The sequence below is a fragment of the Dellaglioa algida DSM 15638 genome, from assembly GCF_001434695.1.
In the GTDB taxonomy this organism is placed as follows: Bacteria; Bacillota; Bacilli; order Lactobacillales; family Lactobacillaceae; genus Dellaglioa; species Dellaglioa algida.
In genome coordinates, this window is the sequence record NZ_AZDI01000001.1 from 115,344 (window position 1) to 173,014 (window position 57,671).

General features: G+C 35.4%; 59 protein-coding genes (2 of these 59 cut by a window edge). 43 read left to right on the plus strand and 16 right to left on the minus strand.

Going from position 1 to position 57,671, the window contains the following annotated elements:
• The 3 genes in view from FC66_RS00655 to FC66_RS00665 are tightly spaced (at most 13 nt apart) and all read left to right on the plus strand, a layout consistent with a single transcriptional unit that may run on beyond the window.
• Window positions 1–113 carry the 3' end of an ABC transporter permease gene (locus tag FC66_RS00655; protein ID WP_057973439.1) on the plus strand. The gene continues 517 nt to the left of window position 1, outside the view, so only the last 113 of its 630 coding nucleotides appear in the window; the start codon falls outside the window, past its left edge; it ends in the stop codon at window positions 111–113.
• 13 nt (window positions 114–126) lie between these two features.
• Window positions 127–1,059 carry an osmoprotectant ABC transporter substrate-binding protein gene (locus tag FC66_RS00660; RefSeq protein WP_057973440.1) on the plus strand — a complete coding sequence of 311 codons (933 nt, stop codon included), beginning with the start codon at window positions 127–129 and terminating at the stop codon, window positions 1,057–1,059.
• Window positions 1,060–1,061: 2 nt separating this feature from the next.
• Window positions 1,062–1,715: an ABC transporter permease gene (locus FC66_RS00665; RefSeq protein ID WP_057973441.1), complete on the plus strand. Its 654-nt coding sequence runs from the start codon at window positions 1,062–1,064 to the stop codon at window positions 1,713–1,715.
• Window positions 1,716–1,755: 40 nt separating this feature from the next.
• On the opposite strand, the gene FC66_RS00670 is transcribed toward FC66_RS00665, so the two are convergent.
• Window positions 1,756–2,088 carry a hypothetical protein gene (locus tag FC66_RS00670; protein ID WP_057973442.1) on the minus strand — a complete coding sequence of 111 codons (333 nt, stop codon included), beginning with the start codon at window positions 2,086–2,088 and terminating at the stop codon, window positions 1,756–1,758.
• A 181-nt stretch (window positions 2,089–2,269) separates the two neighbouring features.
• On the opposite strand from FC66_RS00670, the gene gmk reads away from it, so the two are divergent.
• The 11 genes from gmk to FC66_RS00725 all read left to right on the plus strand — a co-directional run bounded on the left by gmk (window position 2,270) and on the right by FC66_RS00725 (window position 14,240).
• A complete protein-coding gene (gene gmk / locus FC66_RS00675; protein WP_057973443.1) occupies window positions 2,270–2,890 on the plus strand; it encodes a guanylate kinase in 621 nt (206 codons plus the stop codon).
• Entirely contained in the window at window positions 2,887–3,102 is a 216-nt protein-coding gene (rpoZ, locus tag FC66_RS00680; protein ID WP_057973444.1) for a DNA-directed RNA polymerase subunit omega, read from the plus strand. Before gmk ends, rpoZ begins: the two co-directional genes overlap by 4 nt.
• A gap of 113 nt (window positions 3,103–3,215) precedes the next feature.
• Complete coding sequence (gene coaBC, locus FC66_RS00685; protein WP_057973445.1) at window positions 3,216–4,418, plus strand: bifunctional phosphopantothenoylcysteine decarboxylase/phosphopantothenate--cysteine ligase CoaBC; 1,203 nt, start codon at window positions 3,216–3,218, stop codon at window positions 4,416–4,418.
• 30 nt (window positions 4,419–4,448) lie between these two features.
• Window positions 4,449–6,875: a primosomal protein N' gene (gene priA, locus FC66_RS00690; RefSeq protein WP_057973446.1), complete on the plus strand. Its 2,427-nt coding sequence runs from the start codon at window positions 4,449–4,451 to the stop codon at window positions 6,873–6,875.
• A gap of 14 nt (window positions 6,876–6,889) precedes the next feature.
• The gene (fmt, locus tag FC66_RS00695; protein WP_057973447.1) at window positions 6,890–7,837 is read left to right on the plus strand and encodes a methionyl-tRNA formyltransferase; all 948 of its coding nucleotides are present in this window, start codon (window positions 6,890–6,892) and stop codon (window positions 7,835–7,837) included.
• Window positions 7,834–9,186 carry a 16S rRNA (cytosine(967)-C(5))-methyltransferase RsmB gene (rsmB, locus tag FC66_RS00700; RefSeq protein WP_057973448.1) on the plus strand — a complete coding sequence of 451 codons (1,353 nt, stop codon included), beginning with the start codon at window positions 7,834–7,836 and terminating at the stop codon, window positions 9,184–9,186. The genes fmt and rsmB overlap by 4 nt, the downstream gene beginning before the upstream one ends.
• A 15-nt stretch (window positions 9,187–9,201) precedes the next feature.
• Window positions 9,202–9,948: a Stp1/IreP family PP2C-type Ser/Thr phosphatase gene (locus FC66_RS00705; RefSeq protein ID WP_057973449.1), complete on the plus strand. Its 747-nt coding sequence runs from the start codon at window positions 9,202–9,204 to the stop codon at window positions 9,946–9,948.
• Window positions 9,945–11,939: a Stk1 family PASTA domain-containing Ser/Thr kinase gene (pknB, locus tag FC66_RS00710; protein ID WP_057973450.1), complete on the plus strand. Its 1,995-nt coding sequence runs from the start codon at window positions 9,945–9,947 to the stop codon at window positions 11,937–11,939. Before FC66_RS00705 ends, pknB begins: the two co-directional genes overlap by 4 nt.
• A 102-nt stretch (window positions 11,940–12,041) precedes the next feature.
• The gene (gene rsgA / locus FC66_RS00715) at window positions 12,042–12,929 is read left to right on the plus strand and encodes a ribosome small subunit-dependent GTPase A (RefSeq protein WP_057973451.1); all 888 of its coding nucleotides are present in this window, start codon (window positions 12,042–12,044) and stop codon (window positions 12,927–12,929) included.
• A gap of 10 nt (window positions 12,930–12,939) precedes the next feature.
• Window positions 12,940–13,590, plus strand: coding sequence for a ribulose-phosphate 3-epimerase (rpe, locus tag FC66_RS00720; protein WP_057973452.1), 651 nt, complete (start codon window positions 12,940–12,942; stop codon window positions 13,588–13,590).
• Complete coding sequence (locus tag FC66_RS00725) at window positions 13,587–14,240, plus strand: thiamine diphosphokinase (RefSeq protein ID WP_057973453.1); 654 nt, start codon at window positions 13,587–13,589, stop codon at window positions 14,238–14,240. The genes rpe and FC66_RS00725 overlap by 4 nt, the downstream gene beginning before the upstream one ends.
• Window positions 14,241–14,286: 46 nt before the next feature.
• Here FC66_RS00725 and rpmB read toward each other — a convergent pair whose 3' ends face one another.
• Entirely contained in the window at window positions 14,287–14,472 is a 186-nt protein-coding gene (rpmB, locus tag FC66_RS00730; protein WP_057973454.1) for a 50S ribosomal protein L28, read from the minus strand.
• Between the two features lie 239 nt (window positions 14,473–14,711).
• Here rpmB and FC66_RS00735 point away from each other — a divergent pair, with 239 nt between their 5' ends.
• The 16 genes from FC66_RS00735 (at window position 14,712) to FC66_RS00810 (ending at window position 30,791) form a co-directional block, all read left to right on the plus strand.
• Window positions 14,712–15,074: an Asp23/Gls24 family envelope stress response protein gene (locus FC66_RS00735; protein ID WP_057973455.1), complete on the plus strand. Its 363-nt coding sequence runs from the start codon at window positions 14,712–14,714 to the stop codon at window positions 15,072–15,074.
• Window positions 15,075–15,113: 39 nt separating this feature from the next.
• Entirely contained in the window at window positions 15,114–16,796 is a 1,683-nt protein-coding gene (locus FC66_RS00740) for a DAK2 domain-containing protein (protein WP_057973456.1), read from the plus strand.
• A 76-nt stretch (window positions 16,797–16,872) separates the two neighbouring features.
• Complete coding sequence (recG, locus tag FC66_RS00745; protein WP_057973457.1) at window positions 16,873–18,906, plus strand: ATP-dependent DNA helicase RecG; 2,034 nt, start codon at window positions 16,873–16,875, stop codon at window positions 18,904–18,906.
• A 24-nt stretch (window positions 18,907–18,930) separates the two neighbouring features.
• Complete coding sequence (plsX, locus tag FC66_RS00750) at window positions 18,931–19,941, plus strand: phosphate acyltransferase PlsX (protein ID WP_057973458.1); 1,011 nt, start codon at window positions 18,931–18,933, stop codon at window positions 19,939–19,941.
• 60 nt (window positions 19,942–20,001) lie between these two features.
• Window positions 20,002–20,244: an acyl carrier protein gene (gene acpP / locus FC66_RS00755; RefSeq protein WP_057973459.1), complete on the plus strand. Its 243-nt coding sequence runs from the start codon at window positions 20,002–20,004 to the stop codon at window positions 20,242–20,244.
• A gap of 145 nt (window positions 20,245–20,389) precedes the next feature.
• On the plus strand, window positions 20,390–21,082 hold the full coding sequence (rnc, locus tag FC66_RS00760) for a ribonuclease III (protein WP_057973460.1): 693 nt from the start codon (window positions 20,390–20,392) through the stop codon (window positions 21,080–21,082).
• A gap of 24 nt (window positions 21,083–21,106) precedes the next feature.
• On the plus strand, window positions 21,107–24,637 hold the full coding sequence (smc, locus tag FC66_RS00765; protein ID WP_057973461.1) for a chromosome segregation protein SMC: 3,531 nt from the start codon (window positions 21,107–21,109) through the stop codon (window positions 24,635–24,637).
• Window positions 24,638–24,668: 31 nt separating this feature from the next.
• Window positions 24,669–25,694: a signal recognition particle-docking protein FtsY gene (gene ftsY / locus FC66_RS00770; protein ID WP_057973462.1), complete on the plus strand. Its 1,026-nt coding sequence runs from the start codon at window positions 24,669–24,671 to the stop codon at window positions 25,692–25,694.
• A gap of 113 nt (window positions 25,695–25,807) precedes the next feature.
• Entirely contained in the window at window positions 25,808–26,149 is a 342-nt protein-coding gene (locus FC66_RS00775) for a putative DNA-binding protein (protein ID WP_057973644.1), read from the plus strand.
• A gap of 14 nt (window positions 26,150–26,163) precedes the next feature.
• Complete coding sequence (gene ffh, locus FC66_RS00780) at window positions 26,164–27,600, plus strand: signal recognition particle protein (RefSeq protein ID WP_057973463.1); 1,437 nt, start codon at window positions 26,164–26,166, stop codon at window positions 27,598–27,600.
• Window positions 27,601–27,740: 140 nt separating this feature from the next.
• Complete coding sequence (rpsP, locus tag FC66_RS00785) at window positions 27,741–28,016, plus strand: 30S ribosomal protein S16 (RefSeq protein ID WP_057973464.1); 276 nt, start codon at window positions 27,741–27,743, stop codon at window positions 28,014–28,016.
• Between the two features lie 10 nt (window positions 28,017–28,026).
• Window positions 28,027–28,272, plus strand: a complete 246-nt coding sequence (locus tag FC66_RS00790) for a KH domain-containing protein (RefSeq protein WP_057973465.1) — start codon at window positions 28,027–28,029, stop codon at window positions 28,270–28,272.
• 71 nt (window positions 28,273–28,343) lie between these two features.
• Complete coding sequence (gene rimM / locus FC66_RS00795) at window positions 28,344–28,859, plus strand: ribosome maturation factor RimM (protein ID WP_057973466.1); 516 nt, start codon at window positions 28,344–28,346, stop codon at window positions 28,857–28,859.
• A gap of 2 nt (window positions 28,860–28,861) precedes the next feature.
• Entirely contained in the window at window positions 28,862–29,593 is a 732-nt protein-coding gene (trmD, locus tag FC66_RS00800) for a tRNA (guanosine(37)-N1)-methyltransferase TrmD (RefSeq protein WP_057973467.1), read from the plus strand.
• A gap of 129 nt (window positions 29,594–29,722) precedes the next feature.
• Window positions 29,723–30,070: a 50S ribosomal protein L19 gene (rplS, locus tag FC66_RS00805; protein ID WP_057973468.1), complete on the plus strand. Its 348-nt coding sequence runs from the start codon at window positions 29,723–29,725 to the stop codon at window positions 30,068–30,070.
• Between the two features lie 79 nt (window positions 30,071–30,149).
• A complete protein-coding gene (locus tag FC66_RS00810; RefSeq protein WP_057973469.1) occupies window positions 30,150–30,791 on the plus strand; it encodes an SAP domain-containing protein in 642 nt (213 codons plus the stop codon).
• 333 nt (window positions 30,792–31,124) lie between these two features.
• Here FC66_RS00810 and FC66_RS00815 read toward each other — a convergent pair whose 3' ends face one another.
• On the minus strand, window positions 31,125–31,592 hold the full coding sequence (locus FC66_RS00815) for an Rrf2 family transcriptional regulator (RefSeq protein ID WP_057973470.1): 468 nt from the start codon (window positions 31,590–31,592) through the stop codon (window positions 31,125–31,127).
• Between the two features lie 117 nt (window positions 31,593–31,709).
• Here FC66_RS00815 and FC66_RS00820 point away from each other — a divergent pair, with 117 nt between their 5' ends.
• The gene (locus tag FC66_RS00820; protein WP_057973471.1) at window positions 31,710–32,555 is read left to right on the plus strand and encodes an SDR family oxidoreductase; all 846 of its coding nucleotides are present in this window, start codon (window positions 31,710–31,712) and stop codon (window positions 32,553–32,555) included.
• Window positions 32,556–32,711: 156 nt separating this feature from the next.
• On the opposite strand, the gene FC66_RS00825 is transcribed toward FC66_RS00820, so the two are convergent.
• Together FC66_RS00825 and FC66_RS00830 are read right to left on the minus strand one after the other, a co-directional pair.
• Window positions 32,712–33,410, minus strand: a complete 699-nt coding sequence (locus FC66_RS00825) for a VIT1/CCC1 transporter family protein (protein WP_057973472.1) — start codon at window positions 33,408–33,410, stop codon at window positions 32,712–32,714.
• Between the two features lie 17 nt (window positions 33,411–33,427).
• Complete coding sequence (locus FC66_RS00830; protein ID WP_057973473.1) at window positions 33,428–34,108, minus strand: VIT1/CCC1 transporter family protein; 681 nt, start codon at window positions 34,106–34,108, stop codon at window positions 33,428–33,430.
• A gap of 131 nt (window positions 34,109–34,239) precedes the next feature.
• On the opposite strand from FC66_RS00830, the gene FC66_RS00835 reads away from it, so the two are divergent.
• On the plus strand, window positions 34,240–34,698 hold the full coding sequence (locus tag FC66_RS00835) for a Fur family transcriptional regulator (RefSeq protein ID WP_057973474.1): 459 nt from the start codon (window positions 34,240–34,242) through the stop codon (window positions 34,696–34,698).
• Between the two features lie 186 nt (window positions 34,699–34,884).
• Window positions 34,885–35,439 carry a DUF4352 domain-containing protein gene (locus tag FC66_RS00840; protein WP_057973475.1) on the plus strand — a complete coding sequence of 185 codons (555 nt, stop codon included), beginning with the start codon at window positions 34,885–34,887 and terminating at the stop codon, window positions 35,437–35,439.
• 41 nt (window positions 35,440–35,480) lie between these two features.
• Here FC66_RS00840 and FC66_RS00845 read toward each other — a convergent pair whose 3' ends face one another.
• Entirely contained in the window at window positions 35,481–36,521 is a 1,041-nt protein-coding gene (locus FC66_RS00845; protein ID WP_057973476.1) for a protein kinase domain-containing protein, read from the minus strand.
• Window positions 36,522–36,568: 47 nt separating this feature from the next.
• On the opposite strand from FC66_RS00845, the gene FC66_RS00850 reads away from it, so the two are divergent.
• Window positions 36,569–36,991: a hypothetical protein gene (locus FC66_RS00850; protein ID WP_057973477.1), complete on the plus strand. Its 423-nt coding sequence runs from the start codon at window positions 36,569–36,571 to the stop codon at window positions 36,989–36,991.
• 56 nt (window positions 36,992–37,047) lie between these two features.
• Here the strand turns inward: FC66_RS00850 and FC66_RS00855 are convergent, their stop codons facing one another.
• Window positions 37,048–38,265, minus strand: a complete 1,218-nt coding sequence (locus FC66_RS00855; protein ID WP_157051973.1) for a multidrug effflux MFS transporter — start codon at window positions 38,263–38,265, stop codon at window positions 37,048–37,050.
• Window positions 38,266–38,314: 49 nt separating this feature from the next.
• Window positions 38,315–39,307, minus strand: a complete 993-nt coding sequence (locus FC66_RS00860; RefSeq protein ID WP_057973479.1) for an MBL fold metallo-hydrolase — start codon at window positions 39,305–39,307, stop codon at window positions 38,315–38,317.
• Window positions 39,308–39,420: 113 nt separating this feature from the next.
• On the opposite strand from FC66_RS00860, the gene FC66_RS00865 reads away from it, so the two are divergent.
• Window positions 39,421–39,777 (plus strand): iron-sulfur cluster biosynthesis family protein, encoded by a 357-nt coding sequence (locus tag FC66_RS00865; RefSeq protein ID WP_057973480.1) that lies wholly within the window; start codon window positions 39,421–39,423, stop codon window positions 39,775–39,777.
• Window positions 39,778–39,816: 39 nt separating this feature from the next.
• Here the strand turns inward: FC66_RS00865 and yjeM are convergent, their stop codons facing one another.
• Window positions 39,817–41,292 carry a glutamate/gamma-aminobutyrate family transporter YjeM gene (gene yjeM / locus FC66_RS00870; RefSeq protein ID WP_057973481.1) on the minus strand — a complete coding sequence of 492 codons (1,476 nt, stop codon included), beginning with the start codon at window positions 41,290–41,292 and terminating at the stop codon, window positions 39,817–39,819.
• Between the two features lie 32 nt (window positions 41,293–41,324).
• A complete protein-coding gene (locus FC66_RS00875) occupies window positions 41,325–42,761 on the minus strand; it encodes a C69 family dipeptidase (RefSeq protein WP_057973482.1) in 1,437 nt (478 codons plus the stop codon).
• Between the two features lie 217 nt (window positions 42,762–42,978).
• Here FC66_RS00875 and FC66_RS00880 point away from each other — a divergent pair, with 217 nt between their 5' ends.
• Both FC66_RS00880 and FC66_RS00885 read left to right on the plus strand, forming a co-directional pair.
• A complete protein-coding gene (locus tag FC66_RS00880; protein ID WP_057973483.1) occupies window positions 42,979–43,869 on the plus strand; it encodes a YitT family protein in 891 nt (296 codons plus the stop codon).
• A gap of 15 nt (window positions 43,870–43,884) precedes the next feature.
• Complete coding sequence (locus FC66_RS00885) at window positions 43,885–44,073, plus strand: 2-hydroxymuconate tautomerase (RefSeq protein WP_057973484.1); 189 nt, start codon at window positions 43,885–43,887, stop codon at window positions 44,071–44,073.
• 92 nt (window positions 44,074–44,165) lie between these two features.
• On the opposite strand, the gene FC66_RS00890 is transcribed toward FC66_RS00885, so the two are convergent.
• On the minus strand, window positions 44,166–44,978 hold the full coding sequence (locus FC66_RS00890) for a Cof-type HAD-IIB family hydrolase (protein WP_057973485.1): 813 nt from the start codon (window positions 44,976–44,978) through the stop codon (window positions 44,166–44,168).
• Window positions 44,979–45,151: 173 nt separating this feature from the next.
• Here FC66_RS00890 and FC66_RS00895 point away from each other — a divergent pair, with 173 nt between their 5' ends.
• Window positions 45,152–45,475 carry a metal-sulfur cluster assembly factor gene (locus FC66_RS00895; RefSeq protein ID WP_057973486.1) on the plus strand — a complete coding sequence of 108 codons (324 nt, stop codon included), beginning with the start codon at window positions 45,152–45,154 and terminating at the stop codon, window positions 45,473–45,475.
• A 22-nt stretch (window positions 45,476–45,497) separates the two neighbouring features.
• Window positions 45,498–46,472 carry an ABC transporter permease gene (locus tag FC66_RS00900; protein ID WP_057973487.1) on the plus strand — a complete coding sequence of 325 codons (975 nt, stop codon included), beginning with the start codon at window positions 45,498–45,500 and terminating at the stop codon, window positions 46,470–46,472.
• A gap of 51 nt (window positions 46,473–46,523) precedes the next feature.
• Here the strand turns inward: FC66_RS00900 and fni are convergent, their stop codons facing one another.
• Genes fni through mvk form a run of 4 tightly spaced genes read right to left on the minus strand, consistent with a single transcriptional unit; the run spans window position 46,524 to window position 50,614 of the window.
• A complete protein-coding gene (gene fni / locus FC66_RS00905; RefSeq protein ID WP_057973488.1) occupies window positions 46,524–47,564 on the minus strand; it encodes a type 2 isopentenyl-diphosphate Delta-isomerase in 1,041 nt (346 codons plus the stop codon).
• 19 nt (window positions 47,565–47,583) lie between these two features.
• Entirely contained in the window at window positions 47,584–48,654 is a 1,071-nt protein-coding gene (locus tag FC66_RS00910; RefSeq protein WP_057973489.1) for a phosphomevalonate kinase, read from the minus strand.
• A 30-nt stretch (window positions 48,655–48,684) separates the two neighbouring features.
• Window positions 48,685–49,650 carry a diphosphomevalonate decarboxylase gene (gene mvaD, locus FC66_RS00915; RefSeq protein ID WP_057973490.1) on the minus strand — a complete coding sequence of 322 codons (966 nt, stop codon included), beginning with the start codon at window positions 49,648–49,650 and terminating at the stop codon, window positions 48,685–48,687.
• Window positions 49,640–50,614, minus strand: a complete 975-nt coding sequence (gene mvk, locus FC66_RS00920; RefSeq protein ID WP_057973491.1) for a mevalonate kinase — start codon at window positions 50,612–50,614, stop codon at window positions 49,640–49,642. The genes mvaD and mvk overlap by 11 nt, the downstream gene beginning before the upstream one ends.
• 187 nt (window positions 50,615–50,801) lie before the next feature.
• On the opposite strand from mvk, the gene FC66_RS00925 reads away from it, so the two are divergent.
• The 4 genes from FC66_RS00925 (at window position 50,802) to FC66_RS00940 (ending at window position 56,356) form a co-directional block, all read left to right on the plus strand.
• A complete protein-coding gene (locus tag FC66_RS00925) occupies window positions 50,802–53,615 on the plus strand; it encodes a helicase C-terminal domain-containing protein (protein WP_057973492.1) in 2,814 nt (937 codons plus the stop codon).
• 74 nt (window positions 53,616–53,689) lie between these two features.
• Complete coding sequence (locus FC66_RS00930; protein WP_057973493.1) at window positions 53,690–54,187, plus strand: cell wall elongation regulator TseB-like domain-containing protein; 498 nt, start codon at window positions 53,690–53,692, stop codon at window positions 54,185–54,187.
• A gap of 89 nt (window positions 54,188–54,276) precedes the next feature.
• Window positions 54,277–55,578: an asparagine--tRNA ligase gene (asnS, locus tag FC66_RS00935; protein WP_057973494.1), complete on the plus strand. Its 1,302-nt coding sequence runs from the start codon at window positions 54,277–54,279 to the stop codon at window positions 55,576–55,578.
• A gap of 67 nt (window positions 55,579–55,645) precedes the next feature.
• Window positions 55,646–56,356, plus strand: coding sequence for a DnaD domain protein (locus FC66_RS00940; RefSeq protein WP_057973495.1), 711 nt, complete (start codon window positions 55,646–55,648; stop codon window positions 56,354–56,356).
• Window positions 56,357–56,415: 59 nt separating this feature from the next.
• Here FC66_RS00940 and FC66_RS00945 read toward each other — a convergent pair whose 3' ends face one another.
• Window positions 56,416–57,671, minus strand: partial view of a transglycosylase domain-containing protein gene (locus tag FC66_RS00945; RefSeq protein ID WP_057973496.1) — the 3' portion only. Its footprint extends 976 nt past the window's final position; the window shows 1,256 of its 2,232 coding nt (coding positions 977–2,232); its start codon lies beyond the right edge, outside the window; its stop codon occupies window positions 56,416–56,418.

Below are 57,671 nucleotides of genomic sequence, written 5' to 3' on the forward strand. Positions count from 1 at the left end.
AACCAAAATTAATTCTCGGTGGAACGATTCCGGTTATTTTATTAGCTTTATTAGTTGATTTTATACTCGGACAAGTTGAAAAAAAACTAACACCAAAAACAACCAGAAATTAAGGAGGGCTTTAACATGAAATTAACGATAAAAAAAATACTTGTTAGCTTAAGCCTTCTGTTTGTTGGTGTAAGTTTATCGAGTTGTGGGTTTCCTGGTTTAACAGGTGGATCTCAGTCAACAATTAAAATTGTGGCACAATCAACAACAGAATCTCAAATTATTGGTTCAATGCTGCAACAATTGATTGAACATGAATCAGATAATAAAGTAGAACTGATTAATAACTTAGGTTCTGGTACGTTAAGTTTCAATGCACTTAAAAATGGTGATGCAGATGTATCATCAGCTCGTTATACGGGAACTGATTTAAGCGCCGTGTTGAATAAACCGGTCGTAAAAGATACTGTTAAGGCTAATAAGATGGTTAAAGATGGCTTTGAAGATAGATTCCAAATGAAGTGGTTTGATACCTTAGGTTTTGCTGATACGTATGCCTTTATGGTTACTCAGGAAACGGCTAAAAAATATAATTTAAAAACAGTTTCTGATTTAAAGAAAATTGAATCAGAATTAACTGTTGGTGTTGATGCTAACTGGATTAGTCGGATTGGTGATGGGTACGATGGATTCCAAAAAGAATACAATATTAAATTTGGAAATATTTATCCTATGCAGATTGGGTTAGTCTATAGCGCACTTGCAAAAGGTAAAATGGATGTTGTGCTGGGCTACTCAACGGATGGACGAATTAAAAGTTACGATTTGAAAATATTAAAAGATGATCGTCAATTTTTCCCACCATACACGGCAAGTCTAGTCGCAAATAATTCTATTTTGAAAAAACATCCAGAATTAGGGCCACTGATTAATCGACTCACAAATAAAATTGATTTATCAACGATGCAATCATTGAATTATAGAGTTGATAATGATTTTTATGAGCCATCGGTAGTCGCAAAACAATTCTTAGAGAAACATCATTACTTTGAAAAGGCGGGTGATTAATTATGAATACTTTTGATCAGTTAATGTCTTATTTTGGTAATAATGGGTTATACGTTTTACAAGAATTCACACGACATTTTTTAATATCAATATACGGTGTTTTAATTGCTGCAGCTATTGGTATCCCAATTGGAATATTTATTTCTAAGCATCACAGATTAAGTGATGTTATCATTGGTGCCGCAAATGTCATCCAGACTGTTCCTTCCCTGGCAATGTTATCTATTATTATGTTGGGTTTAGGTTTGGGTGTTAATACGGTTATTGTGACGGTTGCCTTATACTCACTTTTACCTATCTTGAAAAATACGTATTCAGGGATGATTAATGTTGATCCTGGGGTACTTGATTCCGGTAAAGGGATGGGAATGACAAGATTCCAAATTTTATATATGATTGAGTTACCATTATCATTATCAGTTATTATGGCTGGCGTTAGAAATGCGTTAGTCGTTGCTATTGGTATTACGGCGATTGGTTCTTTCATCGGTGCAGGTGGTCTTGGAGATATTATTATTCGAGGAACAAATGCTACGGATGGTGCTGCTATTATTTTAGCAGGTGCATTACCAACTGCCCTAATGGCAGTAATTGCCGATGCAATTTTGGCACTTATCCAAAGAAAATTTGATCCAGCGACAATTAAGCGTAAATAAAAAAATGGCCATCTTCTAGTTAAATAGAAAATGGTCATTTTTATATGGAGTCAAGTAAAGCAATGTAGCGAAGTTGATCATCGTTAAGCAAATAAGTAACGTTAGTATATTGCGTTTTAAATATTAATTGAGTTGAGACGGGATGTCTGTATAAAGTACCACGAAGTTCTTGGAATTCTTTTTGGAATCCAGAAGGGTTTAACTGTAAAATGATTGTTTTCTTCATGTCTAAAACTTTCTCAGTAAAGAGTTCCAACTGAAATTTAGGCATTTGTGGTTTTAAAACGAAATCATCTAAATCAAAAATTTTGTGATATGAGTATTGGAGCGTTGATCCAATTGTTTGAATGGTTGTCTGTTGTTTATTTTGCATAATAAAAGTCCTCCCCGAACATTTGTTTGTATTTTCATTATACGAACAAACGTTCGATAAAGCAAGCATCAATTTAAGTTAATTTGTAAAAGCCCATTGTAGCGGATAAAGGACTTGAATAATCGATGTAAAAAGTGCATACTATTTATTAATACTTATCTTAGAGGAGTTTACAAAATTAATGGCTAATCGTGGAATGTTGATCGTACTATCTGGTCCATCAGGGGTCGGTAAAGGAACCGTAAGAAAAGCGATTTTTGATCAAGATGACAATAAATTTCTTTATTCGATTTCAATGACCACTCGTAAAATGCGAGAGGGCGAAGTTGATGGTGTTGACTATCATTTTGTGTCAAAAGAAGAATTTGAGAACGAAATTTCAACGGGCGGTATGTTAGAATATGCCAAGTATGTTGACAATTACTATGGAACACCGTTAAAATATGTAAATAAGATGCTTGACGCTGGTCAAGATGTCTTTCTTGAAATTGAAGTACAAGGTGCTATGCAAGTTCGAGAAAAAATTTCTGACGGGTTATTTATTTTCTTAACACCACCTGATTTAATGGAATTAAGACAGAGAATTACGGGACGTGGGACAGACGATTCTGCAACAATTGATAAACGAATGACAAAAGCCATTGGCGAGATTGATATGATGCAGAATTATGACTACGCGGTTGTTAATGATGAAATAAATGATGCTGTTGAGAAAATTCAAACAATTATAAAAGCTGAACGTTGGCGTGTAAAACGATTCTTACCTGACTATAGAAAACAATTAGGAGATGTATTTAAATGATTTTATATCCTTCAGTCGATGACTTATTAAAGCAAGTAGATTCAAGATACTCATTAATTATGTTAGCAAGTAAACGTGCCCATGAATTAGATGCGGGCGCTTTACCAATGCTCTCAAGTTATAAATCAATTAAAAACGTTGGACGTGCTTTGGAAGAAGTCGTTACAGGTGATTTAATTATTGATCCAGTTGAAAAAGAAGACATTCGTTAATTCAATTAAATGAAAGGGAGTTAAGACAAGCTAATTGTCCTAGCTCCTATTTTATTTCGTAGAAAATTGATACAATAGAAATTAATATAAATTCGATATGGGGGTAACATGAAATGACATTAGAAAATAAAAAAATCGGTCTTATTGTAACGGGCGGTATTGCGGCATATAAAAGTTTAGGATTAGTTCGATCAATGGTTAAACAAGGCGCAGAAGTCAGAGTTGTCATGACGAATGCGGCTACTAAGTTTGTGACACCATTAAGTTTTGAAACATTAAGTAAAAATAATGTGTTGACTGACCTCTTTTCAGAAAAAGAATCTGAACATGTTGCCCATATTGAATTTGCGGATTGGGCAGACTTATTGGTTGTCGCACCGGCAACGGCAAATATGATTGCTAAGATGGCCAATGGAATTGCGGATGATTTCGCGTCAACGACGCTATTAGCAACTGAGGCGCCTAAAGTTGTTGTGCCTGCAATGAATGAACACATGCTAATGAATCCAGCCATGCAACGCAATCTTAGATTATTAGAACAAGATAGTGTTCAGGTTATTGAACCAGAGACCGGATTCTTAGCGGAAGGTTATTCAGGTAAGGGCCGATTCCCAGAATTGGAGACAATCATGGCGGTTGTTAATGCTAATTTTAGCGACAAAGATAAACCATTAAAAGGTAAAAATATTTTAGTTACCGCCGGTGGTACTCAGGAAAGAATTGACCCAGTTCGGTTTATTGGTAACGACTCTTCAGGTAAGATGGGGTTCGCGATTGCTATTGAAGCTCAAAAATTGGGCGCTAACGTTACCTTAGTTAGTGGGGTAAGTAAATTACCAGATCCAGTTGGTATCACAACTATTCGGGTTAAAACTGCCATAGAATTATCTGAAGCAATTACTCGCCGCTTCGCTGAACAAAATATTTTAATTATGGCAGCTGCAGTCTCAGATTATCGGGTTCAGAACGTAGCGGACCAGAAAATTAAAAAAGACGAAGATACGTTGACACTAACCTTGGAAAAAAATCCAGATATTTTAAAACAGTTAGGTAAAATTAAGCAAAATCAATATTTAGTTGGATTTGCAGCTGAAACTCAAAACGGATTAATAAATGCGCAAGAAAAATTAGAAAAGAAAAATTTAAATTTATTAGTATTAAATGATGTCTCGAATGCCGCAATCGGGTTTAATAGTAATGAAAACGAAGTGACGTTACTTAGACCGCAGATGGAAAATATTTTTATCAAGCAAACAAGTAAAAAACAAATTGCCGGGGAGCTACTCAATGTTGTTATTAGTGATTTAAAAAAATAAGCAGTTAATTAAAAGAAAGGAGGTTTTGGTATGACACAGTTTGCAAAAATTATTGTTGATGTTCCTACGATGCAAACGGACCAGCCATATACCTATTCAATTCCTGAATTATTAACGCATCAGATTGAAATTGGTATGCGCGTTGTTGTTCCGTTTGGTAATGGAAAACGACTTGTTCAAGGATTTGTAATTGAAATTATTGATAACAATCAGTTTGATGGTGACGTGAAGGCCATTCAATCAGTTGTAGATCTCAAACCTGTTGTGAATACCGAACTATTAGATTTATCCGCATGGATAGCTAATGAAACCTTCTCATTTCGAATTACTGCCTTACAAATGGTATTGCCAAGTGTTATGCGTGCCACGTATAAAAAAAGAATTCAGTTAATTGACGAAATAGATGAGAGTCTACAAGATAAATTATTTCAAGGTAACGATTCGATTGAATTTGATTCAGAACACATGGATGCGGAATTAATGAAAGAGTTGTTGCAACTTACGAAAGCTGGAAAAGCTGAACTAATTTATGAAGTTGGTAACAAAGCAAAATTTAAGATGCAACTTTCTATTCAACCTGAACTTGGATTTGAAGCTTATGAAGATATTAAAAATGGTTTACGTAAAAATGCTAAACAACAGCATTTATTAGTAAATTATCTCCAGTCATTGACGGAAAACGAAAATAATTTGATACCGCAAAAACAGGTTGTTAAAGAAATAGGTATCACAACAGCAACAATCACGTCTGGGGAAAAAAATGGCTGGCTCAAAAAAATTGAGACAGAAGTTTACCGAGATCCTTATAAAGATACAGTTATTGAATCAACTGGTATGCAGAAACTGACACCTGATCAAGATATTGCAGTAACAGCTGTTGATGAGGCAATTAAAAATGAAATAAATAAAACTTTCTTACTTCAAGGGGTCACCGGTAGTGGTAAAACGGAAGTTTATTTACAGACTATTGCGAAGGCATTGGAACTTGGTAAAACGGCGTTAATGCTTGTTCCGGAAATTGCTCTGACACCGCAAATGGTGAAACGGGTTAAGTCTCGTTTTGGTGATTTAGTTGCTGTTTTGCATAGTGGACTGTCTGATGGTGAACGATATGATGAGTGGCGCCGAATTGAACGTAAAGAGGCCCAAGTTGTTGTTGGTGCGCGCTCAGCTGTTTTTGCACCTCTAGATAATATTGGCATTATTATTGTGGATGAAGAACATGAATCAAGTTACAAACAAGAAGAGACACCAAGATATCATGCAAGGGATATTGTTCTTTGGAGAAGTCAGAGACACCATTGTCCCGTAATATTAGGAAGCGCAACACCGTCACTCGAATCTCGTGCTAGAGCTCAAAAGGGTGTGTACGAGTGGCTACAATTACCACAACGTATTAATGGTCAACCGATGCCTGAAGTGACGCTAGTCGATATGAGAGAAGAAATGAAAAATACGGGTGAAAGTAATTTTTCTGAACCACTTAGGAATGAAATTACCAAACGACTTGAAAAAAAAGAACAAACTGTTTTAATGTTAAATCGTCGTGGGTTTTCATCTTTTGTTATGTGCAGAGATTGCGGATTTGTTTTACCTTGTCCTAACTGTGATACCTCTTTGACATTGCATATGGATACGCATACGATGAAATGTCATTATTGTGGTCATGAGGAGGGAATTCCTAAGATTTGCCCCAATTGTCATAGCCGTAAAATAAGATATTATGGTACGGGTACACAAAAAGTTGAAGAAGAACTCAAAACCTTATATCCAGAAGCTAGAATTTTACGAATGGATGTCGATACAACACGTAAAAAAGGCGCCCATGAAAAAATTCTGGCTAAATTTGGTGCTAAAGAAGCCGATATTCTATTAGGAACACAAATGATTGCAAAAGGGCTCGATTTTCCTGATGTAACGTTAGTCGGCGTGCTAAATGCTGATACGGCACTCAGTCTACCGGATTTCAGGTCAAGTGAACGAACCTTCCAATTATTAACGCAGGTGAGTGGTCGGGCAGGTCGGGCTGATAAGGAAGGGCAGGTCGTTGTTCAAACCTTTAATCCGGATCATTATGCCATTCAATATGCCAAACATCATGATTATGAATCGTTCTACAGAAAAGAAATGGCTATTCGACACATGGAAAATTATCCGCCATATTACTACACTATCCAGCTTACTGCGAGCTACACGGATGAAGCGGGAGCGGCTAAGAAAATGTTGGAGGCCGTTCAGTTTTTGAAACCGGCGTTGTCGGATAAAGCGATTATTCTTGGTCCGACGCCAAAATCAATTATGCGAGTTAATAATCGATTTTATTATCAAGTCGTTATTAAATATAAATCAGAAGAACAGTTAAAAGAACGATTAAGAGAATTAATGACAAAATCACAAGCCGAAGTTCGTAAAGGCTTAAGATTAACAATTGATTCTGAACCAGTAAACTTTATTTAGGTTAAGGAGAAACTATGACGTCAATTGTATTTATGGGAACACCAGAATTTTCAGCACCAATTTTAGAAAGCTTAATAGAAAATGGGTACGACGTGAAAGCTGTTATGACTCAACCGGATCGGATGGTTGGTCGTAAACGGGTTTTGACTCAGTCACCAGTGAAGCAAGTAGCAGTTAAACACGGTATTAAAGTGTTACAGCCAGAAAAATTAAGTGGTAGTGACGAAATGGCCGAAGTTATTGCGATGAAACCAGACTTTTTAGTAACAGCAGCATTTGGACAATTTTTACCAACAAAATTATTAGCGGCTGCTCAAATTGGTGCCATTAATGTCCATGGGTCACTATTACCTAAATATCGCGGAGGCGCACCTATTCAATATGCTATTATGAATGGTGAGCAAGAAACAGGTATCACTATTATTTACATGGTTAAACAAATGGATGCGGGAAATATTATTAGTCGTCGAGCTATCAAAATTGAAGATAATGATGATTCTGGTTCAATGTTTGAAAAATTAAGTTTATTGGGTAAAGAGTTACTTTTAGAAGCATTACCAAAATTGGTTAATGGGACGAGTGAATCGATACCACAAAATGAAGATGAGGTTACTTTCTCTCCTACAATTAAACCAGAAGAAGAGGCACTTGATTTCACAAAGACGGCTAAAGAAATTGACTGGAAAATTCGTAGTTTAAGACCAGTACCTGGCGCATATACGATTTTGAAAGGTAAAAGAACTAAATTTTGGGATGTTACTGTTTTAGACGAAAAAACTGAATTGGCGGCTGGTCAAGTCGTTGAAGTAGCTAAGAAATTGCTTAAAATCGCGTGTGGTAATGGAACGGTGTTAGCAGTTAACGAACTCCAACCCAATGGTAAATCGAAACAAACCATTGTTGACTATCTAAATGGTAGTGGGCAAGGAATAAAAGAAGGACAACAGGTGATTGATGTATGAAAACTGATTTAAAAACAACGCCCCGATTCTTAGCAGTTGATCTTTTAACGAGAGTTGCTAAACAAGGAACATATTCGAATATTGCATTGAATCAAGTAATCAAAAATAACCATATGGAAGTTCGCGATGCGCATTTATTAACACAACTGGTTTATGGCGTTATCCAGAGACGACTAACCTTGGAATACTGGTTGGCACCATTTGTTAAGAATCCTGCAAAAATGGATAATTGGGTTCAAGAATTATTATTGAGTGCCATTTATCAAATGCATTACCTCGATAAAATTCCAACTCGAGCAATTTTTAATGAATCAATTGAAATTGCAAAGAGAAAAGGTCATGCGGGAACACGTAAATTCGTAACGGGTGTTTTACATGCCATTGAGCGAGAAGGTATCCGCCCAATTTCTGACATTAAAGATGATATTGAACGTTTGAGTATTGAGAGCAGCACGCCTGTTTGGTTGGTTAATGAATTAATTAAACAAGTTGGGTTGGAGAAAACGACCCATATGTTGGCTTCAATTAATGAGGCACCTGATCAATCCGTCAGAGTGAATACAACTAAAGCAACAGTTGAAGAAGTGATTGAAAAAATGGAAGCAGAAGGCTTTGATGTTAAGCGTAGTCAGGTTTCACCAGTTGGCTTATTAGTGACTAATGGATTTGCTCCCGACAGTGGCGTGTACCACGATGGCTTAATCACAATTCAAGATGAAAGTGCAATGTTAGTTGCTGACGCAATGAATATTCAACCGGGCGATAAAGTTTTGGATGCCTGTGCTGCACCTGGTGGAAAAACAACGCATATTGCATCATTTTTAGATGAATCTCTATTTGGAGAGGTTGTTGGATTAGACATTCATGCGCATAAAGTTAAATTAATTGGTGATAATGCTCGAAGATTAGGCTTATCTAGTGTTGTAGAAGAAATGGTTTTAGATGCACGTTTAATTTCAGAAGAATTTGATAATGAGTATTTTGATTCTATTCTTGTTGATGCACCTTGTTCCGGAATTGGCCTATTACGTCGTAAACCGGAGATTAAATATGAGAAGACATTGGCTGATTCAAATAATCTACAAAAAATTCAATTAGCTATTTTAGACAAAGTGGCACCAACTTTAAAGAACGGTGGTCGCTTAACTTACAGTACATGTACTATTTTGGATATTGAAAATAAAGATGTTGTTAAACAATTTGTTGAAACACATCCTGAATTCAAAGTGATTGAAACGCCAACGGCTTTAGCGTTGAAGGAAGATCGAGACGACAAAGAATTAACCATTTATCCGGATGACTATCATTCAGATGGTTTCTTCATTACATGTTTAGAAAAACAACTTTAAATTCGAGGTGTAAGTATGAAGGTTGCCTATCAAACAGATGTAGGTAGTGTTAGAGAAAATAACGAGGACTATGTTGGCGTTTTTAAAAACAAGAGTGATATTTCTTTCGTGATGGTCGCAGATGGTATTGGCGGGCATTTGGGCGGAGATGTTGCTTCGAAAATGGCCGTTTCACACATGGGATTTCGGTTTGAGGAAACAGACTTTGGTGAACCTAGTGACGCAATTAAATGGATCACTAAAGAAGTAGAGATGGAAAATAAAAAGATTATTGAAAAATCTAATCAATATGAAGATCTTTCTGGTATGGGGACAACGATGGTATGTGCCGTCTTTTTTGAGGACAAGTTTATTGTTGCCAACATTGGAGATAGTAGGGGTTATCTATTGCGTGCCGGACAGTTTTACCAATTGACTGAAGACCACTCATTAGTTAACGAATTAATTAAACGTGGAGAATTATCAGCGGAAGATGCTAAAAATTATCCTCAAAAAAATATGATTACGAGAAGTTTAGGAATTTCTTCAGATGCTGATGCTGATATTGCGGTTAATGATTCTGAACCGGGTGACTTATTAGTTTTATGTACGGATGGCCTGACCAATATGGTTTCTGACAGTGAGATGAAAGCCGTTTTGGAAAATCCAAAAAGTCTTGAAGAAAAATGTGAAGAACTTATTCAAATGGCAAACAAAGCAGGTGGATTAGACAATATCACAGTTCTCCTAGTTAATGATAATCGACGGAGGACGGTAAAATGAAACCTGACATGATATTTAATGAGCGTTACAGAATAATTAAATCGCTGGGTGAAGGCGGTATGGCAAACGTTTATCTTGCAACTGATTTAATATTAGATCGACCAGTAGCAGTAAAGGTTTTACGAGTTGATTTGAGGGATGATCAAGATACCATCCGTCGTTTTAAACGAGAAGCTTTGGCGACAACTGAATTAGTCCATCCTAATATTGTGAGCGTCTATGATGTTGGTGAAGTTGATGGATTCCAGTATATGGTGATGGAATATGTGGCGGGATACGATTTGAAAACGTATATCACAAAACAATTTCCAATTCCATACCAAGTCGTTATTGATATTATGACTCAAATATTATCGGCTGTTGAAGTGGCGCATGATCATAACATTATTCATCGTGATTTAAAACCACAAAACATTTTAATTGATGAGGAAGGTAATGCTAAAATTACCGATTTTGGAATTGCGGTGGCGTTAGCTGATCATTCCTTGACGCAAACGAACACCTTATTAGGTTCTGTTCACTATTTATCACCAGAGCAAGCCAGAGGTAGCATGGCAACGAAACGTTCTGATATTTATTCACTTGGTATCATTTTGTATGAAATGTTAACAGGAAAGGTTCCTTTTGAAGGTGAGACAGCCGTTTCGATTGCCTTGAAGCATTTCCAAAGTGAAGTTCCTTCCGTTCGTGAATTTGATCCTAATATTCCACAATCACTTGAAAATATAGTCCTACAAGCAACAAGTAAGGTCCCACAAGATAGATTTCAATCTGCTGAAGAGATGTCAATTGCATTAAGTAAATCTTTATCGCAAAAGAATGCAGAAAAATGGCATCCTGAAGTATTAGTTAGCGGTGAAACGAAGGTATTACCGGTACTTGATAAGAACGCTGCGGAAGTATCAAACACGACTAAAGAACCGGAAGTAACGGCAGATAAAAAGAAAAAAATGAGTCGCCGTAAAAAATGGACTATTGGCGTTATTATGGTTGCTTTACTGATGCTTATTGTCGGTGGGGTTGTCGTTGCTACCAGTTCGCCCAAAGAAGTTAAGGTACCCGACCTAAGCGGGATGACAATTAGTGAAGCTAAATCAAGTTTGGCAGATAAAAATTTAAAATTAGGTAAAGTTACTCGAACTAATAGCGAAACTGTTTCTAGTGGGGATATTATTAACTCTGCGCCTAAAAAGAATGAAACAATTCGCGAAGAAAATAAAGTTGATGTGATTGTGTCAAAAGGGAAATCTAAAATTACGGTGGAAAATTATGTTGGTAGTACCTATTCCGACGTTAAATCAACACTGGAAAAAGATGGATTTACTGTTGAAAAAGAGACACAACACTCGGACTCCGTAACTGAAAATGAAATAATGGAACAAGACATTTCGGCAGGCGATAAAGTGGTACCAAGTGATACTGTGATAACGTTAACCGTTAGTTCAGGACCTGAAATGTTTACACTTAGAGATTTATCTGGTTACACGATAAAGAGTGTTCAAGATTACGCTACTGAAATTGGTGCTAGATTATCAATCAGTGAGGCTTATTCAAATTCAGTTGAAAAGGGGCAAGTTGTTAAACAATCTCCAACGGCGGGTTCGAATATGTCTAAAGGTGGTAGTCTATCCGTCACTATCTCTAAAGGAAAAAAAGAGACAACGGATGAATTCACAAGAACTGTAACGGTTCCGTTTAAATCAATGGTTATGGAAAGCTCAAGCTCATCCGACAAAGACAAAGAGGATTCGTCAGATGAGAGTTCAAACTCCAGCTCGAGTTCTTCAGAATCAAAAACGGACGAAAATGTTATTGAAGTCTATATTGAAGATAAGACACATAACATTGACACACTGTATGAGCGAAAAACGATTACGAAAGATACTGATTTTAAATTATCATTTATTGTAGATTCCGGTAAATCAGGTAAGTACAAAATTTTACGTGATGATAAAGTAATTGCGGAAAATGGTAATGTCACTAAGAATTAAATAAAAGATGTGGTAAAATTAGGTAGAAGGTAACTTTTTACCTAATTTTTTAGTTAGCAATATAAAACGATTACATTATGTTGTCTAGAGGAGGTTGATTTATTGGTAACAGGTCAGATTAGACAATCGCTAAGTGGATTTTATGACGTTGATGTTGACGGTGAAACTTATCGAACAAGAGCTCGAGGTAATTTTAGAAATTCAAATCAGGCTCCGTTAGTTGGCGATTGGGTTGACTTTAAAGCTGAAAATAAAAAAGAAGGCTACATTCTTAGTATTCATGAACGGGAGAACAGTTTGATTCGTCCACCCGTTGCTAATATTGATGAAGCAATTGTTGTGACATCGTGTGTTGAACCAGCATTTTCGAGTAATTTGTTAGATAGACAACTAATTATGTTGGAATCGCACCATGTTAGACCCGTTTTATACTTTTCAAAGGGTGATCTTATTCCCGAGGGAAAAGTGACAGAATTAAGTGACATTATTGAAGCATATGGCAAGATTTACCCGACATTCTTTCCTTTTGGTGAAAATGAGGATGATGTGGTTAAATCGTTACAAGATACTTTTCCAGGTAAAATCGCAGTTGTGATGGGGCAGACTGGGGCCGGTAAATCAACATTATTAAATAAGATTATGCCGGAACTAGAATTGCAGACGGCTGAAATATCAAAGGCGTTACATCGTGGGAAGCATACAACGCGTAAAGTAACCTTGATGCCTATTGCCGGTGGATTGATTGCTGATACACCAGGATTTTCATCTTTTGACTTGTTTGATATGTCAAAAGAAGAACTACCAAAATTATTTCCAGAATTAAATGAATTATCCGTGGGCTGCAAGTTCAGAGGCTGCCTGCACATTAAAGAACCTAAATGTGCAGTTAAGGCAGCGCTAGAGCAAGGAGAAATACTAGAAAGTCGTTATAAAAACTATTTACAATTCAATCAATTAATTGTTGATCAAAAACCAAACTATAAGAAATGAGATGACCAAAATGAAATTATCACCTTCGATTTTAAGCGCTAATTTTGCAAATTTGGAAAAGGATATTAAGGTAGTCGATCAAGCAGGAGCAGAGTACCTACATATTGATATTATGGATGGTCACTTTGTGCCTAACTTAACTTTTGGCGCAAACGTGGTTGAAGCAATTCGCCCATTAACAAAAATGGTTTTAGACTGTCATTTGATGGTTGAAAACCCAGAAACATATATTGAAGAATTTGCTAAAGCAGGCGCTGATATTATTGGTGTCCACGTTGAAGCAACGGCACATATTTTTGGTGTGATTCAACAAATTAAAAAACTAGGCGTTAAAGCCGAAGTTGTGATTAACCCAGGAACGTCATTAGAAACCATTAAACAGGTTTTACCACTTGTTGATCAAGTCCTTATAATGACGGTTAACCCTGGATTTGGTGGTCAATCGTTTATTCCAGAAATGAAACGTAAAATTGATCAATTAGACCGTATTAAACAAGTTCAAAATTATGATTTTGATATTGAAGTTGATGGCGGTATTAACGACCAAACGATTAAAGAATGTCTTGAAAGTGGTGCAACGGTTGCAGTTGCCGGATCATATATTTACAATAGCGACAACCCAACTGAACAAATTAATAAGTTAAGAGAATCAACAAAATGATCCTCAATATCTTGGTTGGTGGACCTAAGGAACAGTGGCCAGACGAATTGGTTGCCGGAAATATTCAGGGTCCATGGATAGGTGTCGATCGGGGTGCATTAAGATTAGTTCAATTAGGAATTACACCAGAGTTGTCAATTGGTGACTTTGATTCAATGACTGAATCTGAATTTAAATTAGTGACACAACACAGTAGGCATACTAAAACGGCTAACCCTGAAAAAGATGATACGGATACGGAATTGGCTTTGAGAGAAGCCATTGCGAATTTTACATTTGATACAGTAATGATTTATGGTGCGACGGGTGGTCGAATTGATCATTTATTGGCTAATTTATTTTTTATCTTTAGAGAACCGTTTAACACGATGTTTGAAAAAATATGTTTAGTTGATAAGCAAAATTCAATTCGTTTTTTTAAACCGGGAAGTTACCATTTGGTGAAAGAAGACGGGAAAAAATATCTTGCATTTATTCCGTTGACTCAGGTGACCCATTTAAGTTTAATGGATGAAAAATATACGTTGAATAAAATTGATTTTGTATACCCGGTCTCGCTAGCAAGTAACGAATTTGTGGGGGATACAGGTGAGTTTAGTTTTAAATCAGGAGTCGTTGCGGTTATTCAAAGTCGCGATGATGAAAAATAGGGCAAAAAAAAAGACTTAGCGTAATGCTGAGTCTTTTTAAATTGAATTAAACACGAGTAACTTTACCTGACTTCAAAGCGCGAGCAGATACATAAACTCTTTTAGGTTTACCATCAACTAAGATGCGAACTTTTTGTAAATTAGGTTTCCAGCTACGGTTTGTTTGGTTCAATGCATGAGAACGTTTCTTACCGAAAGTAGTCTTACGTCCTGTAATAAAATCTTTTGCCATATTCATATCCTCCTCTGCAATTCACTTAAAAAGCAAAGCTATGCTTACTTACCTAAACAAAAATATCATATTTAACCATATAATGCAATACTTTTCTTTCAAGTAAATTTGCTTGACAGCTTGAGATTCCCACGTGTCGGGGAATTGGATTTACTTGGCTGCTATTTTTCTTTTATTCTATCATATCCTATGATAAAATACTCTTATTGATTGTGTGAAAATATAAGGAGGCTATTCTTATGGCTGTTAAGATCAAAACGCAATTTGGTACGATTGATATTGATAATGAAGTTATTGCGACAGTTGTTGGCGGTGCCGCAACTGAAATTTTTGGTATTGTCGGAATGGCAAGTAAAAACCAAATCCGTGACAATGTAAATGAAATTTTAAGAAGAGATAATTATTCTAGAGGTGTTGTTGTTCGTCAAGAAGATAATGGTGTTGCTATTGATGTTTACATTATTGTCGGCTACGGCACAAAAATATCTGAAGTTTGTCGTAATGTCCAAGAAAAAGTGAAATACAATTTAGAAACGATGCTAGGTGTATCTGCTAATTCAGTAAACGTGTTAGTACAGGGCGTTCGCGTACTAGGCGATTAGTAACCAGCTATTTTAGTAGTGACCGAGGAGGAAGACGAAGTGACTGTAACAGAAATTACGGACCAAGAATTCAGACAAATGGTCCAAATTAGTTCACAACGATTGGCTAAAAATGCCGAATTTATTAACTCATTAAACGTATTTCCAGTGCCAGATGGTGATACAGGTACTAATATGAACCTTTCATTTGCAAGTGGTGCAAAATATGTTCAAGATTCACCTTCTGAACACGTTGGGGAATTATCTTCAATTTTAGCTAAAGGTTTGTTAATGGGCGCTCGAGGTAATTCGGGTGTTATTTTATCACAAATTTTTAGAGGTTTTTACAAGCGAATTGAATCTAAAGAGGTCTTAACTGCTGCTGATTTAGCAGACGCTCTAACAGGTGGGGTAGAAGTTGCCTACAAAGCTGTTATGAAACCAACTGAGGGAACTATCCTGACGGTTGCCAGAGAAGCTGCTAAGGCGGCAAATAAAGCCGTTTCTGAAAGTGACGATGTTATTGTCGTTATGGAAGCAACTTATGAGGCAGCTAAGAAGGCTTTAGCAACAACACCCGATTTATTACCTGTTTTAAAAGAAGTCGGCGTTGTTGATTCGGGTGGTCAAGGATTAACATTCGTTTATGAAGGCTTTTATGATGCATTAACTGGTAAAGAAACAGTTAGCGAAGAATATAAGCCAAACGAAAAAGAGATGGACGAAATGGTTAATGCTAGTCACCATCAAAGTGTCCAAAGTCAATTAAGTACTGAAGACATTCAGTTTGGTTACTGTACGGAAATTATGCTTAAATTAGGTGCTGGTCGTCTAGTTGATCAAAAATTTGATTATGATGAATTTAGAAATCATTTAAGTGAAATTGGTGATTCATTGCTCGTTGTTGCTGATGACGAAGTTGTTAAAGTGCATGTTCATACGGAAAATCCCGGTGAAGTAATGACTTATGGCCAACATTATGGCTCATTAATTAAAGTTAAAGTTGATAATATGCGTCAACAACATGAAACAATCTTGGAAAATGACGAAGAAGAAGCCGAAGCGGTTGATGCAAGTGTGGAACCTAGTGAAATTGCAGTTATTTCAATTTCATCTGGTGCCGGTGTTGCAACGTTATTTAAGAGTTTAGGTGTTTCTTACATCTTAAGTGGTGGACAAACAATGAATCCAAGTACGGAAGATATTGTTAAAGCCATTGAAGCAACTAAAGCTAAAAATGTTATTATTCTTCCTAATAATAAAAATATTTTCCTAGCTGCTGAACAAGCTGTTGAAGTATCAGCAGTTCCCGCAGTTGTTGTACCAAGTCGTACAATTGCTCAAGGAATGACGGCAATGCTTGGATTTAATATTGATAGTACATTAGAAGAAAATAAAGAAGTTATGATTGAAAACTTGGATACAGTAACTTCTGGACAAGTAACAATTGCTGTGCGTGATACAACGATTGAAGGCGTTGAAATTAAAAAAGACAACTATATGGGAATCATTGATGGTAGCATCAAAGTAACTGATAATGATCGTAAAAAAGTTGCCATCGAAATGACTAAGGAAATGTTGGATGAAGATAGTGAAATCATTACAATTATTGTAGGTGAAGACGGTTCCGAAGCTGAGGCTAAAGAAATCGAAGCGGCTATTTACGAAATTGATGAAGATTTAGAAGTTGAAATCCATGAAGGAAACCAACCGGTTTATCCTTATTTAATTTCGGTTGAATAAAATAACATAAAATAAAGGCGGGATGAGGCTATGTTCTCTCCTTTTTTTTATATTCTGAGGAAAGTGAGGTATCAAAATGGCATCATTAGATGATTCGGTTGGGGTCTTAACGGGTGTTGGACCTAAAAAATTAACGGCACTTAACCAGTTAGGTATTAATACTATTGAAGATTTATTAACGTTTTACCCTTATCGATATGATGATTTAAAAGCGAAAAAGTTATCCGAGATTACGGACCAAGAAAAAGTGACATTAAAGGGCACTGTTTCTTCTGAGCCCGTTTTAGTTAGATTTGGTCAGAAAAGAAATTTGTTAAATGTTCGACTACTAGTTGATGACGGTAATATAACTGTTAGTTTCTTTAATCAACCTTTCCTGCAGAAACAATTTGAGATTGGTAAGGAAGTTGCCGTGTACGGTAAGTGGGACGATAAGCGAAAAAGTTTGTCTGGAATGAAATTATTAACTAAACAAACCGATGATGGGTTAGCTGCAATTTACCGGTCATCTAAGGATATTCACCAAACGGCAATTCGACAATTAATTACCCAGGCGTTTGAACAATATGCCGATGAAGTCGGCTCATTGTTACCAACAGAATTAATTCAGAAGTACCGTTTAGTAAATCGTAAAATGATGCTGCATGATATTCATTTTCCAAAGGATGAAAAAAATTTTCATGAAGCGAAACGAACGGCTATTTTTGAAGAGTTCTTTTTATTTCAGTTAAAATTACAATATGTAAAAAAGACTGATACTAAAAATTATGGAATTAAAATTAATTATCAAAATAATGAACTAAAAAAATTTATTCAAACATTACCTTTTGAGTTAACTGCCGCCCAAAAAAAGGTAGTTAATGAAATTTGTGCTGATATGAAGCAAGCGATTCATATGAATCGCTTGCTTCAAGGAGATGTTGGATCGGGTAAAACAATCGTGGCAGCAATAGTCATGTACGCTGCCATAACTGCCGGTTATCAAGCTGTCTTAATGGCCCCAACTGAGATTTTAGCCGAACAACATGCCAATAATATGGCGACTTTATTTGCAGACTTTCCAGTGAACGTTGCGCTCTTAACAGGGTCAATGAAGGTGAAGGCTAGACGTGAGTTATTAGCCCATCTCGAGTCAGGTGAAGTGAACTTGATTGTTGGAACACATGCCATCATCCAACCGGATGTCTCATTTAAACGCGTTGGTTTGGTAATTACTGATGAACAACATCGATTTGGTGTGAATCAACGACGTATTTTAAGAGAAAAAGGTGCCGAACCAGACGTTTTAGCAATGACGGCTACGCCAATTCCGAGAACGCTCGCAATCACCGCTTACGGCGAAATGGATGTCTCTACGATTAATGAATTACCCGCGGGACGTCAGCCGATTACGACATCATGGTTAAAAAGCTCCCAGGTGGGAAAAGGCATCGATTTAATTAAAGAACAGTTGGCTCAGGGATCACAGGCCTACATTATTACGCCGTTGATTGATGAATCAGAAACTTTGGATTTAAAGAATGCGTTAGCTTTATATGAGAATATGAAAGAAATATTTGAACCAAAATATAAAGTTGGCCTATTACATGGTAAAATGAAGAATGACGAAAAAGACCAAATGATGGCTGACTTTAAGGCGAATAAGTATCAAGCTTTAGTGTCAACAACAGTTATCGAAGTTGGTGTTGATGTTCCTAATGCGACTGTCATGATGATTTATAATGCAGAACGATTCGGGTTAGCACAATTACATCAATTACGAGGACGAGTTGGTCGAGGAAAAAAAGCGTCGTACTGTGTTTTAATTGCGGATCCAAAGAACGAATTTGGCATTCAAAGAATGCAAATTATGACGGAGACAACGGACGGTTTTGTGATTTCTCAAAAAGATTTAGAGTTGAGGGGCGCTGGGGACGTATTAGGTCGTAAGCAGTCGGGTATCCCTGAATTTAAAATTGGTGACCCGATTGGTGACATTAATGCTTTACAAGTCGCGCAACAAGAAGCACATGAAATTGTATTTCGGGATGATTTTGAAAATAATCCCGAATTTAAACCATTAAATGATTACTTAAAAGAACACCAAAATACGGATTTAAAATTTGATTAAATAAGTTAGGAGAATAAGATAATTATGAAATTAGCAGTTGATGCAATGGGTGGCGATTTTGCACCTCAATCAGTCGTTGAGGGTGTTGAACGCGCTAGAAATGACGATAACACGATTCAATTTACATTGTATGGGGATGAAAAAAGAATTCGTGAATTTTTGAACGATGATACAAACATTGCAATAGTGCATACTGACGAAGAAATCGACGGGAACGATGAACCAGTTAAGGCAATTCGTTCGAAAAAAAATGCGTCAATGGTTCTGGCAGCTCAGTCCGTTAAAGATGGTGAAAATGATGCCATTTTCTCATGTGGAAATACGGGAGCGTTACTTGCCGCAGGTCTTTTTGTAATCGGCCGAATTAAAGGTATTTCACGACCTGGCTTAATGGCGACACTACCTGTTATGTCTAATGACGGAACTGTTAACTTATTAGATGCTGGTGCAAATGCAGAGAGTAAACCTGAACATTTACACCAATATGCTGTATTGGGGAATTACTACGCTAAAAATGTTCGTCATATTGAAAAGCCTAAGATCGGTCTTTTAAATAATGGTTCTGAACCTCACAAGGGTAATAAAGTAACGCAAGAAGCATACCAATTATTATTGAATGATCCTGAAATAAACTTTGTGGGTAATATCGAATCTAATGATTTACTTTCTGGTAAAGCTGATATCATCGTTTCTGACGGTTTCACCGGTAATGCCGTTCTGAAATCAGTTGAGGGAACTGCTTTAGGGATGTTTTCTTTATTAAAAAATGCCATTATGAGTGGTGGATTACGTGCTAAAATAGGTGCGCTTTTATTAAAACCAAGTTTGAAACAATTGAAAAATAAAATGGATTCACCAAAATATGGCGGTGCTGTTTTATTAGGAGTCAAAGCACCTGTTGTGAAGGCTCATGGTTCAAGTAAAGCTGAGTCAATTTATTACACCATTAAGCAAACTAACGATATGGTTAACGCAAATATGGTTCCCAATATTGTTGACTATTTTGAAAAAGAGACTGATAAAACGCAAAATTAACTAGACATTTCTCTGAAAAATGGTTAAAATTACGTCATGATTTAAAAGGAGGTTATTAGAATGACAGAAGAAGAAATTTTTGAAAAGATTGCTAAAATCATTGAAGAACATTTTGATTTACCAACGGAAAAGATTACGCCTGATTTAGACTTTAAAAAAGATTTGGATGCAGATTCAATAGATGTTGTTGAATTTGTTTTAGAACTTGAAGATACATTTGGCGCAGAAATTTCTGATGAAGATGCAGAAAGTTTGGTAACCATCGGAGACGTTGTTACTTTCATCAAAGCTAACTTAAAATAATTATTAAAATTAATAAATTGAATAGGTTTGTAAAAGCGTCGAGGCAATTCAGTTTGCCAGCGCTTTTTTGCGTATTAAGTACCCTTTAATTCATAAAACGGGTATAATTGTAGGAGCGTTAATGATAATAAATGGAGGATAATAAATGATAAAAGGACTAAACGAAATGTTGGAAGAAGATTTTGGTATTAAATTTACGAATGTGGCTTTGTTGGACGAAGCATTTACACAGGCATCGTATGTAAACGAGCATCCAAAAGAAAATTTAAAATTTTATGAACGAATTGAATTTTTAGGGGATGCCGTTTTACAGTTAACGGTTTCAGAATACTTATATCAAAGATACACGATGCTACCACAAGGCAAATTAACGCGTTTGAGAGCCGCAATGGTTTGTGAAGAGAGTTTCAGTGCATTTGCTAAAGAATGTCGCTTTGATGAATTTATTCGCTTAGGTAAAGGTGAGGAAAAAGCGAATGCGCGTCAAAGACCTGCATTATTGTGTGATATTTTTGAATCTTTTGTAGGAGCGCTTTATCAAGATCAGGGCAAATTAGCCGTCGAAACATTTATCAGGAAAGTTATTTTTCCTAAATTAGATTTGGGATGGTTTGATCACGTTATGGATTATAAAACGTCGCTACAAGAGTTTTTACAAAAAGATGGTGATATTGTGATTACGTACGATGTCGTTGATGACCTTGGACCGGAACATGACAGACAATATGTGATGACTGTTAGTGCTGATGGCAAGATTATCGGACAGGGTGCTGGACACTCTAAGAAAGTTGCGGAACAACAAGCAGCAAGTAATGCATTGGGGTTACTAAGAAAGTAAAAATGTTCAGGGGGTCAGTAATAAATGAAATTAGAGTCTTTAGTCATTGATGGGTTTAAATCATTTGCAGACAAAACAACAATTGAATTTAAAGATGGGATGACTGGCGTCGTTGGCCCTAATGGTAGTGGTAAAAGTAATATTATTGAAGCTATTCGTTGGGTACTTGGTGAACAATCGGCAAAAAATTTACGTGGGAGTAAAATGCCGGACGTTATTTTTGCAGGGTCAACAAACCGAGTATCGATTAACCGTGCCGAGGTTAGCATTACTTTCGATAACTCTGATTTTTATATTCAAGATAATCCCGAAAAAATAACCGTTACCCGACGGTTATTTAGAGATGGCACTAGTGAATTTATGATTAATCAAAGACAGTGTCGACTTAAGGACATTACGAACCTGTTTATGGATACCGGTCTTGGAAAAGAATCATTTTCGATCATTTCTCAAGGTCGAGTTGCCGAAATTTTTAATAGTAAACCTGAAGATAGACGCTCAATTATTGAAGAAGTTGCGGGCGTTTTAAAATATAAACAAGAAAAACATGTTGCTGTGCGACAGTTAGAAGAAACAAAGGGACACTTGGACCGAGTTTCTGATATTATATTTGAACTCAAAGGTCAATTGGATCCGTTACGTGAGCAAAGTAGTCTGGCAAAAGATTATGTGGCCCAAAAAAAGCAATTTGATGAATTAGAACTCAGCCGGTTAGTGAAATCTATTAAAAGACAATCATTACAAAAAGAGTCTGTGGTATCGTCGTTAGATAAGTTAATTAAAATGGACGGCGATTTTAAAATTAAAGTAACGATAAAAGAACAAGAAGTAACTAAACATCGAACTGAACTAGAAAAGATTGAAAATTTGATTGATCAAACTCAAAATGAATTACTAGATTTAACAATCAATAAGGAACGTTTAACGGGACAAAGTAATGTCTCCACTCAAAAAAAAGATTTTGAAAAACAAAAAATAACGGAATTAAAGAATGAGCAAGAGACGTTGGCTGGCCAAATTAAGTTAAAACAAGAAGCGTTAGCGAATATGAATAAACAATTATTGGTATTGCAACAAAATATTACGGATGAAGAAGTGGTTATCAGTTCAATTGATAACGAATTATCTAATATTGCTGTGTCCAGCGAAGACAACTTAAAGAACTTAGAGAACAATGCTAATGAAGCCATTCAACAGCGAACACGACTACAAAGTGAAAATGAGTTTTTACAAAAATTAATAAAGACCAATATAATCACAGATGAACAGCCGTTAATTAACGAGCAAAATCAGTTAAACCAATTACAAAATGATTTTTCGATTAAAAAAACTAAATTTGATTTGGTCGCTGGTAATCTAGCTAACGAGGAACAAAGAATAGCTGGGTTAAAAGCCAATTTAAAAGTTGATGTTGAAACCTATGAAAGTCAACAGCGTAATTGGTTTGAGGCGTCCAATATACTACAACAAGCGAAAAATAAAAAAGATAATTTACAGTCAATTCAAAATAGTTATAACGGTTACTATCAAGGTGTTAAAGAAATTTTAAAAGAAAAGGATCAGTTTCCTGGGTTGTATGGTTCTGTTGCCGAATTAATGACAGTGCCAAAAAAAATTAATACGGCGATTGAAACGGCGTTGGGTGCACAATTGCAACAAGTTGTTGTCCAAGATGAGACCGTTGCTAAAAGTGCAATTAAGTTTTTAACTCAAAAAAATTACGGACGGGCAACGTTCTTACCAATATCAGTTATTAAAAGTCGGGTTTTGAGTAGCACCCAACGTTCTGTTTTAAGTCATGCTGGTGTAATTGGTGTTGCCGCTGAGTTAGTTCAGGTTGATTCTCGATTCTCTGAGGTTAACAGTTACTTGTTAGGAAGTACGATTATTGTTCAAAATATGGATGCTGCAATTACGGTTAGCCGTTTGTTGAGCCATCGAATTAAGGTTGTTACACTTACCGGAGAAGTGATGAATGCTGGTGGGTCAATGACTGGTGGTAAGCAACAACGAACCGGTGGCTTATTAAATCAAAAACAAGCCATTGTACAGCTGGATGATAGTATCCAAAAAATGCAACGAGAATTGGATACTCGTGAGATTCAAGGTAACCAGACAAGAGTGGCCATTGAAAATCAAAAACAGACTATTGAGTCGATTGAGCTATTGATTGTCGATTTGAAAAACCAGTATCAAGAGACGCAGACGCAATTAACAACGGGTCGTTTAACTTTAGAGCAACAAGAATTAATGATGACTGAAAAAAGTAATACGTTGAAAGAAAATCAAACTAATCAAATTAATAATGAACAAAAATATAAAGTTAACACAGAAAAAATAACTGATTTGACGCAACAAATTGAGACAGTAAACACCGAAATTACTGAAATTAATTTGAGGTTAAAAAATGCTGGACAGTTTGAAAAACAGCAACAGGTAAAAAAACAAAATCATCGTGAGAGTTTACTTGTTTTTCAAGAGCAATTAAAACAACAAAATGGGCACGTTACTCAATTAAATACTGAAATTAAACGTTTAATACAAGAACGGGCGTCAATTAAAGAACGCTACCAAGAACTAATTAAACGGACCGAAAACGGCCAGATGCAAGAAAGTGAAATTCAAGAAAAAATTCAAGAATTTCAAAAGAAAATGGATCAATCTAACCAAAACCTGATTGATTTTAAACAAAAACGTTCTGAGGTTAATCAAGTTTTAACCGAAGGAAATGAACATTTATCGCGTATTTCTGAATTACAGAGAAATGTTATTGCTGATAAGGTAAAAACTGAAAATCAGCAACAACAACTTGATGACTCACTTGATACGTCTTTAAATAAGTTAAATAGCGAGTTTCAGAAAACTTTTGAGGAAGCGGCAAAATCAGAAAGTAATCAGACCTTTGAAGCTATCTTACTACAACAAAAATTATTGAAAAAAGGGTTAAAAGAAATTGGTAATGTTAATGTCGCATCAATTGATGAGTTTGAAAGAGTTAATGAGCGTTATTCATTTTTATTGGCGCAACAAACAGACTTATTAGAAGCTGATGAACAATTGAAAAAAACGATGTTTGATATGGATACGGAAGTTGAAAAACGATTTAAAAATAGTTTTGATGATATTTCAAAGGCATTTGAGGCTATTTTCCCGGTTATGTTTGGTGGCGGTAAAGCGCAGCTTCAATTAACCAATCCGGATAATCTTCTGACAACCGGGATTGATATTTTGGCTCAACCACCTGGTAAGAAAGTCCAAAGTTTAAGTTTACTTTCTGGTGGCGAGCAGGCACTAACGGCAATAACGTTATTATTTGCTATTTTAAAAGTTAAACCGGTTCCTTTTTGTATTTTAGATGAGGCTGAAGCGGCACTTGATGATGCTAACGTCGCCCGATTTGCGAGTTATTTAAAATCCTTTCATCAAGAAACGCAATTCATTGTGATTACTCATCGAAATGGAACGATGGTCGAAGCAAATACGCTGTATGGTGTCACCATGCAGGAATCGGGTATATCTAAGATGGTTTCGGTATCATTAGATAATGCGGTTTGATATACTACCAAAAGACTAGGAGGCGCTAAAATTGGGAATATTTAGTAGAATTAAACAGGCCTTTACGGGTGAAGAACCAGAATCTTCTGAACAAGAAAAATATGATAAGGGTCTCGAGAAATCAAGAAAAACTTTTGGACAACGATTAAATTCATTGTTTGCAAATTTTAGAACGGTCGATGAGGACTTTTTTGAAGAACTAGAAGAAACTTTAATTGAAGCTGATGTAGGGTTTGAAACAGCTATGACAATTAGTCGTGAATTACAAGAAGAGGTTAAATTACGCAATGTTAGTGATCCTGATGCTGTCTCTGCCGCAATTATTGAAAAATTGGTTGATTTATACGAATCAGAGGGTGAAAACGAAGATAATTCGATTGCACAAGCTGAATCGGGTCCAACCGTTATTTTATTTGTTGGCGTAAATGGTGTTGGTAAAACGACTACAATTGGTAAATTAGCACATCGTTACCACGAAGAAGGTAAGAAGGTTCTTTTGGCTGCCGGAGATACATTTAGAGCCGGTGCAATTGAACAACTCGCTGAATGGGGACGTCGTGTGGATGTAGAAGTCGTACGTGGTCCAGAAAAAAGTGATCCCGCATCAGTTATCTTTGATGCCGTTAAACGGGCTAAAGAGGAAGACTATGATGTCTTACTTGTTGATACGGCAGGCCGTTTACAAAATAAAGTTAATTTAATGAGCGAGTTAGACAAAATTAAACGCATCATCTCCAGGGAAATCCCTGACGCACCTCACGAAGTCCTACTTGTCTTGGACGCAACAACGGGTCAAAATGCATTAATTCAAGCTAAACAATTTAAGGAAACAACTGATGTCAGCGGTATTGTTTTAACAAAACTTGATGGCACCGCCCGTGGTGGTATTGTTTTAGCAATTCGTAATGAAATGCATTTACCAGTAAAACTTGCTGGATTAGGTGAACAGATGGATGATTTACGTGATTTTAATGCGGAAGATTTCGTTTATGGCTTGTTTAAAGGACTCGTTCGAGAACAACCTGCAAAAGAAGAAGCAGAAACAACAGAAGAATAAAGTTAAGAAGTTGGATTTAATCTAATCTGGCTTCTTTTTGCTATTGACGTTTAGCCTTAAAATCGGTACCCTTCTAATAGGACTAAATGAAACAAAACGAAGGAGTTTTTTTAGTGGCGATTGATAAAACAAATCGAGTAAATGCATTGTTTGAATTTTATGAATCATTATTAACTAAAAAACAAGCTGAATACATGGCTATGTATTATGGCGATGATTTCTCACTTGGAGAAATTGCGGATAACTTTGATGTCAGTCGACAAGCCGTCTATGACAATATAAAGCGAACCGAAAAAATTTTAGAAGATTATGAAGATAAGTTGAATTTATATCATAATTTTATTAAACGTAATGAAAAATTGGATCAAATTAAACAGTATACAGATAGCAACTATGAAGAAGACCAAAAATTAACCGATCTAATTAATCAATTAGAAGAATTAGACGAAGAATAAGGTAGGTAGCTAAAATGGCATTTGAAGGACTAACAGAAAGATTACAAAATGCGATGACGAAGCTTCGTCGTAAGGGTAAAATCTCCGAGACTGATTTAAAGGAAGTTATGCGTGAAATTCGCTTAGCCTTGCTTGAAGCCGATGTTAACTTTACGGTCGTTAAAGAATTCGTTAAAGTCGTTCGAGAACGTGCAATTGGGTCAGAAGTTCTTGATAGTTTAACGTCATCACAACAAATCGTAAAAATTGTTAATGAAGAGTTAACTAAAGTTATGGGTGAAACAGCTGTTCCGTTAAATAAATCACCTAAAATCCCAACTATTATTATGATGGTTGGGTTACAAGGGGCTGGTAAAACTACGACAGCCGGTAAGTTAGCCTTAAAATTAAAAAAAGAAGAAAATGCCAGACCTTTGATGATCGCGGCCGATGTTTATCGTCCAGCTGCTATTGACCAGTTACAAGTATTGGGTCGTGATTTAGAAATCCCTGTTTTTGAATTAGGTACGAAGGTTAATCCTGTAGAAATCGTTCGACAGGGATTAGCACAGGCTGCAGAAAATAAAAATGATTACATTATTATTGATACGGCCGGTCGTCTACAAATTGATGAGAATTTAATGGATGAATTAGCTCAAATAAAAGCATTAGCCGCACCTAACGAAATTCTTTTAACAGTTGATTCAATGACTGGACAGAGTGCGGTAGACGTGGCTAAGGGCTTCAATGAGCAATTAGACGTTACTGGTATTGTTTTAACTAAATTAGATGGTGATACTCGTGGTGGTGCCGCGTTATCAATTCGCTCCGTAACAGGTAAACCAATTAAATTTATTGGTCAAGGCGAGAAAATGACTGATTTGGATGTATTCTATCCCGATCGCATGGCATCAAGAATTTTAGGCATGGGTGATATGCTCACGCTGATTGAAAAAGCGCAACAAGATTTTGATGAAAAAGAATCAGCTAAAATGGCTGAAAAATTCCAAGAAAATACATTTGATTTTAATGATTTCTTAAGTCAAATGGATCAGTTACAAAATATGGGTCCTATGGAAGATATCATGAAGATGATCCCTGGTATGGCTAATAATCCAGCCATGAAGAATGTTAAAATGGATCCTAAAGATATTGATCATATGCGAGCAACCGTCTATTCAATGACACCACAAGAACGTGAAAATCCAGATGTCTTAAATCCAAGTCGCCGCCGTCGTATTGCTGCTGGAGCAGGACGTCCAATCGTTGAAGTTAATCGTATGATTAAACAATTCGGCGAGATGAAAAAGATGATGAAGAAAATGAACAGTGGTAATTTTGAGGGAATGGAAGGAATGCTTGGTAAGGGCGTAACGGGTCGCTTGGCTAAGATGTCCATGAATTCAATGGTTCGTAAAAATAAGAAAAACAAGAAAAAACGCATGAAAAAAAATAAAAATTCTAGAAAATAATCGATAAATAAATCAATACTGGTGTGGCTTTAAAGGCATTTTTGAAATTTATTTTAACTGTCAAGAAAAAAACCTTTACAAGCCATTAAATAACTGGTATATTAATTATTGTTGAAGTAGATATCAGGAGGTGTATATTAATGTCAGTAAAAATTCGTTTAAAACGTATGGGTTCTAAAAAGAGACCGTTCTACCGTGTCGTTGTAGCTGATTCACGTTCACCACGTGATGGCCGTTTCATCGAAAACGTTGGTACTTACAACCCATTAACAGAACCACAAACAGTAACACTTGAAGAAGAAAGTATTATTAACTGGTTGAACAATGGTGCACAACCATCAGATACTGTTCGTAACATTCTTTCAAATGCAGGCATCATGAAGAAATTCCATGAAGCTAAATTCTCTAAAAAATAAGGACGATTAAATGACTGAAGCAGAAGTGACAAATTTAATTTTAACAATTGTCAAACCGCTTGTTGAAAATCCTGATGATGTCCAAGTTGGACAGAAGCAAGATGATCATTATGTCTATTTTGAATTATCTGTGAATGCAGATGATATTGGCCGTATTATTGGGAAGCACGGACAAGTTGCGCAGGCTATTAGAACAATAATCTATGGTGTGCGTCTAGCAAGTTCGAAACGAGTGCGTCTAAACATATTAGATTAAAATAGTAACTCTTGAATGAAGCAGGAATGTTTTGTTTAGGAGTTTTTATTTTACAATGAAAAGGAGCAAATATGGATTATTATCAAGTAGGAACCATCGTCAATACTCATGGGATCAGAGGAGAAGTTAGAATTATGGCAACAACTGACTTCGTTTCTGAACGTTTTAAAAAGGGAACCGTCTTGTATCTGTTTGATAAAAATGGTAAACAAGTTATTTCATTAACGGTTATGACCTATAGACATCATAAAAATTTTGAACTCGTGACGTTTGAAGGATTACAAGATATTAACCTGGTTGAAAAATATAAAGGTCTGGATTTAAAAGTGGCTGATGAGGGTCTTCAAGAATTAGAAGAAGGTAATTATTATTACCATCAAATTATTGGGTTAGACGTTCAAAACGAAGACAAAGAAAAAATTGGGACCATTTACGAAATTTTAAGTCCAGGTGCCAACGATGTATGGGTTGTTAAACGACAAGGTAAGGGTGATCTGCTATTGCCCGTTATTAAAGATGTTATTAAAAATGTTAACATCGATAATAATCTTGTAACAGTTGAACTTTTAGATGGATTGGACGACTAAATATGAAAATTGATGTTTTGAGTTTGTTCCCAGAAATGTTTGATGGACCGATGAAACAATCAATTGTTGGTAAGGCAATTGATAATAATGTTCTTGATTTAAAATTAACTAATTTTAGAGATTTTACGACTGATAAACAGAACCATGTTGATGATTATCCATATGGCGGTGGCGCAGGGATGTTACTGCAGGCGCAACCAGTTTTTGACGCTCTAGAAGCCGTTCAAAAAGAATCTAACACAAAAGGTAAAGTTATTTTGTTAGACCCAGCTGGCCGTAAATTTGATCAAAAAGTTGCCGAAGAATTTGCCAATGAAGAACATTTAACCTTTATTTGTGGTCATTATGAGGGATACGACGAACGTATTCGTGAACTTGTAACAGACGAGGTTTCACTTGGTGACTATATCTTAACGGGTGGTGAACTCGGAGCAATGGTTATGATCGATGCAACGGTTCGTTTATTGCCTGAAGTTTTGGGTAATAAAGAATCAGCCCCAGGAGACTCTTTCTCAAATGGTTTGTTGGAATATCCACAATACACACGACCAGCGGATTTTAGAGGGATGCAGGTTCCAGATGTATTAACAAATGGAAACCATAAATTAATTGAAGAGTGGCGTCAAAAAGAATCATTAAGACGAACGCTTGAGAGAAGACCGGACTTGTTGGAGGATATCCAACTATCTAAGCAACAAGTTGAATGGCTAGCCGATATAAAATCAGAGAAGTAAAGGAAATTACCTTTACGCCTCTAAATTAATATGATACACTTTCAAAAGTGGTTAAAAGCCACATAAAATTACGATATTCCGCTGGCATATAAATGTGTATGAATTTCTGTCGAAAAGGAGATCCAAATTATGAGTCCAATGATCGCAAAACTTACAGAAGCACAATTACGTACAGATATTCCTGAGTTCCGCCCAGGTGATACTGTTCGAGTTCACGCCCGTGTTGTTGAAGGCACACGTGAACGTATCCAACTTTTCGAAGGTGTTGTTTTAAAACGCCGTGGTAAAGGTATTAGCTCAAGCTACACTGTTCGTAAAATCAGTAACGGTGTCGGTGTTGAACGTACTTTCCCATTGCATTCACCTCGTGTTGCTAAAATTGAAGTTATCCGTCATGGTCGCGTACGTCGTGCTAAATTGTACTACTTACGTGCTCTTAATGGTAAAGCTGCTCGTATTAAAGAAGCTCGCCGTTAGAAAGACGTTAAAAAGCCCTGATATTTTATCAGAGCTTTTTTTAATTTAATTTTTAACTAATTAAGAAAGGAGTATGTGGATGACAATAAGACCTGACTTTAATAAAAATATGACTAGTGAAATATTTAAAAGTTACTATTGGTATAAGGTAGAATTGGAGCAAGTTTGTAGAAATTATTTGCTACCACATTTTGGAACGAAAGCAGAATTGACTCAATATATAATTTTATTTTTAGAAGGTGAAAAAGCAGAAAATATAAATCCCACTAGAAAAATTCGAAGACAAACATCTACTGTGTTGACTGCTGATTTAATTACTTCAAAAACCAAGTTGTTAAATTCAGGATTTTCTCTTAATAATGAAGCAAGAAAGTTTTTTGCTAATTATTTTGGTGTTCAGAAATTTTCATTTCGAAAATCAATGGGAATTAAAATGAGAAAAGCTGAAAAGACTGCATATATAAATGCTACGGTAGCGGACTTAATAAAATTTTTTAATATAAACCTAAATAATTCCATTAATAATAATGAAGAAAAAACTTATCAGTGGAACAACTTTGTCAAAGATTTTTTTAATGATTCAATTTCAAAAGAATATAGTTCTCCTATGAAGGTGGCAGCAATATTGTGGAAAACTGTACGAGATTCTAATCGAGATAAAAAATATAGTCGCGAATTAGTTATTAAGAATAAAGTTCTAATAGCTGAATTTCTCAAGTAGTGTGAATAAATGAAAATATTACTGATTTAAATATTCAGAAGTAATTGGTAAAATACATAGACTTAAAAATTAAATAATGAGTTGATTGAAAATTAGTATGATTAGACATATGGAGATTCCTTCTTTCTTATTAATTTTTCTGTGGTAAGCGAAATAGATAGTGGAACCTGGATGACCCCGTAACCAAAAGTCTAATGGCTTTTGGTTTTTTTGTTATTATACAAAAAATCTGTTGTTAGTAATAGAAAGTTAATTCTATCACCAACAACAGATATTGTAGACCCGTTTATTATATTTGTAATCATTGTAAAATTTATTTTCAGTTAACATATTTCAAATAAATGGAATCATAATTTCTGAATTTTCGGGTCTACGGTCTATTTCTGATGCAGCGATTTGCTGAATAATGCTACTTAAAGTTATTTGATCCATTTTTTTTTCAATAGATTCTTGAAGTAGTGCATATTGCTCAGATAAAACATCTTGAATGTTACCACCAACAAAGCAGGCAGGATTTGTTTTAGGATCTACTTGAATTAAATGGTTTTCACCCTCGATACTCTTATAAATATCTAACAAACTAATTTCTTCAGGTGACTTCGCAAGTACTGCTCCCGCTTGCCCATTGGCGGTGATAATTAAATTAGATTTTTTTAAATGACTCATAATTTTTCTGATATTCGATGGATTGGTTTCAACACTTTCTGCGATATTTTGACTAGATAAATGCTTAGTTCCTTTCGACATTTCAATATATGCCAAAATATGAATTGCATCGCTAAATTGGACTGAATATTTCATGATATTAATGCTCCTTCTTAAATGTAAGTCTTGACTATTTGCTCGATAGGTATTATTCTATACCTGTGATAAATAAATGTACAGGTAATTTAAAATATAATTTAAGGGGCGATTAAGATGACATATTTAGTAACGGGTGCAACTGGTGGTTACGGTAGTTACGCATTGAAGGTTTTAAAGGAATTAGTGCCAGTCTCAGAGACTTACGTACTGGCTCGTAGCGAAGAAAAAGGTCAGGCACTGAAAGATGCTGGTTATCACGTTCGCATTGGTACATATTCTGATGAGGTATCAATGAAGGAAGCCTTAACGGGTATTGATCGATTGCTTTTTGTTTCAATGGGTACTGATAATCGACAAGCTAATCAAAAAAATGTTGTGAGTGCTGCAAAAGAAGCGGGTGTGTCATATATTGCATATACAAGTTTTCCAGATGCAGATAACTCTAAGAGCGGTCTTTCAGGTGATCATCGATTTACGGAAAAGCTAATTAAAGATTCTGGAATTGCGTATACTTTTCTACGTAACAACTGGTACCTAGAAAACGAAATGCCTATTATTGGAGCTGCTATGGCTAGTGGTAAATTTGTGTACGCTGCGGGAGAAGGTAAGACGGGATGGGCATTGAAACGTGAATATGCTGAGGTTGGTGCGAAGGCACTCGCTGGATCCGATTTCCCGGAAGTACTTGAATTATCACGTAAGCCAACAACTTACGTGGAACTCGCTGAAGCATTGGAAAAAGGGACAGGCAAGAAATTAGAAGTGATTTCTGGTAGTGATCAGGTGTTCATTGATAGTTTAATGGCTGTCGGATTACCTGAAAATGTTGCAGAAATCTTCTTGTCTTTTCAATATGATATTAAGGACGGGCAATTAGACGTTAATTCAACAGACTTTGAGAAAGCCCTAGGTCACGATTTAACGCCTTTCCCCGAAGCGTTGAAGGAATTGTTAAAATAATAATAAAATTTTGATAGTACTTATTTTCTATTCAGGGATAATTGGTCCGGATAGAAACAAAAAATCCAAGTAGTTACTTTAAACGGAAGTGTTTTATTCTAACCGTTATGTGAGTAGTTACTTGGATTTTTTTATGAATTAAATAGAATAATGCGTTTAAAAGAACTGTCCGATACCATAATGAATGAGCATTGTGATGAATCCAATAATAATATTTCGAATGATGGCAACTTTAATTTTACCATCCCCTAATTTAGAACTAATAAATGCTGTTAGGGCTACGGCTATGGAAACAGCAATTATTGTGCCCACCATTTTCCAATTACCTGGTAAAATGATAATAGCTAATAATGGGAAGATACCACCTAGTGCCGCAGAAATAAATGAAGAAAAAGCAGCATCCCAGGGATTCATATAGTGTCCTAATTCAAGTCCGTATTTAACGCTAATAATGGTTTCTAATGGCTTTTTCTGCATTAATTCTGTTGCAATCTCAAGAGACGTTGCTTGAGAGACACCCTTTGAAGCGTAAAAGGATTGAACTTCTTCAATTTGAGTTGCGCGGTTTGTCAGCATTCTTTGTTGTTCAACGGCGACGGCTGCTTTTTCGGTATCACTTTGTGAACTAACTGAGGCGTACTCGCCGGCTGCCATCGAGAATGCGCAGGCAATTAAATCGGTGAGTCCTGCAATGAAAATAATAAAGTTATTTGTTGTAGCGGCGGCAACACTGAACAAAACGCCAACGACGGTTAAAATACCATCGTTAGAACCCAGTATACCTGCACGAAGTGAATTAAGTTTTTCATCCATTGTTTTATATTTTTTGGTATTAATTTTTGTTTCAGTTGTCATAAATAAAGTGTCCTTTCTTAGTGCGCGAATAAGGTTCCGATGAAATATGTAACTAACATAGTTAAGACGCCAGAAATGATATTACGAATAATGGCTTTTGAACGGTTTGAATTACCTAAAGTAGCAGCACTAAATCCAGTAATGGCAAGTGCGATAATAACGGAAATAAATGTGGCCGTAACTTTAAATTTAGCGGGGAACATGGTGATGGCTAGCAAGGGTAGTAAAGACCCAATAGGGAAAGAAATCATTGACGCAATGGCGGCTGCATAAGGATCTGTGTAAACCTCGGGGTTAAAACCATATTTTTCACGGACGATAGTCGTTAGCGGGTTGGCAGTCATCATTTCTGTTGTTGCTTTCGAGGCTAACGTTGATGAAATTCCGGTTTTTAAATATTTTTTATAAACAAATGCGTATTCATCATCGTAATTATTTTTTAAATTAAATTCTGAATCAGCCGTGGCAACTTCTTGTGAATCTTTTTGAGTACTTACGGAAACATATTCTCCCATTGCCATAGAAACCGTACCGGCTAACATACCAGCGATACCTGAAATGAAAATTGAAAAATTATTACTGGTGGCACCGGCGACACCAATGACAATTCCAGCGACTGAGAGAATGCCATCGTTGGCACCCATGACACCCGCTCTTAGAACATTTATTTTCTGCGATAGAGATATTTTTTTAGACATAAACAACTCTCCTTTGTTATAATGATTCTAAATATATAATCATTATAAACTAAATTAATCGATAATGTCCATAAATTTTATAAATTATGCGATAATGGTTGTAGCTAATCGAGAAAACGGGGGTCGTTGAATTGACTGATAAGAATTTAGAACAAGCATTGGATATTTTAAAAGATCGTGGTATAAGGATTACGCCACAACGAAAGGTAATTCTTGAATACTTGGTTACGCAACATAATCATCCATCTGTTGAACAAATTTTTAATGGTATTAAAGATGGTAGCGTAGGCCTCGGCATAGCGACCGTGTATAATACGTTACAAATACTGGTTGCTCAAAAATTAGTTATCGAATTATCAAATGGTGATGATGGTAAAATGCGTTATGATTATTTCGGCATTCCACATTATCACGCTATTTGTCTTAATTGTGGGAAGATAACGGATATATTCACAGAATTAACTTTTCATGAGGCAGAGCGTGAGGCAGAACAAAAAAGTGGTTATCTAATTGAAAGTACACATGTTGAAACACATGGTTACTGCCCAGAATGTCAAATAAAGCTGGGACTGACGAAGATTAATAAATAATAATGGAAAAAGTATTATCGGGTTACGTTGAATAAATAACGCAAGCTAATAATACTTTTTTTTATTTGTGCATTTTAAAATAAATGGAAAAATTTAAAAACTATGCAAAATGCAGACGTTTTTTAATTGTTAATTTATTATACTTAAAAAAGTAATAAGAGTTTAATTTAGAAGGAGTGTATTAATTTGGCAAAAAAAATAACAGATGCGGATGGGAATACGTATGTTAAGAAGAAACCATTCTATAAACGAGTTTGGTTTTGGATTTTAATCATTATCTTAGTTATTGCTGGAATTTCAGTATCAAGTAGTGGTTCTTCAAATGGGGGAGAAAAGGTTGGTTCAAGCACGCAATCGACTAAAAAAACGACACAATTTTATAAAATTGGCGATTCTGTTAAAGTGGGGAAAGTTACCTATAAATTAACGAGTGTCCAAACGACTACAGAACGTAATGAATACGCTGATACAAAACCAAAGAACGTTTTTATCGTTAAATATACGGTTGATAATCAATCGGAGGATGACGTTCCAGTTGGAACAGATTTAGAGGCTTATGGACCTGATAACAAGAAACTGGATTCATACGCATTAAATACAACATTAGATGCAGTTGCTGCAGGCAAGCAAATGGATGTAACGGCTGCATATGGGACGGATGAACTTGGACAGATTGAACTCCAATTTTCACCTTTAGTTTCGTTTGATAAGGCTGCTAAATTCAAAGTTAATTTAAAATAATAAAATACATCTAAGAAAAATAAATCTTTCTTAGATGTATTTTATTGTATTTTAATTTTTAATAATGTTGCAATTGTTGTCAGCAGGAAGCCATTAATAGTAAACCAGATGATGATAAACAGGATTATTCCGATTATTTTTAATGAAAAAGTACCATTTGTGAAATAATTGATTGGTTTAATTCGATTAAAATAAGCTAAATATCTGAAAAAAAGATACGGAAGGAGCATTAAAGTGGAAACAATTACCCAATTAAATCCTGTTTCAGCCAAATTGTTGAGATTAAATTCAGAAAGAAGTGATATGATAAAAAGAATATAGACCGTCCAATCTAAAATGGTGAACATTGGTTTCGATTTTTTTTTGGAAGTTAACGCTTGTTGCATGTCACTAATTGTCTGAAAACGTTGTGCCGGATCAATTTGGGTTGCTTTTTCAATGACGAATCTTAGATTTTTAACTTTTGAGCCGGTTAAATCTAGATTTGATTGTAATAACACTAAATTTAAAACAACTCCCAGTGAATAAATATCACTTCTAACATCTGTTTCCGCAAAACCAAAATGTTCCGGTGAAGCAAATCCAATTGTTCCTAAATGGACGGTATCACTCTGTAAATCGCCCTTATAGATTCTGGCTGCATGAATATCAATTAATTGGTAGTTGCCGTCTGTAGTTTGAATAATGTTAGTCAATGTAATATCACGATGTAAAATACTTATTTCATGTAGGTCCGAAAGGCTATCTAATAATTGAGTGGCAAGCTTAATTATTTGTTGGAAGGTTAAGGGTGTGATATTTACGACATCGGTTAGTGTTGAGCCGGATATGTATTCCTCAATTGTCATTTTAAGTGTTGGCTCCGTAATTATTTCAACAATTTTTGGCATATGACGTGGTATTTTATTGTTGTAAGCAGCAACTAATTGTAAGTCATTGTCAGAAATCAATTTAGCGACAAAAATTTGTGATCTTTTTTTAACAAGCAATGGACTTGGTGAGTCGCTTTTAAGTCTATTAATAACTTGATAGTCGTGGGAAAGTAACAGAGTTTCTATTGTGTCATCTGAAGGAAATATCAAAATATTTCAACCTTTCAAAAAATATAGTTGTAGGGAGTACTAATATAATGGATAAAAATACCAGTGAGTTTATTAATCAAATAAAAAATGCAGACTCAAGTGATCATTTAAATAATTATCAATTTATCCCAAGTGATGCAGCGGGACATTTGAAAAATTTATTAAAATTAAAAAAAACAAAAAAAATTGATGTTATTAGACGTGCTGATTTAAATGCAAGTTCCGCGTATCAATGGTTTGATGGACGACGTAATCCAAATAGAAATGCACTAATTTCGTTAGGATTTGGATTTGAATTATCTCTAGAAGAAATGAATATCTTATTGAAACAAAGTAACTACTCACAATTATACGCAAAAAATAAGCGAGATGCATATATTATTTATTCGCTACTACATTCAGAAAATAAATCTGAATTAGAAACACACTTGACGATGAACAATCTAGAACCATTGTATGAAGAAAAATAAAAAGGCGACGACAACCAACTTAATTGAGAAGGTTGTCGTCGCCTTTTTTGAAAAAGTTAAATTTCCACTTTTTTTCTAGAAATACTTAAATAAATGATTAATGCACAAAATTCGCAAATTAAAATTAAGATGGTCATTGGAATATACGAATGGTCACCCATGATGCCAACAAACGGTGACAGGATACTTCCAACCAGATTCATACCTACGCCTAAAACGGCGGATGCACTTCCGGCATGTTGGCCTTGTTTTTGCATTGCTAATGAAAATGCCGTGGTATTGACAAGTCCTACCATTGAGACAATGAGGAATAAACTAATTAATACTAAAGGTAGTGAATTACTGATGAACAGTGATATTGTTAATAACAAGCTTCCAAGTAATGCGAGATAAACACCCAATTTAAGCCCAGTATTTTCGGAAAAACTATCTGAAATTCGGGAACTTAACTGAGACATTAAAACAATACCGAATCCATTGATTGCATATACCAAACTAAACATGTTTGATGATAAACCGAATAGATTTTGTAAAACAAATGAAGATCCTGAAATATAACAGAACATTGCACCAGAAATGAATCCTTGAATCAAAGCGTAACTTAAGAAAAATTTATCAGAGATCAAATTTTTAAGAATGTTACCTGTCGAATCAAGAGCAGCTTCTGATTTAGATTTAGAGAGTGTAACTTCATTTGTTTCAGGTAAGGTTATTAATACGACAAAGAATAGCAATAGGCCAATGATGGTTAGAATAACAAAGATACCGCGCCAAGATGTAAATTTTAAGATGAAGCTACCAATTATTGGCGATATGATTGGGAAAATACCATTCACTGCCATTAAAAGAGAGAAGAACTTTGTTAACTTTTTACCGGAATATAGATCACGGGCAATTGCCCGTGAAATAACAAGACCGGCAGATCCGGCTAATCCTTGCAGTAAGCGTATACCAATTAAAATAGTTATATTTTGGCTTGTTGCTGCAATGACAGATGTAACGGCGAATAAGACTAAACCCCACAATAAAGGTTTTCTACGGCCTATTTTATCGCTATATGGGCCTACGATTAATTGACCAAGCGCTAACCCTAATAAACAGGTGGTAATTGTTAGTTGAGTAAGGGACGCATTTGTATGTAGATGTTGTTGGATAACCGGTAAAGCAGGTAAATACATGTCCATTGAAAGTGGCCCAAACGCGCTTAATGTTCCTAGTAATATCGTTAAAAATAACTCATGTTTTTTTGGATTTTTAAAATAAGTTAAAACCAACTGATTCACGTCCTTTTAAATGATTAAATAAGCATACCATAAATAAATGTTAGTAAGATACCGTATTATCGGTAAAATTTTGGTCCATTACGATTAGTTGTTTAGGACTGACTGATAATCTATTTAAAAGGTCATGTACATCTAATTGAGATAGATGTGAACTAATGGAAAGTGCATTTTTATTTTTGTCGTCTTCAAAATAATCTGCGAGAACATATATATTTTCGGGCGTTATGGTAAATGAATCTGAGACATCTTTAACGTTGATTAAAATATATTTGGCGGGATTATTTTTAATTACCGGAATACTGGAACTATCTAATAGTAGAGTTCTTGATTCGGGATAAAAGTAAGCTAATAAGTGATTTAACTTAGAATTAAGAACAACTATTTTATCTAATTTTTTAGCTAGGACGGTTAAACTGTAAACTAAATGAAGATTTTCATTAGGTAAAGTGATGGTTGTTAGATCGTTTATTTTAAGTTGTTTATTGAGGTGGTCCAGAATTGTAATTTCAGTATAATTATTAATATTTGGTTCATAATTAGCATCTAAAATTAACGCGTCCAATGGTGATTGATTTATATAGCGGATCCATTTTTTTGTTCTCTTCTTATGAGGCCCGTTTAACCTTGTATCTCCGGTAAAGAAAGCCCGTCTGTGATTATCATCTTCGATTAAAAATGCCAGAGATCCGGTATGTATAGAATCTGATAAAAAAGCTGTAATCGTAAAACCATCTATAATTACGGGTATGTTAACTGGGATAATCTTATAATTTAATTGTGTTTTTTCAAGTTCACCTAATAAAATAAGTTGTTGTCTCAATTCAAATGCTTCCTTTGATAAGTAAATAGGTAAATCAGTCATAAGTTTTGATGAGAGAATTTTTTCTTGTGCGTCTATTGAGAAATGCGTTAAAAAAAGAGCAGTTACTTTTTCTGTGGGGACCGTATTCACGTTAAATTGGATTGTTGAATGTGAACGCTCAAACTTTAATTGAGTACCGTAACTATTTTTAGTTAAATTAATTGTGGTCATAATGTGCCTCACTTTCTAATTAAGGTTATCATACCACGACATTTGAAGTCGGTATAGTTGTCATGAATAATAGATGGTGTACAATATAGTTATTAAAGAAAGGTGGTAATCTTATGTATTTAAAAGCTAGTGAGGATGCAAAGAAGAAAATTATGAAACTTGTTGGTGATGATTCGGATATTTTGCTTGATTTTGATGACGGTGTTGGTGCTTTATCAAAAGCGGGAACATGTTCATTGGATTCGAGCTTCAGATTATTGATCGTCAACAGTCAAAATGATAGTGAAGCATATGATGAAATCATCGAGTCTGATTTAGGGCCAGTCAGAGTAAAAGGATATAGTAAGACCTATATGGACGAAAATATGCAACTCTTGATTAATGAGAGATTTAACACGTTATCGTTGCATGGTGATAATTCAGGTCTATTAACAGGTACAGTTAAATTAGAAAATTTTGCCAAGAATTAATAAAAATGACGTAAACAATTTCTTGTTTACGTCATTTTTTTATTTATTTTTTAATTTTCGTTCATAACGAGAGTAGTAAAGGAAGGCAACTAATCCAGAAATAACGGGACCAGCGACCATCCAAAGGGCGTTACTTAATGAGTCACTGATGACTGTGAAGATAATTCCAAATGCTAGAACTAACCAGACGAAAATAGTAATAATATTTGTCATGGTTTTATTTTTATACACTTCAAAAGGTCGATTTAAATCTTGGCGTTTTTTGAAAAATGGAAATGCACCAATTAGGAATAGGTAAGGAACAGAGGTTGAGATATTACCCATTAACGTTAATTTTGAATAAAATAATGTTGAATTTGAACCACCGAATGATACGGCCATGATGATTACGATTACGACTATAGCTTGAACCCACATTGCAAATTCAGGAATGTTGTGTTTGTTCAATTTAGTCATTCTTGGTGTCCATATTTCCTTTGGCGTTCCAAGAATGAAAGATTTAAGTGGTGAGTAGATAAGTACAAAGAAAGCGCCAGTATAAGCCATAAACATGCTTAAACCAGTGATTCTGGCAAGGGTATGACCAAAGATTGTAGAAGCACTTGCACTCATGCCGAAGCTTTGACCGGCAAAATTACCAAGGTTTTCCATTAAGACATAAGAAATATTACCCAAGTTAGCATTTTGACCACCAAGTTTACTCCAATTTGTACTAACTCCCCAGAAGAAGATTGAGATGGAATAAGCAAAAAGAATCAGTAAGGTCGAAACGATTAATCCTTTCGGAAAATTCTTTTTGGGATTTTTGATACTGTCTGTGACACCACTAACTGATTCCATACCACCGTATGCGAAAATAGCAAAAACAATAAATGAAACTAAGGCAATAGGTGATTGATAGTTAGGATTTCTAGAAGTAATAATGCTGGTCATACCGTGCCATGGTTCTTGTAACGCACCATGATTAACGATTAAGATGATAACACTTAGTATGAGGAATAAGGCATTTAAGCCTAGAATTGCAATACCACCAATGGAAGAAATCTTAGCAATACTGCTGATTCCTCGACTTGCAACAAATGTAACCATTACAATCCATAGAATAGCAAGGATACCAATAGTCTGTGTAGACGATAAACCAAAGATTGCCCAAGACTGAGTTTGATCACTTCCAGCAAATATTGTAGAAAGTGGAATCCAAACCTTAGAAGCAATTGATACCATCCAGACAATCCATGAGAAAAGCCAGATGAATGTCCCCATGAAAGCAAGTTTAGGGCCAATTGATTCTGCTAACCAAGAGTAGATGCCGCCCTTTGATTCATTTAGTGCTGAACCATATTCAGCGAACATTAGAGCAGTTGGTAAGAAAAAGAAAAATGCGGCTAAAACGTACCAAATAATACTGGCATATCCCATTTGAATGAAAGCGACGGGCGTGTTAGCAAATCCAAAAATTGTTGTAAATATCATTAAAATGAAACTTGTTAGAGAAATCTTCTTTTGTTTGTCCATTAGACTTTGTAATTCCTTTCAGTTTCTTATATTTATAAGTTTTGATCAGTTTTGAAATTTAATGGTGAAAAGTCAGTGGACAGGGTAATTAGTTTGCCAATTAAGGCTTTAACTTTAATCTCGGCATCGCTGGCAATTTTTAGATTTTCTTTAGTTAAAAAATCAGTAAGATCCGCGTTATTTTTTGAAATAGATTTTGACTGAATAGATTTTACGTTAGCGTTAAATTGACTAGCTAGTTCTTTTTGTAAATCCTTTAGTAAAGGCCCAAATTCTAAGTAATGGGAATCAATTAAAATACCTAACTGTTTGTATAACCAATAAGCAGATTTATCGTCATACATATCGGTACCAATTTTGTAATTTTCTGGCGTATCCGTGATACCAGCGAAGAAAGGCACATAAACGCTTTGAGCCGTGACACCCATTGATAGCCAGTGAATACCACCAATTTCAAAAGGTAATGCTGGATTAATTTGTAAAATATGTGATTCTTGTGTTTTTGCTAAACTAACGGGTCTAAATTTATGTTTATCTTGGGTTGACCCTGAACCAATTGGATCATATTGGGTTCCCTGGTAGTGTGACCCGAGGATTTGTTCCAAGTCTTCAAGTTGAATTAAGTTATCCGCTTGACGGATGAATGGGAGGTCCATACTCATAGGATCTTGGGTTTCAGATGATGGCGTTAAAAGTAGTTGGCCATACCAAACTCTTGGTGTGCTGTAGATAGCATCAGATTGGTCATGCGTTCCAAATATATTTCTAAAATTAAATGAGTCTCTTTGATTATTTAGATGATTATCAGTAACGAATTCTTGAATACCAGTGCTGAACATAAAATTCGTAGAATCAGTAAAATCAATTTCTTGAATGGCTAACTGATTGGCAACAACGGCATATGAATCATCTGGAATGCGTTGAGCAACCCAATGGTGACCAGTTGCAATTTCCATATACCAAACATCTTTTTTATCTGAGAATAAAACACCATTTGTTTCGCTTGAACCGTATTTCTCAATTAATGTTCCAAGATAGCTGACACCTTCTCTTGCAGAGTGGATGTAGGGAAGTGTGATGGTAACAATAGCTTCTTCACCAATACCATTTTCAGGTAGCAAAGGATCATAACTTAGGACGCGACTATTAGCGTAGGCACTCTCAGTTGCACTCATGGCGACACCGAATTCATTAAATCCGTCTTCTTCAAAAACGCCAAAATCAGGAGTCCATTCAGGTGTTGATGAATATTTTCCGCGAATTTTTGGTAATGTCATTTTAAACTGATTATCAGGTGATTCGAATAAAGGTGATTGGTCAAATTCTGTATGTGGGTGAACAACAAAATGTTTTGGCCAAGCCGTCTTAGCATCTTCATTACGCCCAATAAATGTTGACCCGTCTGCGGTAGCTTTAGAACCAGCTAAAACGCTTGTACATGCTGAAAAATTGAAAGGGTCCGTTGTCATGGATATTTCTCCTCCTAATGGATAAATTTATATATCACCATTTTATCATTTAATTGTCATTTTGAACGCCATATGAGAATAAATAATCAAAATAAACCGGTTACCTTGCATAATGTTAGTTTAATAGAAAAATTAAATGAGAGATTTCTCATTTTATTAATAATTTTATCTAATAAAAGGTAAAATAAATAGAATCACATATTAAGGAGGGAAATTTATGAAGTTACCAATTTCTGATACAAGTAAACGATTAGGCATGATCGGATTTTCCGGCTTATTGATTGCCTTAGCACTTAATTTCTTTCTGATTCCTGGAAATATTTTTGGTGCTGGCGCAAATGGTATTGCTCAGTTAATTTCTGCCATCTTTAATGACTTATTTCATATTAAAATAGGCACTGGTTATTTAATTATGTTAATAAATATTCCGATTGGTATTTTAGGTTGGTATAAAATTGGTCGCACCTTTACGTACTACAGTATTTTGACCGTTGCAGTGACAACAATTTTTACTATCATTTTACCGGTACATCAATTATCAACTAACCCATTAATGGCAGCATTATTTGGGGGAGTGATAACAGGTGCGGGTGTTGGATTTGCATTGAAATATGGATTTTCAACTGGTGGTATGGATATTATTGCGCTAGTTCTTACTAAGACAACGGGACGAACGGTTGGCTCATTAATGTTATTAACGAATATGATCATTATTTTAACGGCGGGTTTTTATTTTAGTTGGGAAAGTGCTCTTTATACAATCATTTCGAATTACGCTATGTCACGAGTTGTTGACAGCATCCATACTTCTCATGAAAAATTAACGGCCTTTGTTGTTACAAAAAAGGCCGATGTCATTATTAGCACGTTACAAAAATCATTAATCCGTGGGATTACAGTTATTGATTCAAAAGGGGCATTCTCAAACGAGAATAGCAAAGTGTTAATGTTAGTTATTACACGTTATGAATTATATAATTTAAAAATGAGAATTAGAGAAGTTGATCCAAATGCCTTTATAAATTTAGTTAATACGGCTGACATTGAAGGCAACTTCTTGAACTCGGATCAACAAGAATTATTGCGAAGAGAACAATTAACGAAATAAGAAGGGAGAATTATTATGCCTATTGTAAATATTGATTTAATTGAAGGCCGGTCGCAAGACCAGCTTAAAAATTTAGTTAAAGATGTTACTGATGTTGTCGCAAAAAATACTGGGGCACCCGCAGAACATATTCATGTTATTTTAAATGAAATGAGAAAAGATCGTTATAGTGTTGGCGGTGTTTTAAAAAGTGACGAAAACTAGTCACTATTAAAAATGACCTACGGATATTAGTATCCGTAGGTCATTTTTTTACAAAAAAGCTAGACAAGTATTTGTCCAGCAATTAATAAGTATTATTTAGCTAAGTTTAAGTAATCTTCTAGATAGTGGGCAAGTCCATTTTCTTGATTATTTAATGTAGTGACATCATTAGCTAATCCTCTAATTTCAGGAGTACCATTTTGCATAGCAACACCCCAGCCGGCATATGAAAGCATTTCTTTATCGTTACTTTCATCACCAAAGGCAACAATATCTTTCTGCGCGATACCATAGTAATCAGCCAGGTATGAAACGCCAACGGCCTTTTGGATACCCTTTGAAACAACTTCAAGGACTGCTTTTGGGCCACCCCAAGTGTTTACTTCAATCACATCGCCATATTTTTTTAGTAATCTATCCGTAATTAATTGCTTTTTGTCTTGATCAACAAACATAGTAATCGATGTTGGATCATGTTGCAGGTTCTGTTGATTAAGAATCTGATTTGATTTTAAAGCTTGCGGGAAAAAACCTTCAACTAATTGACTTGTGTTATCTGCTAGGAGCATATGTTTTCCTTCAGCAGCCAACATGTTAATACCAAGTTCTTTCCTTGAATTCAGGATATCAAAAACAATATCGCGATTAATTGTATATTCATACGATTTATCCCAATTTTTATGAGGAATGTGAGCCAATGCACCATTAAAATTAATCATTGGTGTTGTTAAGCCTAATGAATCATATATTTGTTTTGAGATTCGATAAGGGCGACCTGTCACAATACTGACAATGTGGCCTTCGGCAGTTGCTTGGCTAAGTACTTTTTTTGTGGTTGAACTAACTTCCGCCTTATTATTTAAAGTGGTACCATCTAAATCAATTGTAATTAACTTTTTATTCATATGTTTATGTCCTCCATTAACTTAATCTAAAATATCATATAACCGTACTGAATTCTAGTACAATTACTTTTTTACAATGGTAAAGAGTTTAATAACATTAAAATAATTGATTGCATTGCCAAAATATAAACGATAAACTGTAAATATTAGTTCTTCAAGAGGAGGTTAATCCTATGGCAGAGAGACGAAATATAGAAATAATTAAGCAAGATATTTTAGCGCGTTTAGAAAAAGTTATGGATCCTGAATTGGATATGGATATTATTAATTTGGGGTTAGTTTACGAAATAGAGTTAGATAATGACAATAATTGTAACGTACAAATGACTTTAACAACAATGGGTTGCCCTTTGACAGGGATTTTATCGGATTTAGTTGAAGATGCTTTAAAACCAATTCTTGAAATACAAAAGGTAACTGTGCAATTTATCTGGAGTCCAGCTTGGTCAATTGATCGTATGTCAAGATACGCGAAGATGGCATTGGGTGTACATTAAAAGTTAAGGGGTAACTGAGTTCATGATGCGAAGACGATACATATTCATAGTGGTTATTTTATTACTCACATTTTTCACTACTTTTTTATTTTTTAAGATGCAGGAAAAGGATTTAATTACAAAATTAGATAACCATAATCTTTCTGAAAATGCTTATGTTCTTAAAACAAAGGAACAAAATTTGGATAACTATAATACGACATTAGTTAATTCAAAAAAAATATCTGATTTTCAAATCCATTATCAGGTGAAAAATAAGAAAAATGTTTCTTATTTTTACGCGAAAGGTAGTTATGAACAGCCGCCTATGGTTTCTGGGACTTTTTTCTCAAGCAATGATTTCTTGTCAGAGGTGCCAGTTGCTGTGGTAGGGCGAAACGTTAGCAAGACGCTGTATTCACCATTTCACCAGCAATATTATAAATTAAATGGTCAATATGTTGCTGTTATCGGGATTATGGGAGATAAATACAATTCTGAGTTAGATAATCAAATTTTTATTGCAATGTCAGACGCTAATCCAAGTAAATTAAAGGCAGAAAATGCAAACATTATACTTGATTCAAAGGATTTAATGACGAAGCCAACATTAACTTCAAAATTAGCTAATACAACTGTTTCTAAACAAGTTAAGGCAGATCTTATTTTAACTAACCATTCATGGATTCGTCGGCACTTGCAACAAACAATTGGGTTGTTAGCAGTAATCGCCGGCGTTGCTCTTGCAACTTACATTTGGGTTGTGGGGGTTAGTAAACAAATTCGAAATCAGAAATTTATTAAACAATCAAATAAACTTATTATTTGGAATAATTTGTTAATTTATACGGGATCGTTTTTGGTTGGTGGGTTATTGGGGACAGCTATTGGACAATCGCAGTTTTCAATTAAAACAAATACAATGATTCTATACGAATTTGAGGGTAGTCTGTTTATCATTGCGTCTGTTATTTTCTATTTTGTAATTAACAGGAAAGTTACTAAACAGAATAAGTAATAAAAAAACTTTAAATCAGTTAGCCTTTGCTAACAACGATTTAAAGTTTTTTTATTGTTTTTGGTTTTTAAAATTTTGTAACTCAGACGATAAAATATATCTGACGCCTGTTAAATCGGTTATCTTTTTGACACCAAGTAGCGTCATAAGCATTTTAATTTTTGTTTGGTAGTCAAAAATAGTTTCTGTTAAGGCGTCTTGACCTTGTTTATTAAGAACATGTAAGAATGTTCCTGATAAACCAACACTTTTTGCACCCAAAACTAAACATTTTACAATATCTAACGGTGTGCGAACACCGCCTGAAGCAAAGATGGTTAAGTTATTTTGAAATGAGCCTGTATCAATAAGACTTTCAGCAGTTGACAGACCCCAGTCTTTGAGAAAAGAAAAATCTTTATTATGTCTACGTTCATTTTCAATCATCGCAAAATTTGTACCGCCATGACCAGAAATATCAACATAACGGACGCCAATATCAGATAGTTTTCTTACTGTTTCATGGGACATCCCAAAACCGACTTCTTTGACAATAACGGGAACTTCAAGCTTATTTACAAGTGTCTCGATATTTTTTAACCAATAAAATTCACGTTCACCTTCTGGCATAACTATCTCCTGAGCAGCATTGATGTGAATTTGGATTGCGTTAGCATCAATCATATCGATGGCTTTTTTTGCTTGGTCTAGGGTAGCATTTGCGCTCAAATTGGAAAAGATAATTCCGTTTGGATTTTTTTCACGTAACACTTTAAATGTGTGTGCAACGGAAGGGTCTTTCAAAGCGACACTTTGAGACCCCGTCGCGATTGTTGTATTAGTAATCGCCGCAACTTCAGCTAGTTGTTGATTCAAAATACCTGTCCGCTCACTGCCACCAGTCATGGCGTTAATATAAAAAGGGGATTTAAAAGAAAAATCAGGGAGTTCAACATTTGATTGAATGTCGTTTACGGAAAGTTCAGGAAGATTTGAAGGAATAAGTTTAATTTCGTTTAATTGATTATTCGATTCTTCAGTGAATAGTTTTTCTGCAATAAACACATGCTCATCTTTTCTATGACTTTGAATTAAATTAGCGTCTTTATTCATGAGTGAACTCCTTACTTTCTTAATTTAATAACGTTACTTTGATGTCGAGAGGTTGGATGTCATTATTTAACCAATCGCTAAATAATTCGCTGCGATTTGTTTTGGAAGTTGCCAGGGCAATTCCGCAATCACCACCACCCGCACCTGATGTCTTTGCGGCGGCGTACTGTGATTCTGATAAATCACAGAGAGCAGTCAAAGCGTCAGTCTCAATAATAATCTGACTGGCATAGGCCAAACGTTGTAAAATTAAGCGATTATGCGTTACTTCTTTTTGAATAGTTACAGAATCGTTTAATTCAAACCCCTTGATCATGGCGGTTACGCATTTTTTTGAATCTTTTAAAAATTTAAGGTATTTTGATTTTTGTTTTCCTTTAAAAAGAGCCATTTTATCTACAAAAATAGATGTTGAAGCCGGAGAACCAGTCCAACCAATTAACAATTCGAGGTCATGAGGTTGTTCTAGACGCTCAATGGAAAGCATTGGCCAGCTCATCGTTAACAGGTCAACTAATGGTGTATCTTGTCTCATAATCCTTAACCAGTCCCGGTCAAATGAATGGTAAGCAATCCAACCTCCGTAGACGCTTGCGGCGATATCCCCGAGTGAGCCATTTCCTTGAACATCTAGGTGGGCCATAGACGCCAACTTAAAGAGAGCATCATCTGTTAATTTTAAGTTATAAAATAACGAAAGGGCTCTAACAGTGGCTACGGTTACCGCAGCAGAACTACCTAGGCCATATTTTTTACCGTCAGTACTATCTAAATCACTATCAATATTGACATGATAATTAACCATCTGTTTTCCAGTAGACTGTGCGTACAATTCTGTTAAACGTATTGCGGATAATATGTAATGAAAAGGGTTATCCCGGTTATCAAAAATGATTTTGTTTCCTCGTCGATGCCAAGATAAAGAATTTTCTTGATATTGTTCCGATGAAATACTACCAGTTTCTTTACTTTCTTTAATTGTGACTGTCACAAATTGATCGATGGCGACGATAATTGCCGGTGATCCGGGTTCAACAATTGCATATTCTCCCGCAATATAAAGTTTTCCTGGTGCTTTAGCGGTTATCAAATAACTCAATTCCTTTCAATCCAGGTAACGCTAGATAATCGTTGCTCCTGGTCCTGGTTTGGCGACTAAAAGATTATCTGCGCCAAAAAGAGGGCTTAGTTTATTTAAAATATAAGGTGTTTCGGCTTTAGAACAAATAATTTTAACGTTAGGGCCGGCATCCATTGTAAAATAACAGGTAATACCACTTTTACGTAGGCTCTTTACGGCATCCATTGCGCGAATACTATCTGGATTAAAATAAGTGAAACTTGGATTAGCACTAAGGGTTGTTGCGTGCATTTTCATAGCGTTATTTTCAGCAATTTGGCCGACCTTGGCAAGGTCCCTTTTCGAAATAGCATCCTTCATATTAATTAAATCTTGTTCGGTAGTTTTGACCCAGTCGTGATAAAAAGGGGATGTATCCACGGAATGTTGCATGCCAGAACGAGAATCAATTTCTTTTTCATGACTATTAATCATGATGGCAATCATTTGGATATCCCAAGTAACATTTTCTTCAATTGGGACGGCAAAAGAATCTTCATCGTTGTGCCCTTTTTCCCATTCAACGAGTCCACCAAAAATAGAACGACTAGCTGAACCAGAACCACGTCGTGCTAAGCGTGACAATTCTCGTTTAGTTAATTGTAAGCCAATTGCCGAACTAGCTGCGAGAGCTAAGGCAGCGTATGCGCTAGCTGAAGATGCAAGTCCAGCCGAGGTTGGGACGTGATTTGTTGATTCTACTTTGGCAAAAACATTTTTTTGTGCTTTCTCTCGAACGAGATCTAAAAAATGAAACACTTTTTTATCATTTATACGCTGATCGTTCAAAAAGAAGGTATCTTCAGATAACGTGTCATCAAAAGTGACGGTAGTATCTGTATAAAAATGTTCTAATGTTAAAGAGAGACTATTATTGTAAGGAATAATTAAATCTGGGTCTTGTTTACCCCAGTATTTAATGAGCGCAATATTAGTATGTGCTCGAGCCGAAACTTTATTTTTCAATGTCTTGAGACTCCTTCGTGAGGGGTTGAATCCAGGTCGAAATAGCACCATTTCGATTCAAAAGATGGCTTAAATTTATAGCTTCTTCTGGTGTTTTAACTAGGGCAATCATACAACCACCGCCACCGCCACCAGTAAGCTTGGCACCTAAAGCCCCATTTGACAGGCTAGTTTCAACGAGAAAGTCTAATTTTGGATGACTGACTCCTAGATCTTTTAATAATTCATGTGATCTGGTTAAGGTATGTCCTAAACTGATGGCATCGTCAGTTGTAATTTGGGACTTAGCCATGCTCGTTAGTTGACCTAATTCGGCAATTATTTTTTCAGTTGCGTCGGGACTTGATAAGACACGATCTCGCACTTGTCCAACTGTTAAACCCGTTTGTCCCTTAATACCTGTATCCGCAACCACTAAAGTGGCCTCTATATTCAATGGAACGGAGTACGCCTCTTTGTGTTTAATAAACCAAATCGGTTCATGACTGCTTGTGGTTGCTGCATCAATTCCACTTGGAGAACCATGAGTGGTCGTCTCCGCAATGTTGGCAATAAACAGAAGTTCTTCACGACTAATTTCAGTATTAAAAAAAGCATAAAGGCTTCGAATAATGGCAATAATTGTTGCCGCAGAAGACCCCATCCCACGTTCGGAAGGAATTTCACTTTCAATCGTTAATTTGAAAGATTGTTTTTGTTTGTTTAATAAACTAAGAATATAATGAACGACTTTTTTTATACCGTGCATATTCATAGGAACATTTTTAATTTCACCGCTATAAAAACGACTTGTGATCCACTGTTTATCGGCTACGGCCTCTGTGGTAACGGATATTTTTACGTTCGATAAAGGGAACGCAATGGCCGGTTGACTATAAACAACGGAGTGTTCGCCGATTAGTATAATTTTTGCATGACTTGTGCCAATTGATTTTGGCATTAAATTATCTGATGAATTGTTCAAAAAAAGAGTCCTCTCCGGATAAATTTACTTCCATTATCATACATTAAAATTAGCGTTATGGCTATAATGCGTTGGATGAACTTAGGAAATTTATAATGATTTGGGGTTTATTATAGGATTTATTAAGCAATATGGTAAAATGAATTACATAGAAGCGTTAACTTAAAAAGACTGGTGATAGACTGCAATGAATAAAAATACGATTTACGCCGTAGTGGATATCGAAACGACCGGAACGAATCTAAAAAAAGGCGATCGAATGATCCAATTTGGCTGCGTTTTGGTTCAAAAAAATAAAATAATAAATTCTTTTTCATTTGATATTAATCCTGGGATGGCAATTCCAAAAGCAATCACGGAGTTAACCGGTATCACGAACCGCCAAATTAGAAAAGCCGCTTATTTTGAAGATGTCGCTGCAACCATTTATGCGATACTTCAGGATACTGTTTTTGTTGCGCATAATATTAATTTTGACTTACCTTTTATTAATAGCGAACTGGAGAGGGTTGGCTATCCCGCATTAACGATTAAGGGAATTGATACTGTACAACTTAGTCAGATTTTATTACCAACATCGCCCAGCTTTAAATTGAAAGATTTAAGTCAGTACTTGAATCTAACTCATGAAAATCCGCATCACGCCGATAGTGATGCCCACGTAACCGCCGAATTATTTATTTATTTATTGAAGCGCCTTGAGGAAATTCCAAGCGAAACTTTATTTGAAATAAATCGATTGAGTTCATTTTTGTTAAGAGACACAAAAGAGTTATTTACTGACGCATATGCCATAAAGCAAGCGAACCAAGAAAGATTATCAGATGAGCAACACATTGTTGGTGGGCTTGTTCTACAGCGCAGTAAACAACAGACATTTAATTTAATTAATTATGAGTATCCCGAAAATGAAACCGATAAGAAAAAAATAATTGAACCACAGTTGAGCTGGCGATCAGAACAAGCTAAAATGATGGATTTAATCGCGAACCACTTGAAAAGTCGTGAACGAACGCTAATTATTGAGGCGCCAACGGGAATTGGCAAAACACTTGGGTACTTAATTCCCGCTGCTTACTATGCTCAAAAGCAAAAACAAATTGTTATTAGTAGCGCAACAACCTTACTTCAAACTCAGTTAATGAATCAGTCCTTACCCTTATTGAATAAGTTGTTACCTTTTCGAACGTCGGCAATAAGTCTAAAAGGAAGTAACCATTATATTAATCTGGCAGAGTTTAAAAAAGAATTAACTCAAAAGGAAACGTCTGGACAGATAGCGTTAATGAAAATCCGAATTTTGGTATGGTTAGCTGCTACTAAGACAGGTGACCTAGATGAGTTAAGACTTTCGAGTTATCAAAATCCTATTTTTAATCAAATTAAACATCGCGGTGTCGGAAGTTTAATGTTAACCGATCAATTTTTTGAAGTCGATTTTATTAATGTGCTATACAAGCAAGTTGAATCAACGTCAATTGTTTTTACAAATCATGCCTTTTTAATGAAACATCCTGATTTATTTAATTCAGACCGTACGATAAATACGCCTGAATTAATCGTGGACGAAGCACAACATCTGGCCGATGTTGCATTACAAGCAAATAAAGGGCGAATTCGCTTTTGGAAGATCATTAATTTATGTGATTCACTCTTAACGAGTATTCAAAGTTCACAGAAATTTTCGTTTAATAATTTAATGGAAATTAATTTTTTGACAGTCGGCGAAAACAGGCAGTTACTAGCCGATATTAGAAAGTTACGTGAATCAATTGATACGTTGATTAGACAGTTCACAAGGGAATATGGGCGACGAATTAATAGAAATGCCGTTAATAAAAATGAAACAAATGATAAAGCACTTATTTTAAAATCAACGGAATTGGCTGATTTAATTAATAGAAATAAGATAGCAATTGAATCTGTTTCAAAGATGGTCCTTCTATTAGAAAAAAGCGATGGCATTCTGCAAAATCGTTATATTGCGGCAAAAAAACAACAACAGATTGGCCGAGATGAGAATCAACTTTTAAATCGAGTTCATAGATTTTTTAAACAGTTATTCACTGAAATTAAGGTTTGGAATGTATTCGACCAGAATGAAACTAAATTGAATGAAAAAGTACTTTGGTTAAGTTTTCCGATTAATGGGCAAACAGATAAAATGCAATTTGAATTTAGTTTAGCGGATTCGACTCATTTTCTGTCCGACTCAATTTATCGACATTTTAATCATTTAACGTTTACTGGGGCGACACTGCTACTACCCGGAAACAAAAATTATATTGTTGACCAATTAGATATTCAAGAAGATAATTATAAAATAGAAAAACTGGGTAGTCCTTTTGATTATAGTAGACAAGCTGAATTGTATATAGCAAATGATTCGATTGATGTTCGATCATCGAAAGAAATGTATGAATCATATTTGGCAGATTCAATTTATCAATTGATAAAGGCACAACGTAGACAAACCTTGATTCTTTTTAATTCGCTTGAAACAATTGCAAACGTATACGAGTTATTAGCGAAAAAAGGACTACATATTGACCGCGAACTGTTAGTGCAAGGAATTACAGGACGGCCTGAAAAATTAACAAAACGTTTCTTGTTAGGTAAAGACGCAATCTTATTGGGGACCGGTAGTTTTTGGGAAGGTGTCGATTTACCTAATGACAGATTAGAGTTATTAGTTGTGACACGGTTGCCATTTGAATCACCGGAATCTTTGAACGTTAAGGCGAAAGAAAAAGAATTTGAAGGACAAGGCAGGGATGTATTCAGTGAATACTCATTGCCAAGGGCTACAATGAGGCTTAAGCAAGGTTTCGGGAGATTAATTCGAACATCGACGGATAAAGGGGTAATGGTTGTTTTAGATAGTCGGTTAGTTAACCAAAGTTATGGCGAACAAATGATTGGTGTGTTGCCGGACAAACTACCGATATTCAACGAACCATTGTCGGATATTATTAACGATTTAGACGGATTTTTTGGTTAATCGTGATGGCTATTTGACACAATGAATGTCTGGTATAATGGAATAATATAAAATTAAGACGGGAGAAATTAGACATGCAAAGATCCCAAAAGAAATCAAAAAATATTATGTTTCTTTCCATACTTGGCGCTATAGTTGTTATTGTAGTAGGAGCTTTCATCTTGTACAGCCGGGCAAAATCGCCAATGGTTACTGCTGAAAAAGAGGCCGTTACAATTGCTAAAAAGTATGCAAATTTAGACAAAGAATCAGAATTTTATAGATATAATAGAGACGCGACTTATTTCACCGTTGCAGGAACAACAAAAGCAAATAAAAAAATTTATGTGATTGTTGCTCAAAAGGGTGGCAAGGTTAAGGTTCTAACGCAAGCAAATGGGAAGTCGAAGAATGATATTTTGACTTATATCTGGGATAAAAAGAGTCCAAGTAAAATATTAAATATTGGACTTGGTATATACAATGATGTGCCTGCGTGGGAAGTCAGCTATTTGAATAAGAAGAAAGAACTTAGTTATGAGACAATCCAATTTTCAGATGGAAAAGTTTTGAAATCCGTCGAAAATATCTAATTGTCTTATGGACTAACATATCCGACTAATGATATTATAAAAGGAATGAATCGATCTTGAAACTCAGATCGTAATGAGGAGGAAGTTTATTGAAAACAATTAGTATAATTGATGCTAAAAACCATGTAGATGAAGAAGTAAAAATTGGTGTTTGGCTTACCAATAAAAGATCTAGTGGTAAAATCGCATTTTTACAATTACGAGACGGAAGTGCCTTTTTCCAAGGCGTTGTTGTAAAAAGTAATGTCAGTGAAGAAACTTTCGAGATGGCAAAAGAATTACATCAAGAATCTAGTCTGTATGTAGTCGGCGAAATTCATGAAGATAAACGCTCTCCATTTGGTTACGAGATTGAAGTAAAATCTCTTGAATTAGTTGGTGAAAGTCAAGATTATCCAATTACACCCAAAGAACATGGAACTGAATTTTTAATGGATCATCGTCATTTATGGTTACGTTCAACGAAACCATATGCCGTTATGCAAATTAGAAATGAAATTATTCGTGCAACATATGAATTTTTCAATAAAGAAGGATTTATAAAAATTGATGCTCCCATTTTAACTGGTAGCGCACCAGAAGGGACTACTGAACTCTTTCATACTAAATATTTTGATAAAGATGCTTATTTATCACAATCAGGTCAATTATATGAAGAAGCCGGCGCAATGGCTTTCGGTAAAGTGTTCTCATTTGGGCCAACTTTTAGAGCTGAAAAATCTAAAACAAGACGTCATTTGATTGAATTTTGGATGATTGAACCCGAAATGGCATTTATGCATCAAGAACAAAGTCTGGAAGTGCAAGAACAATATATTGCCTTTTTAGTACAAAGTGTTTTAGATAACTGTGACTATGCCTTAGATATTCTCGAAAGAGATAAAGAAGTCTTGAAAAGTTATACAAAAACACCGTTCCCTAAAATTTCGTACGATGAAGCCGTTGAGTTGTTACAAAATTCTGGTGAATTCCCTGATACTAAATGGGGCGATGATTTCGGATCTCCTGAAGAAACTTATTTGGCAGAACATTTTAGCATGCCAGTATTTGTTTTAAACTACCCTAAAGCAATCAAACCATTTTACATGAAACCACATCCAACAAGAGAAGACGTTGTTATCTGTGCTGATTTATTAGCACCTGAAGGTTACGGCGAAATTATTGGTGGTTCAGAACGTGAAACGGATTTAGATAACTTAACTGCACAAATTAAAAAAGCTGGACTTAATGAAAAAGATTACGAATGGTACTTGGATCTTAGAAGATATGGTAGCGTGCCTCATTCAGGATTTGGCCTTGGCCTAGAACGTGCAACAACTTGGATTACAGGTGAAGAGCATATTCGAGAAGCCATCCCATTCCCACGTTTATTAAACCGTATTTATCCATAAAGTAGATAAAAAGAACCTTAACACGAAAATGTTTAAGGTTCTTTTGCTATAAAGAAGGAGGTTTACTATGGACCAATTTATGAGTCAATTTTTAGAGGCAGGAGAGACACATATTTCCAATTTAATTTTACAAAATTATCGAAAAATTGGATTAACAAGTGATGAACTAATTTTTTTGATTCATCTACTAAGTTTTAATCAGGCTGGTAATAAATTTCCAGATACGAATCAGATAGCCAGTCAAATGGGCGTAACCACCCAAGAAACGTATACGTTATTGCAAAAACTAATCGAAAAAAAAATAATTTCAATTAAAACGATTGATGACCCTAATGGATATAGTACTGATCAATTTAATTTTAATGCATTATATGAAAAATTGAATAATTTAAACCAGCGAACACAAGAAAAGGTTGAGGTTATTGAAAAAAATAATTCTCGAAAAGACGTCTACGAGAAAATTGAAGTTGAATTTGGGCGTCCTTTATCGCCAATGGAGTTAGAAAGTATTAGTATGTGGATTGATCAAGATCACTACAAGCCAGAGCTCATCTTAATGGCGCTTAAGGAAGCCATATTAAATCAGGCATATAGTTTGAAATACATGGATAGAATTCTATTAAATTGGGAAAAGAAGCATATTAAGACAAGTCAGGATGTTAAAAAAGATAAAGAAAAAAGACAACAACGAAACTTTTCAAACGATGTAAATAGCAATGATATATCAAAAAAGACCAACGATAAACCAGAAATTCCACTTTATCATTGGTCAAATTAAAAAAAGTATAAAAATAAAAAACGACAATATTTAGTTTTTAAACTAAATATTGTCGTTTTTTAATTAGAAGCGGATGAAGCTGAGCTACTTGTACTTGTTGATTCTTTAGGAGCTGAACTTGAACTAGCAGCTGAACTTGAACTACTTTCTGGTTCGCTACTACTTGATTTTTCAGAAGAACTTGAACTACTACTGCTACTTAAACTAGATGCACTCGACATTTCAGGGATATCGTATGAACTATCGTCAGATGTCGTTGTATCAGTGGATGAATCAGTTAAAGATAATTCACCATGATTTAGATAAACGTCAGAAGGCTTTGTCCAATCCGAATTTGAAACAGATTGAGAAACATATTGCATTAAGTTTTTATAAATACCTGTAGCTATATGTTGAGAAGTCACATCCAAGTAATTATTTGCAACTAACGGAGAATCGTATCCCGTCCAAACTGAGATAGAGTAATTCTTAGTATAACCAGAGAACAATGAATCCATGGCCGCGTTTGATGGGAATTTAGAAGCAACGTTAGAAGGATAATCAGTTGTTCCGGTTTTACCAGCTTGATAAAGTCCAGGAATTTGTGCTGCCGTACCTGTACCACTAGAACTGTCAATAACGCCTTTAAGCATGTCTGTAATCATGTAAGCCGTTGAGATTTTCATGGCTCTACTACCTGAACTAGAATAATTTAAAACAGTACCATCTTTTTTTACAATATCTGAAATATAAGACCCTTTACGGTAAGTACCACCGTTTGCGAAGGCCGCATAGGCTTCAGCATTTTGCGTAGTTGATATGTTACCACCAATACCAGATGAATAAGTCTCAACTTGATCCTTTGAAATACCAAGTTTTTTAACAAACGTTTGTGCCTGTGGTAACCCAACTGCTTCAAGCGTTCGAATAGCAGGGATATTACGTGATTGAACTAACGCACTTCTCATTGTCATTGTACCTAGATGACCATGATCAAAATCGTTTAACTCTTTCGTACTTGCATCAGGGTAGTAATATTTTGTATCATTAACTTTTTGATTTGTAGGGTAGTTCAAATACTCAATAGCGGGAGCAAAATCCATAATTGGCTTCATAGTTGAACCGTTACTTCGACTCGTTGCCACGGCACGATTGTATCCGAATGTTACATTTGTTTGTTTACGTCCACCAATCATGGCAGATATGGCACCCGTTTTTGAATCAACCATTGTAACGGCCAATTGCATTTTATCATCGGGATAGTTAACATAATCGTCTGTGTTAGCTATATCGTAAAGTCGTTTTTGGGCATCTAAATCTAAGTTGGTATGAATTT

Bases quoted from the DNA above. Each gene is read 5' to 3' on its own strand.
- FC66_RS00660 (WP_057973440.1), top strand. From the start codon at position 127: ATGAAATTAACGATAAAAAAAATACTTGTTAGCTTAAGCCTTCTGTTT.
- FC66_RS00665 (WP_057973441.1), top strand. From the start codon at position 1,062: ATGAATACTTTTGATCAGTTAATGTCTTATTTTGGTAATAATGGGTTA.
- FC66_RS00670 (WP_057973442.1), bottom strand. From the start codon at position 2,088: ATGCAAAATAAACAACAGACAACCATTCAAACAATTGGATCAACGCTC.
- gmk (WP_057973443.1), top strand. From the start codon at position 2,270: ATGGCTAATCGTGGAATGTTGATCGTACTATCTGGTCCATCAGGGGTC.
- rpoZ (WP_057973444.1), top strand. From the start codon at position 2,887: ATGATTTTATATCCTTCAGTCGATGACTTATTAAAGCAAGTAGATTCA.
- coaBC (WP_057973445.1), top strand. From the start codon at position 3,216: ATGACATTAGAAAATAAAAAAATCGGTCTTATTGTAACGGGCGGTATT.
- priA (WP_057973446.1), top strand. From the start codon at position 4,449: ATGACACAGTTTGCAAAAATTATTGTTGATGTTCCTACGATGCAAACG.
- fmt (WP_057973447.1), top strand. From the start codon at position 6,890: ATGACGTCAATTGTATTTATGGGAACACCAGAATTTTCAGCACCAATT.
- rsmB (WP_057973448.1), top strand. From the start codon at position 7,834: ATGAAAACTGATTTAAAAACAACGCCCCGATTCTTAGCAGTTGATCTT.
- FC66_RS00705 (WP_057973449.1), top strand. From the start codon at position 9,202: ATGAAGGTTGCCTATCAAACAGATGTAGGTAGTGTTAGAGAAAATAAC.
- pknB (WP_057973450.1), top strand. From the start codon at position 9,945: ATGAAACCTGACATGATATTTAATGAGCGTTACAGAATAATTAAATCG.
- rpe (WP_057973452.1), top strand. From the start codon at position 12,940: ATGAAATTATCACCTTCGATTTTAAGCGCTAATTTTGCAAATTTGGAA.
- FC66_RS00725 (WP_057973453.1), top strand. From the start codon at position 13,587: ATGATCCTCAATATCTTGGTTGGTGGACCTAAGGAACAGTGGCCAGAC.
- rpmB (WP_057973454.1), bottom strand. From the start codon at position 14,472: ATGGCAAAAGATTTTATTACAGGACGTAAGACTACTTTCGGTAAGAAA.
- FC66_RS00735 (WP_057973455.1), top strand. From the start codon at position 14,712: ATGGCTGTTAAGATCAAAACGCAATTTGGTACGATTGATATTGATAAT.
- recG (WP_057973457.1), top strand. From the start codon at position 16,873: ATGGCATCATTAGATGATTCGGTTGGGGTCTTAACGGGTGTTGGACCT.
- plsX (WP_057973458.1), top strand. From the start codon at position 18,931: ATGAAATTAGCAGTTGATGCAATGGGTGGCGATTTTGCACCTCAATCA.
- acpP (WP_057973459.1), top strand. From the start codon at position 20,002: ATGACAGAAGAAGAAATTTTTGAAAAGATTGCTAAAATCATTGAAGAA.
- rnc (WP_057973460.1), top strand. From the start codon at position 20,390: ATGATAAAAGGACTAAACGAAATGTTGGAAGAAGATTTTGGTATTAAA.
- smc (WP_057973461.1), top strand. From the start codon at position 21,107: ATGAAATTAGAGTCTTTAGTCATTGATGGGTTTAAATCATTTGCAGAC.
- ffh (WP_057973463.1), top strand. From the start codon at position 26,164: ATGGCATTTGAAGGACTAACAGAAAGATTACAAAATGCGATGACGAAG.
- rpsP (WP_057973464.1), top strand. From the start codon at position 27,741: ATGTCAGTAAAAATTCGTTTAAAACGTATGGGTTCTAAAAAGAGACCG.
- FC66_RS00790 (WP_057973465.1), top strand. From the start codon at position 28,027: ATGACTGAAGCAGAAGTGACAAATTTAATTTTAACAATTGTCAAACCG.
- rimM (WP_057973466.1), top strand. From the start codon at position 28,344: ATGGATTATTATCAAGTAGGAACCATCGTCAATACTCATGGGATCAGA.
- trmD (WP_057973467.1), top strand. From the start codon at position 28,862: ATGAAAATTGATGTTTTGAGTTTGTTCCCAGAAATGTTTGATGGACCG.
- rplS (WP_057973468.1), top strand. From the start codon at position 29,723: ATGAGTCCAATGATCGCAAAACTTACAGAAGCACAATTACGTACAGAT.
- FC66_RS00810 (WP_057973469.1), top strand. From the start codon at position 30,150: ATGACAATAAGACCTGACTTTAATAAAAATATGACTAGTGAAATATTT.
- FC66_RS00815 (WP_057973470.1), bottom strand. From the start codon at position 31,592: ATGAAATATTCAGTCCAATTTAGCGATGCAATTCATATTTTGGCATAT.
- FC66_RS00820 (WP_057973471.1), top strand. From the start codon at position 31,710: ATGACATATTTAGTAACGGGTGCAACTGGTGGTTACGGTAGTTACGCA.
- FC66_RS00825 (WP_057973472.1), bottom strand. From the start codon at position 33,410: ATGACAACTGAAACAAAAATTAATACCAAAAAATATAAAACAATGGAT.
- FC66_RS00830 (WP_057973473.1), bottom strand. From the start codon at position 34,108: ATGTCTAAAAAAATATCTCTATCGCAGAAAATAAATGTTCTAAGAGCG.
- FC66_RS00850 (WP_057973477.1), top strand. From the start codon at position 36,569: ATGGATAAAAATACCAGTGAGTTTATTAATCAAATAAAAAATGCAGAC.
- FC66_RS00860 (WP_057973479.1), bottom strand. From the start codon at position 39,307: ATGACCACAATTAATTTAACTAAAAATAGTTACGGTACTCAATTAAAG.
- FC66_RS00865 (WP_057973480.1), top strand. From the start codon at position 39,421: ATGTATTTAAAAGCTAGTGAGGATGCAAAGAAGAAAATTATGAAACTT.
- yjeM (WP_057973481.1), bottom strand. From the start codon at position 41,292: ATGGACAAACAAAAGAAGATTTCTCTAACAAGTTTCATTTTAATGATA.
- FC66_RS00875 (WP_057973482.1), bottom strand. From the start codon at position 42,761: ATGACAACGGACCCTTTCAATTTTTCAGCATGTACAAGCGTTTTAGCT.
- FC66_RS00880 (WP_057973483.1), top strand. From the start codon at position 42,979: ATGAAGTTACCAATTTCTGATACAAGTAAACGATTAGGCATGATCGGA.
- FC66_RS00885 (WP_057973484.1), top strand. From the start codon at position 43,885: ATGCCTATTGTAAATATTGATTTAATTGAAGGCCGGTCGCAAGACCAG.
- FC66_RS00890 (WP_057973485.1), bottom strand. From the start codon at position 44,978: ATGAATAAAAAGTTAATTACAATTGATTTAGATGGTACCACTTTAAAT.
- FC66_RS00895 (WP_057973486.1), top strand. From the start codon at position 45,152: ATGGCAGAGAGACGAAATATAGAAATAATTAAGCAAGATATTTTAGCG.
- FC66_RS00900 (WP_057973487.1), top strand. From the start codon at position 45,498: ATGATGCGAAGACGATACATATTCATAGTGGTTATTTTATTACTCACA.
- fni (WP_057973488.1), bottom strand. From the start codon at position 47,564: ATGAATAAAGACGCTAATTTAATTCAAAGTCATAGAAAAGATGAGCAT.
- FC66_RS00925 (WP_057973492.1), top strand. From the start codon at position 50,802: ATGAATAAAAATACGATTTACGCCGTAGTGGATATCGAAACGACCGGA.
- FC66_RS00930 (WP_057973493.1), top strand. From the start codon at position 53,690: ATGCAAAGATCCCAAAAGAAATCAAAAAATATTATGTTTCTTTCCATA.
- FC66_RS00940 (WP_057973495.1), top strand. From the start codon at position 55,646: ATGGACCAATTTATGAGTCAATTTTTAGAGGCAGGAGAGACACATATT.